The following is a 57,671-nucleotide window of genomic DNA, read 5'->3' on the forward strand; positions in this document are numbered from 1 at the left end:
CGGCCTCGCCGCGATCGACGTGACCCGGCCGATGCCGTTTGCAGCGCTGCCGCGCCCGGCTCTCGCCGATCTCGCCAAGGATCTGCTGCGCAAGCAGGAAGAGGCGGAGTGATGCTCAGGCGCAGTTCGCCGCGTCGAGATCTCCGGCCAGCCACCGCCACTGGTACAAGGGGGAGTCCGGCGGCGGTGACAGATCCGGCGTCCACCCCGTCAGCTTCTTGATCGCGTAGGTCTCCATGACGGTGCCGCGCCACGACCGGGTGACGTTGCCGAGCGGCGCGAGGCGCGCCGTCGTGCCGGCCCAGAGCAGGCCGGAATCGTCCGGGCCGCGGACGACATAGAGGCCGGGATGCGCTGCGATCAGGTTCATGCCGGGATCCCGAAAGCCCAGGAAGCGGGCGCGCTCGTTGACCTGGACGACCGGAACACGCCCCCTGAAGAACCATCGCATCATCGCATAGGTCCGATAATCGGAGGTGGCGATCCAGGTAGCGCCGGTTTCAGCCAGCTCATGCTCGACCTGCGCCGCGACCTGCTGGTACCCCGCCTCGCTCCCGATCGGGTCGGCCCTGCCGAGAAAATTCCAGGGCGCCGCGACATAATAGAGGAAGATCAGAACGACCATCGCGAGGCCGCTCGCGACTGCGATCCGCGCCCAGCCGACGGTCGAGCGAATCATCCATGCCGGCCAGCCCTCCTGCGAAAGTTTCACGATGTTGATCGCCACCGCGGCAAAGCCGATCGGCCACATGAACATCGGCCAAGTGTCGCCGATCCGCAGAGTGAGCGACTTCCACAGGAAATACAGGAACGGCACGAGCACCGCGGTCGAGAGCAGAATGGCGACCGGCTCGCGGGTGCGATAACCGCGCCAGGCTGTCAGCGTCAGCGCGGACAGCGTCACCGGCAGCAGGACGAAGCCGACCTGTCCGAGCTGCAGTCCGATATAGTCGCCGACCGTCCGCCAGGAAAAATCGCGCGGCGCCGTGGCGCGAACGAGCTGGAATCGGAACGAGGCCCAGTCATGCTGCACGTTCCAGATCAGCACCGGCGAGAACACCGCGAGCGCGATCAGTGCTGCGCCCCATGGATAGGGGCTCGCGAGCCAACGGCTCCGCCACGCCGGAACGAGCAGGAATGCCGCCACGCCCGGCAGCAGCATCACGACGGTGAATTTGGACAGCAGCGCCAGACCGCCGAACAGTCCAGCGACGAGCCACCAGCGGCCATCGTCACTCTCGACCAGGCGCATCAGCGCCCAGATCATCGCCAGAGCAAAGGGGATCGCCGCAATATCGGGTGCCACCTTGGCCATCAGCAGCCCGTAATACAGCGCAGCCTCGGGCAGCAGCACGGCAAGGATCACGGCACGCGCATTGTGAGTGACGCGGCGAACGATGTCGGCGAGCAGAAGCTGCGATGCCGCCATCGCCACGATTCCCGCGAAGCGGACCCCGAGATTGGTGTCGCCAAACAGAGCCGTTCCAAGCCGGACAAACCAGGCGATCATGGGCGGATGATCGAGGAAGCAGAGCTGCAGTTCCTTCGACCAGGTCCAGTAATAGGCCTCGTCAGTGCGCAGATCCAGCGCGCTCGCATAGACGATCCGGAGCACCGTCATGCCGGCGATGATCGCCGCAGCCATGAGCCACGCGGCGCGCAAGGAGCGGGAATCTGGACCTGCGATGCTGGGGGAAATGGCCGTCACGCGGTGCTTTTCCCCGACTCTGCCGGGCGAGTCAACGCTCCCCCACGCAGGCGGGATTGCAGGCCTTTGCCCACGCTCCGCCCCACTAGGCTACCAGGGAATAAATCTCTAGCATCACTGTTCATGACCACACGGGCCGTATGACCATCTCGATTTCTCATCATCTGCGAACGGCGCTGCGCGGCATCGGCCTGCGTCAGGTGCGGCTGATCTGCGGCATTATTCTCTTCAGCTACCTGCTCAGCCATTTCCTCAATCACGCGCTCGGCAATGTGTCGCTGCATGCGCTCGCCGCGGGGCTGTCCTATCACGTGGCATTCTGGCAATTCCTGCCGGTCGCAGTGCTGTTCTACGCGGCGGTTCTCATCCATGGCGGCCTCGGCCTGTGGGCGCTTTATCAGCGCCGGCAGTTCAGCCGCAGCCTCATCGAGCCGCTGCAGCTCGTGCTCGGCCTCAGCATCCCGGCACTGATCTTCACCCATATCGCCGGCGTCCGCCTCGGTCAGACGCTGTACGGGCACGAGAAGTTTTATCCGCAGGTCCTGTACTCCTACTGGGCCGGACCGCCCTGGCGGGTCGGACTGATGACCACGGCACTGCTGACATCCTGGACCCATGGCTGCATCGGCCTGCATGCCTGGCTCCGCCTCAAGCCGCTCTATGAGCGAGCCGCGCCCTGGCTTCTCGCCTGTGCCGTGCTGATCCCAACGCTGGCGCTGCTCGGCTTTTATCGAGGCGGCCGTGACGTGATCGCTGCAAGCACGTCCATGGAATGGCGCGCCGAGAACCTGACATCGCGGCAGACCGGGATCCCCTCGGAGCAGGCCGCGCTCGAGACCATCATGAACGGCTTCCTGATCGGCTATATCGGCCTGATCGGCGCCGTGCTCGCGGCACGCGGCGTCAGGGCCATCAGCGAACGCCGCGGCGGCATGATCACATTGTCCTACAACAATGGGCGCATCGTCCGGGTGCCCAAGGGGCTTTCGATTCTCGAGGCCAGTCAGCGCAACAACGTGCCGCATGCCAGCATGTGCGGCGGCCGTGCGCGCTGCTCGACCTGCCGGATCAGGGTGATCGGCGATCACACTGCGCTGCCGGCGCCGTCGCCCCGCGAGGCCTTCGTCCTGTCCCAAGTCGGTGCCGCCGATCCCTCGATCAGGCTGGCGTGTCAGCTGCGCCCGACGGCCGATCTCTCGTTCTTTCAGCTCTTCATGCCCAACCTGACCTCCGGCGAGCGCGGCAAGCCAAGGACCCGCATTGGACAGGAACGGTATCTCGTCAGCCTGTTCGTCGACATGCGCGGATCGACCAGCCTCGCCGAGAAACGATTGCCGTTCGACGTCGTGTTCATCGTCAACCGCTTTCTGGAAGCCGTCTCCCAGGCTGTGCTGCGCAATGGCGGCCAGCCCAATCAGTTCGTCGGCGACGGCATGCTCGCGCTGTTCGGACTATCGGCAACCCCTCACCTGGCCTGCCGTCAGGCGATTCAGGCCGCCCGCGACATCGCGGCCAACATCGCCGCGCTCAACCAGGTTCTCAGCCATGACCTGCAGGATCCGCTGCGTTTTGGCATCGGCATCCACGGTGGCGAAGTGATCGTCGGTGAGATCGGCTACCGCGACCACATGGTCTTCACCGCGCTGGGAGACGCCGTGAACGTCGCCTCGCGGCTGCAGGACATGACCAAATCCCTCGGCTGCCAGTTCATTATTTCGGAGGATGTCTATACGCGGGCCGGCATTGCGCACGGCTCGCTGCCGCAGCAGGAGGTAGAGATCCGCGGCCGCGCCGAGCCGATGCGCGTCCGGATCGCGATGGAGGCCGCCGACATCGCGGCGTTGACGCCATCCGATGAAGGCGCGGTTGCGTGAGAGATCGGCGTTGAACCTGTTTGCGCCATCAACTGTCATACGAGAATGGTTGCCGCGGTTGGGCGGCGGCTGGCGAAGCGGTGGGCGGCGCGGCAGCCAAAAGCCGCAAAGCCGCCACGATATCGATCAATTGGGGCCGAAAGCGCCCGCTGTTTGCGCTATCAAGGCCGTCCCAACCGCAGTATCCTTAATTTCGGGCCTGACGGTTTGCGGGGACCGCCGGCTCGATCTGGATTGATCCCGCGGAGGCAACGTATGGCTAAAGGTACGGTCAAGTGGTTCAACCCGACCAAGGGCTATGGTTTCATCCAGCCCGCGGCCGGGGGCAAAGACATTTTCGTCCATATCTCTGCAGTGCAGAAGGCCGGGCTCACGACCCTCAACGAAGGCCAGACGATCGAGTACGAAGAGATCGCCAATCGCGGCAGGAGCTCGGCCGAGAACCTGAAAGTGTAATAGACGAGCTCGCGCGCCTTCTGCCTCATGGCCCCCCTGCCTCACGGCCCTTCGGCGCACATCGTGCCGCTTGCCGAGCAAGCACAACACGAGCCACGAGGAACCAGACAGGAGCGGTGTCCGCTCCTGATATTGTCATGCATTTTAGCTTGCACTTGTTTGTAGGTTCAGCTCCCTCCCGCCATTGCCTTGCTGGCCCGACATGAGTCAAATGGGCATCAAGCCGCGCAAAGAACAAAATTCCAGCGCGCGGAAAGCAAAAAACGGGAGCAGCGTCTCATGGATGAGAAGGGCATTTTTCACGGCCTGAAAGTGCTGGATTGCGCGAGCTTCATTGCTGCTCCCGCCGCGGCGACGGTGCTTTCCGATTTCGGCGCCGACGTGATCAAGATCGAACCGCCCGGCGCCGGCGATCCCTATCGCAACCTGCCGAACCTGCCCGGCTATCCGCGCAGCGAGCATAATTATGCTTGGTATCTCGAAGCCCGGAACAAGCGCAGCATCGCGCTCGATCTGGCGAAGCCAGAGGCCCAAACCGTCCTAAGGCGGCTTGTTGCGGAGGCAGACGTCTTCATCACGAACTACCCCCCTTCGGTCCGGGCCAAGCTCGGCCTGACCTACGAGACACTCGCGCCGCTCAATCCGCGGCTGATATATGCGTCGTTCACCGGTTATGGCGAAAAGGGCGAGGAAGCCGACAAGCCCGGCTTCGACAGCAACGCCTATTGGGCGCGGTCCGGCCTGATGGATCTGGTGCGCGCCGACGAAAGCACGACACCGGCGCGCTCGGTGGCCGGAATGGGCGACCACCCTTGCGCGATGGCGTTCTACGGCGCGATCGTCACCGCGCTGTATCAGCGCGAGCGGACCGGCAGAGGCAGCCACGTCGCCTCCAACCTGATGGCGAACGGAGTTTGGGCAGCCTCGGTCCTGGCCCAGGCGAAGCTGTGCGGCGCGACTTTCGTCGAGCGACGGCCGCGCGAGCGCGCATTGAACGCGGTGGCCAACCATTACAAATGCCAGGACGGCCGCTGGATCATGCTGTCGCTGCTCAACGAGGAGAAGCAGTGGCCGATTCTCGCCCGTTGCCTCGGCCGTGAGGATCTGATCGAGGATCCGCGCTTCGTCACCAAGGCCGACCGCCACGCGCGCTCGGTCGAGCTGATCCAGGAGTTCGACGCGGTGTTCGCGACCAGACCGTTGGCGGAGTGGCGCAGGATTCTCGATGGCAGCGGGCTGGTGTTCGGGGTGGTCGGCATTCTCGACGACATCCCCCATGACAAGCAGATGATCGAAAACGAGGTGCTGGTGCCGTTCGAGAACGACACCATGCTGACGGTCAACAGCCCGATCTGGATCGACGGCCAGCGCAAGGTCGTCCCGCGCAAGCCGCCGGGACTAGGCGAGCACAGCGACGACATTCTGCGGCAAGCCGGCTTCGACGACCAGGCCATCCGCGAATTGCGCGCACGCGGCGCGGTCGCCTGACCTATCGTGTCGCGATGAAGCACATGCCGAAGCGCGTCGCGGGCCCGGTCTGGCAGGACAGGTTCGAGGCGCAAGTCCAGGTCGAGAAGCTCTTGTCATTCTCTGCAGGATCGGTGCGGCCCGCATAGCAATGCGCGCCCCAGCCGTCATTGTAGACGGTGCCGGCCAGCTCGTCGCTGCCGCGCAGCTGCGGACGGCTGGCGAAACCGCGCGAGAAGTCCGGCGTGCGGCCTTCGGCAAGAGCGGTGAGGATATCGCGGCGGCGCACCTGATCGCCGAAGAAGTGCGGCGAGCCCGGCACCACAACAGTGTTGGACGGCTTCTCCGCCATCCAGTCGACGCCAGGGAAATGGAAGCCGCCGATACCGCGCGTCTGATGACAGCCGCCGCAGCTCGAATCGTTGAGGCGGCGCTCGAAGCCCGCGACCGTCTGGATGTTCTGCAGCCTCCCCCCCTGCGCGGCCGCTTGTTCGAGCGCGCCGACCACGTCGGCCTGGGTGAACAGCGGAGCAGGACCGCTGGAATCTCCCTGCACCAGGCCATAAGCGGGCAACAAATCGGAATTGACGAAGCCGACCGGCGTGGGCGCCACGGCGACCTTGGCCAGGAACTTGTCCGGGATCACCGCCGTGCCACGGTCGAGCTCGCCAAGATGCACGGGATCGAGCAGCCACGCCTTGAACTCGCGCGCGAGCGCGGCATCCACCAGCAGCCGGTCGCGGTCGACCTGGTCCTCCAGCACCGCCTCCTCGAAGGTGCCGCTGGCAGACTGATAGTCGAACACCTTCATCATGTAGTCGGTGCGGAAATCGCGAACGTCGGATTTCGGCGCATGGGCGATCTGCAAATTGGTCTCGATGCGGTGGATGTTCTCCGGCCTGATCAGCGCCAGCGGCCCGTCGGGCGCAACAAGTCTTGCGGCCAGCTCGGGCCCTGTCAGCTGCAGGTCCGAGGTCGCCAGCCAGCGCTTGGCGATGTCGGCGCAGCTCGGCGCGTTGCTCCGGGCCTGCTCGTCGCTCCGCGCCTTGAGCACGATGTTCAGCGTCATCGGCAGCCGCGGCGACGCCAACTCGCCGCCTTTTGCTTCCGGGGGTGTCGTCCGCGTCAGCCTGTAGAGCAGCCGCACCTCGCCGCAATGGTCGGGATCGACGAAGGCGCGATCCATCCGGTTGACGACGCCGGCCAGCACAAAACGGGTATCGGGCGCATCCAGCACGGCGCGGTCGAACAGCTGGAATGCATAGGAGGTGCCGACCCCGATGCTCTCGTTCGGCAGCGTCGTCCTGTGCTTCTCGACATAGCGGTCGAACTCGGCATCGAGCGCCTTGCGGATAGGCTGCATCGCCGGCAGCGCAAACAGCGTTGCGCTGGTCAGGGTCGCATCGCTGCCGGTTGCGAGCATCCGGCCGAGGCCGAACGGGCCCTTGTCGAGCTCACGCAGCGCGAACGGCTCGAGGATGGCGGTGCCGCGCTCGAGCGGCGCAGCCTCGTCGGCATGAGCAAGCGAGTTGCAACACAGCAGGGCCAAGCCAATCAGCAACGGTCGCAAGATGCGCCTCCTCGTTCGAACCGACCGCACGAACCGGGCCAGAGGCCCCGCCGCGCGCCGGCTTGCTACGAAACGAAGATAGCCGAAAGGCGGCGGCAACGCGCTAATATGCGGCACGGCGCCTCACGTCGCGGTGATGCGCCTCGCAATATTCGCTTCACGCAACAGACATGGTCGATCAGTAGATGTGGTCGATCAGCGCGAAACGACAAGTCCCTTGGTGGTCACGACCACCCAGCGGCCGTCCTGCTTTCGGATCGCATCCACTTTGCCGAGACCCGGCACGGGATCGCCCGCATAGACCTCGTACAGACCGCCGCGGCCCTCGATCAACGCGCCGCCACGACCGACATCGCGCAGGACCCAGCCATCGAGCACGCGCAGCTTGGCGGTGTCGGCGCGGTTGGCCTCGGCCCTCGGTGCCTCGGCGCGCGCGGCCTCGGCCCGGCTCGTGTCCGCTCTCGGCGCCTCGGCCCGGTTCGCCTCCTGGCGGCTCGCCACTCCGGCAGGCGGCGCGGCAGCATTGATGGCCCCGACGGCCTGCTGCCCCGGCGCCGTATTGTCGCGCGCTGCCGGCTGCGCGGTCGCCGATGCCTGCGCCGCGCGCAGCCGTTCGACGGCGTCGCTCAGCCGCTGCAGCTCGCTCGGCTTGCCCGTCGACTTGGTCGACAGCTCGCCCAGCACTTTCTCGAGCCGGTCCAGGCGCTCGGCGGATTTGTTCAGCTCGACGAGACTGGTCTGGTTGGTCTGCTCCAGGCTGGCCTTGAGCGCGGCGACATCATTATCGATCCGCGACACGGTGGCTGCGAGCGTCGGATCCGACGTGGCGCCCGCCGTGTCCCCCACGGTCGCCGCGTTGGGGTGGCTGATCAAGGTTGCAGTCACCAGGCCACCGGCCACGCCGCCGACCACCATCGCCAGCAGCACCGTCGCGGCAACGGCCGGCAGGCGGAGCCTGCCAGCGGGGGCGAGCGGAGCGGATGATGGCTTTCCCGATTGCGACAGGATCGCGATAGCAGGCGCCTCGGCCGTCGTCGGCGCTTTGGAGCTCGCATTGAATTTGAACGGCTCGGCCTTGAACTTCGACGCCAAGTTCGATTTGGCCCAGGCCGTCGCTTTGTCGAACACCGCGCCAGCCTTGGTGCTGGTTGGCTCCGCCTTCGCGTCACGCGGACCATTCGGGCGCTGCGCCGCCGTGTCAGGCTTCGCCACAGGCTCGGACTTCGTCTCGACCTTGGCTGCAGCCTCCACCTTGGCCTCCGCCTTGACGGAAACATCGGGCTTTGCAAACGGCTCGGTCTTGGCGGTCACCACTGGCGTGACGGAGCCGTCCGGCTTTGCGCCAGCTGCAGCCTTGACTTGGGTCTCAGCCTTCACTTGAGCCTCAGGCTTCGGCGCGGCGGCTGCCATCGATCCGATCTTCGGGGCGTTTGCCGCGAGCATGGACAGCTTGGGTGTCTCAACCTTGAGCAGCTCACCCGTGGCGGCGCTGGTCTTGAGAGGCTCCGATTTGACAGGCTCGGTCCTGATCAGGTCAAGGATGGTCGCGGGTGACTTGGGAGCGCTCGCGTTGACGGGCGTCGGAGCGGCATCGACCTTGACCGGCTCCAGCCTCGGCTTGTCGGATTTGACCAGATCCAGTCGCTTCGGCTCCGTCTTGCCAATTTCGGTCTTCAGCGACTCGGCTTTGATGGCCTCGGCCTTGACCTCGACTGCCGGGTGATCGGCGCCGGGGGCCTCGTGATCGGGCGCGATCATCGGCTGTGCGGCCGGAGCGATCGCCGGCACGGCGATATCGACAACATCGGGGGACGCCGAGGTCTTCAGCGCCGGCTCAACTCCGGCGACGCCAAGAGAGGCAATGCCAAGGCTGGTCTGTTCGGCCGTTTGCTCGCTCACGTTCAAGTCTCCAGATGACGTTCAGCCCTTGGTAACCATTGTTAGCGTTTGATTGATTGCCAAAATCTTACTTTTCCTGGGCTTACGTGAGTTTTAGGAATTCATCCGGGGCGGATTTGCGCCGATAAAGTGGAGCAGATGTGGCAAGCGGTGCTTGAATATTCATCGTTAACGGCCGCGCCCGCAGGACACGCGTCCACGACATCCACGATGGGCCGAGCACCATAGCCTCTCGCGGCCGCCAGGCCCAGGCATTGCCGTCGTCACCGCCTCCATGTGTTCGGAGGGCGCAGGGAAGACCGAGTGCCGACAGGCACCCGCGGCCCCCGTGTGAACAAAAATCACGGGGAAGGAACCACAGGCACAGCCGGAACGACCGGCCTTCCCTGCGCGATGATTTAGCGGCTGCTTCGTAGTCTCCCCGGTGCGCCTGGCTTTCTGGTCTCCGTTGACTGCGCAGCACATCAGCGCCGAGGCAAGCGTGGCATCGGGGCATCGGGATGCAAGGCCCCTCCGACTTGACCGTCCGCACCGGACTCGCTCGTCGGCCCGCTCGCGCAGAACCCCAAGTCCGCGACGTCCACCGCTCCCCGCTGCTACGCCTCGTGACGATCGGCCGAAACGCCCTCTTCATTGCAGGCGGGATAGCCGGGATCATCGTAGTGATTTACCCGACACAACAAGCCGCCAAGCATGCAACAAACAGGCTCGAGGAGCAGTTTGTGCAGAGCGTGCATGCGGGAATTGCTCGTCGGGCTGGGAGACTACGAAAAGAGAGGATGGCCTATGCACCGCGTCGTGCATGAGAAAGTTCGTCGTAGCTACGAGGCAGGCGCGGCCTCCTTGTGGACAGCTCCCACCGTGAGCATCTCGCCGAAATCTTCGTGAGAGAGAGACGGATAGTACGACGGCCTGCGGCACCGTCTCCTTAGCGGCGCGGCCCGCAAGCTGCTCGCTGGCATGGACCGCCTCGCGCCGAATTACAACGAGCGTCCGAGGCGTTTCGCCGAGCACGTCATCATCGGGAAACCTCCGCGCCACTTGCCCAGCTCACCTTCTTACAGGTCTGGCGACGCACGCCTTGCTCCGGCGGCCAATTATTAGACGTTGGCGGACGTCGAAACCTGACGTAGCTTGGCGCGATATTTCAGGCAGTGGCTTCCCGTGAAACGCACAGATTTCTACAGATCGGCCGTCGAAAGCCTTGGCATTTTCCCAACGATCAACTTCGTCATCCAGAAGCGACGACGTTCGGATCTCCTGCGTTTGACGTCCAAACACCTGGACCACGCAGTCATCGCGCGACGCGGAACGAGCGACCTGGGCGTCTTCAACCAGATCCTTATCGAGCGCGAATATAGATGCCTGGACGATCTGCGAAATCCTGACGTGATCCTCGACCTGGGCGCCAATGCAGGCTACTCGTCAGCCTATTTTTTGTCGAGATTTCCAAGCTGCACATTGATCGCGGTCGAACCCGACCCAGGCAATTTCGCCTTGCTCCAGCGCAACGTTCAGCCTTATGGCGACAGATGCAAGACCCTGCAGGCCGCCATCTGGCCGCGCAAGGAACGGCTGTCTTTCGATCGCCGGACGATGATGCAGGGAGCGGAGTGGGGACGACGCATCGAAGCCAACGACGACTCCGTGCCTGTCGCAGCGGTGACCATGCCGGAGCTGATCGCGCTCGCCGGGCAACAGCGCATCTCGCTGCTCAAGATCGATATCGAAGGCTCAGAGAGCGCGCTGTTCAGCTCGGCGTGTGACGAATGGATCGATCATGTCGACAACATCGTCATCGAGCTCCACGGAGACCACGCGGAACGCACATTTCACGCGGCCATCGAACGACGGGGCTTTGCACTCTCGCACTGCGGCGAATTGACCGTGTGCCGCAGCGGTTGAGTCAACGATTGCGCTGCAGGATCAGGCCGGGCGCGAGGACTCGATCTGGCATAGATTTTTGTTTCCGGACGACTACGTTCCAGCGGTGCGAGTGCAGCGATCTGCTAATCCGACAGACATCTTGTCACATTCACTGAGTTCGATCGAACTCGCCGAAAGCGTTGACCCGCGCAATCCCCGCCTCGCCATTCGCTCAATCATGTCTCGCCCGGTGGATGCCGTGACTCCTCCGGACTGTCACGGCATCCGCCGAACGGGGGACACGACCAGGCGCGATCAGCCCGCGCATTCCGCCGCGTGCTGCGCGGCCATCTCGACATCGGCGGCGGTTACGCGCTGAAACGCGGCGCGCGCGGTGATGCGTTCCGCGTAGCGGACGAAGACGTCGTTCCGCGGCACGACGCCGAACATCATGGTCCAGTTCAGCGCGATTCCCCAGAGGATGTCGGCGGCGGTCATGCGTTCGCCGAGCAGATACGGCCCGGCGGCGAGCTGCTTTTCCAGCGCGCCGAGCATTGTATCGTAGTCGGCGTAAGGCGACTGCGTCACCGGCGCGGGATCGCGCTTCATGAAATGATCGATCACCGCGGGCTCGGACGACGAGCCATAATAGGCGATCCAGCGCAGATAGGGCCCGCGCCTGATATCGTCGAGCGCCGGAGTCAGCCCGGCCTGCGGGAAGAGATCGGGGAGGTAGATGAAGATCGCGACCTGCTCGGTCACGATCTGGCCGCGGTGGCCGATTGTCGGCACCTTGCCGAGCGGATTGATGGCGAGAAATTCCGGCTTGCGCTGCTCGCCCGCCTTCATGTTGAGAACGCGCAGATCGTAGGGCGCGCCGAGCTCCTCGAGCAGGACACGGGCGCCGGCGGCGCGGGTCTGCGGTGAATAATACAGCGTGATCTTGTCGTCGGCGGACATGATGGTCTCCTCCCTGATCGTTGCGACGGGGAGCTTGTCGCACAGGATACCTGACAATCCATGTCAGGTATGGTTTGATGGCCTATGCGCGCCAGCCGTCTGCTCTCGATCCTCACGACCTTGCAGGCCAAGGGCCAGGTCACCGCGCCCGCGCTCGCGGAGGCCTGCGAGGTGTCGGTGCGCACGATCTATCGCGACATCGACGCGCTCGCCGCCGCCGGCATCCCGGTCTATGCCGAGCGCGGCGCCGAAGGCGGGTTCCGCCTGCTCGACGGCTACCGCGTGCGGCTGAACGGGCTGTCGGCAGCCGAGACCGATGCGCTGTTCATGGCCGGGCTGCCCGGCCCCGCCGCAGCACTCGGCCTGGACAGCGCGATGAACGCGGCGCAGACCAAGCTGGTCGCGGCGCTGCCGCAGAACCTGCGAGCCAATGCCGGACGGATGCAGGCGCGCTTCCATCTCGACGCGCCCGGCTGGTTCGGCGAGGCCGAGGAGCCGCCACATCTGCGCGCGATTGCCGACGCGCTGCTCGCCGACCACCTGATCGACATCCGCTATCAGAGCTGGCGCGCCGAAAAGCGCCGCCGCGTTGCGCCGCTCGGCCTCGTGCTCAAGGGCGGCAGCTGGTATCTCGCCGGCCAAGTGGAGCGCAGCGTGCGCACCTATCGGGTCGCGCGCATTCTCGATTGCACCGTGACGGACGAGACATTCACGCGGCCGGCGGAATTCGATCTCGCCGCCTATTGGCGCGCCGCGACCGAGCGGCTGGAAGCGGAACTGCATCCGAAGCAGGCTACGGTGCGGCTGTCACCGCTCGGCGTGAAGCTGCTGGAGGTGTGGAGCCAGCCCTATGTGCGCGCGCGCACGCGGCTCGCCGACGGCACCGATGCCGAGGGCTGGCGCATCGCGATCATTCCCACAGGGACGACGCTGTGGCACGCCGCCGGCGAATTGCTGCGCTTTGGTGCCGAGGCGGAAGTGCTCGATCCGCCCGAGCTCCGCGCCAAGATGGCCGAGCTGGCGCAGGCCATGGCAAACCGTTACGCCGGCTCTGCGACGACGGTATAAATTTTAGACCACCGCCTTCCCCACGTCTTTGCGAGCGCAGCGAAGCAATCCAGGACCCAGCAAGGACTCCGGATTGCTTCCTGCGCTCACAATGACGGGGCGAGAGCGGTGCCCGCTCAGGTCCAGCCCCAGTGAGCGCGACCGGTAGAATCGGGGCTACAGCACGACCGGCGCGTCGGGCAGCTCGTTCAGATCGCCGGCGTGCGGTGGATAGTGCTTCGCCAGCTCGGCGGACACGGCGGCGATGCCCTGCATCACGCCCTGCTCGAAGCGTCCCTGCCTGAACTCCGCTTCCATCGCCCGGCAGATCGTCTCCCAGCGCGCGGCGCCGACCTTTGCGTGGATGCCGCGGTCGGCGATGATCTCGACATCGCGGTCGGCGAGCAGGAGGTAGATCAGGACGCCATTGTTGTGCGCGGTGTCCCAGATGCGCAGATGCGAGAACAGGTCGAGCGCGCGCTCGCGCGGCGGCTGGTTGCGCCACAGCGGCCGGCCGTCGAGCGCGCCTTCAACGACGAAACGCAGTTGGCCGGCATGGCTGCGCTCGCCATCCTGGATCGCCTGCTCGATGCGCGCCAGCACGTCCGGCGTGAAGATGCGCTTGAGCTGCCAATGATGCTGCAGGAGATGCCGGCCGATCCGTGTGATGCTCATTGCGTCCGCCTCACCAGCTGCCCGAGGCGCCGCCGCCGCCGAAACTGCCGCCGCCGCCGGAGAAGCTGCCGCTGTCGCTGGAGCTGCCGCTGCTCCAGCCCCCCGACGAGCCGCTCGTCCAGCCGCCGCGACGGGGGCTGCCCGGCGTATTCATCCCGGCAAAACTGTCGGCAATGAAGGCGATGACGAAGCCGGCAATGGCCGACAGCGCCGCCAGCCCGGCCGATCCCACCAGCAGCCAGGCGATCACGCCCATGGCGCCGCCGGTCGCAAGCGATCCGATCAGGCGGCCAAGCAGGGTCCGCAGGATGCCGCCGATCACCAGCGCGCCGAACAGCGCCACCGGCGCGAACGATGTGAGGGAGTCGAAGTCGAGATCCGTGCCATGCGACGCCTGCGGCTGCGGCACCGGCAAGGTCTCGCCATTGATCACGCCGATGATGCGATCGACGCCGGCGTCAATGCCGCCCGCGAAATCGCCCTGGCGGAATTTCGGCGTGATCACCTCGTCGATGATGCGTCGCGCGGTGACGTCGGTCAGGCTGCCCTCGAGACCGTAGCCGACCTCGATGCGCAGCTTGCGGTCGGTCTTGGCGACCACCAGCAGCGCGCCGTCATCGACCTTCTTGCGGCCGATCTTCCAGGTCTCGGCGACGCGGATCGAGAACTGCTCGATCGTCTCCGGCTGCGTCGTCGGCACGATCAGCACCGCGACCTGGCTGCCCTTGCGCGTCTCCAGATCCTTCAGCTTCTGCGTCAGGCCCGCGATGTCCGACGACGACAGCGTGCCGGTCTGGTCGACGACGCGGCCGGTCAGCTGCGGCACCGCGACGTCGGCCAGCACCATCGTCGCGAGGCAGACCAGCAGCGTCGCCAGCAGCGCCTTGACGGCCGACAATGCGCGCAAGAGGAACCGCTCCCGCTATTTCGAGGGCTGGGGGGACGGCGCGTTGAAGTCGACCTTCGGCGCGACCGAGATCTCGCGCTCGTTCTCGACCGTGAAGTTGGCCTTTTCCTTGTAGCCGAACGCCATCGCCGTCAGATTGTTCGGGAAGGTGCGGATGCCGACGTTATACTCCTGCACCGCCTTGATGTAGCGGTTGCGCGCCACCGTGATGCGATTCTCGGTGCCTTCGAGCTGAGACATCAGGTCGCGGAACAGCGCATCCGATTTCAGCTGCGGATAGTTCTCGGTGACGACGAGGAGCCGCGACAGCGCGCCGGTCAGCTCGCTCTGGGCCGCCTGGAACTTCTGCAGCGCCGCGGGGTCGTTGACGACATCGGGCGTGGCCTGGACGCTGCCGACCTTGGCGCGGGCGTTGGTAACGCCGAGCAGCACGTCCTTTTCCTGTTGCGCAAAGCCCTTCACGCTGTTGACGAGGTTGGGCACGAGATCGGCGCGGCGCTGATACTGGTTGACCACCTCCGACCAGGCCGCCTTGACCTGCTCGTCATTGGTCTGGATGGCGTTGTAGCCGCAATTGGTCAGGCTCAGCGTCATCAGCGCCGCCAGCACGGTCAGCAATTTCCGCATTGCGCGTCCCCCTGTTCGTCCGGTTGTGCCGCCCTCACACAGCACAGCTTTGGCGACGGCGCAATGACGGCACCGGCCGCCGGACATGTGTCTCGGCGGCCGGGGCGCGGGTTCAGGGAACCGGTGGGCGGCGATCGCCATGCGGATGCGTATCAGTTGCCCCGCAAGAGGCCGTTCAGCTGCCGTTGCGGTCGCGCAATTGGGTCACGAACATGTCCTGCCAGCTCGCCGGCTTGACCTTGATCGAGCCGACGCCGTGCATGAACTCGGCGATCTTGAGCACGCCCTCGGGCGTCGCGGAGAACCAGGTGTCCTTGTCCTGCAGCATCTCCAGCACCTCCTCCTTGGTGGTCTTCACCTTGGCAGTGCGGGCATAGATCTCGGCCGCGGCGGCCTTGTCGTTGGCGATCAGGGTGCAGGCCTCGTCGAGCGCGTCGAGGAAGGCCTGCACGACCTTCGGATTGGCATCCACGAAGCGCTTCGGCGCGAATACCACGTCCATTGTCAGCCGTCCGAGCACGTCGGCCGAATTGGCGACGCGATGGATCTTGGAATCCTTCAGCTCGATATAGGAGAATGGCGGCGAGGTGAAATGCGCCGTGATTTCGGTCTTGCCCGAGATCAGCGCCGCCACCGCTTCCGGATGCGGCAGGCCGACCGTCATCGGATCGAGCTTGGCATAATTCTCCTTGCCGAACTCATGCGCCGCCATCATCTGCAGCATCACGGCCGAGAGCGAGGTCTTGATGCCCGGCAGCGCGATCTTGTCGCCGGCCTTGAAGTCCTTCAGCGATTTGATCTCGGGATTGTTGGTGTTCATCCACAGCGAGGTCGAGCTGAGCCCGCTGACGCCGACCACCTCCACCGCGGGAATGCCCTTGGCCTTGGCCCACAGCGTGATGAAGCCGGGCGCGCCGGTGCCGGCGATGTCGAGCGAGCCGGCCATCATCGCATCGTTGATGATGTTGCCGCCGTCGAGCAGCTGCCAGCTCACCTTGAACGGACCGAGCTCGGCCTTCTCGGCGTGCTTCTCCATCAGCTTCTGATCCTCCATCACGATCAGCGGCAGATAGAGGATGCCATAGCCCTTGGAGAGCCTGACCTCCTTGACCTCGGCCAGCGACGCACCGGTGGCGCCGAGCAGCGCGGCAACACCGATCGCCGCCGCCGCGAGTGATTTGCTCCAGGACATGTTCGTCTCCTTATCCCTTGTTGTTATGGTTATAGCCGAAATCAGTGCTGCATGCCCCAGCGCCGCACCGTCTTGCGCTCGATCGTAGCGAACACGACGTTCTCGACGACAAGACCGATGAAGATCACGGTGAACAGGCCGGCGAACACGTTCGCCGTCTCCAGCTGGTTGCGGTTCTCGAAGATGAACCAGCCGAGGCCGCCCGCGCCGGAGGACACGCCGAACACCAGCTCGGCCGCAATCAGAGTGCGCCAGGCGAAGGCCCAGCCGACTTTCAGGCCGGTGAGGATGGCCGGGAAGGCGGCGGGGATCAGGATGAAGCGCACCAGCTTCAGCCCGCGCAGGCCGTAGTTCAAGCCGACCATGCGCAAGGTGTTGGAGACCGAGCGGAAGCCGGAATGGGTGTTGAGCGCGATCGCCCACAGAACCGAATGCACCAGCACGAAGATGATGCTGCCCTTGCCGAGGCCGAACCAGATCAGCGCCAGCGGCAGCAATGCGATCGCCGGCAGCGGATTGAACATCGAGGTCAGCGCCTCCAGCATGTCGGCGCCGATCCGCGAGCCGATCGCGATCGTGGTCAGCACGGCCGCGAGCGCGATGCCGATGCCGTAGCCGATCAGCAGCGTCTCCAGCGACACCAGCGTCCGCGCCGGAATCACGCCATTGGCGATGTTCTCGAAGAACGCGGAGAGGGTGTCGGTGAAGGTCGGAAACAGCAAGGGGTTGCCGAGCCACAATCCATAGGCCTGCCACAGCGCCGCCAAGGCCACCAGGATGATGGCCTTGCGGACACCAGCGACATGGTAGATCCGCTCGATGATGGACAGGCTCGCCTCGACCTTGACGTCGCCGAGGGGCGTCTCCGCATTGACGATTTCGGGGCGCAGCGCCAGCGTCTCGCTCATGATGCTCTCCTCGTGTTTCAGTGATGGCCGAACAGCATGTCGTTGATGCGGCCTTCGAGCGCGACCTGCTCGGGCGAGCCCATCGTGCCCGGCGGCACGCTGTTGAGCTCGGCGCGGACGCGGCCCGGATGCGGCGACAGCAACAGGATGCGCGAGCCGATCTTGATCGCCTCCTCGATCGAATGCGTGACGAACAGCACCGTGAAGCGGGTGTCCTGCCAGAGCTGCAGCAGCTCGTCCTGCATCTTGCGCCGGGTCAGCGCATCCAATGCAGCGAACGGCTCGTCCATCAGCAGCACGTCCGGCTCCATCGCCATGCCCCGGGCGATCGCCACGCGCTGCTTCATGCCGCCCGACAGCATGTGCGGATAGGAGTCGATGAACTTGGTCAGGCCGACCTTGTCGATATAGGACTTCGCCCGCTCATTGGCCTCGGCCGCACCCAACCGGCCGCTGGCGGTGAGCGCAAACACGACATTCTCGCGCACCGTCTTCCAGGGCAACAGCTGGTCGAACTCCTGGAACACCATCATGCGGTCCGGCCCGGGCTCGGTGACGTCGTGGCCCTTGAGACGGATACGGCCTTCGGTCGGCTTCAGATAGCCGCCGATCGCCTTCAGCAGCGTCGACTTGCCGCAGCCGGAGGGGCCGAGCAGCACGAAGCGGTCGGAATCGAACACCTTGAAATCGACGCGATAGGTCGCCGTGACCAACGTGTCCGGCGTCTTGTATTGCAGCGTCACGCCCTCGACCGAGAGCAGCGGCTCGAACTGGGATTGCGATTGATGGACGGTCATGCGTCCTCCCCTCCTTCATATTGCAGTGCGAAATTTCGCCCGGTGCACTTCGGCGCCCTTATTCGAAGTGATAGAGGAGGAGACTGACGCGAAACTGACTCCGAGGCGGACAACGAGACCTTGCGCATCCTGCTGGTGGAAGACACGCCCGAGATCGGCGCCGCCGTGACCAGCCGGTTCGAACGGATCGGCTACGCCGTCGACTGGGAAAAGGACGGCCGGACCGCGAGCGAGCTGATCGAGGTGCAGACCTATGACCTGATCGTGCTCGACGTGATGCTGCCGAACATGGACGGATTCGCCGTGCTCAAGCATCTGCGCAAGCGCGGCCTGCGCACGCCGGTGCTGGTACTGACGGCGCGCTCCGCGGTTGACGACCGCATCGGCGCACTCGACCTCGGCGCCGACGATTATCTGATCAAGCCGTTCGACTATCGCGAGTTGGAGGCGCGCGCCCGCGCGCTGCTGCGGCGCGCTGCGGGGCAGTCCGACAATCTGCTGACGCTGGGGCCGCTGGTGATCGACCGCGCCGGCCGCACCGCCAGCGTCGCCGGCCAGCCGCTGGACCTGACCCGGCGCGAGCTAACCGTGCTGGAAATTCTCGCCGCGCGGCCCGGCCGCTACGTCGCCAAGGAGGAGTTGGTCGAGCAGCTGTTCAGCTTCGACCAGGACCCGAGCCCGAACGCCGTCGAGCAGTTCATCGCGCGGCTGCGCCGCAAGCTGGCGGCAACAACAGTCGAAATCAAGACCGAGCGCGGCCTTGGCTATCAGCTCCACGCTTCGTGACATCAGGACATCGTTGCGCGCGCGGCTCTTGATCGCGATCGGCGCGATCCTGGCCGTGGGCGCGGTCGTGCTCAGCCTCGCCGCCTGGCAATATGCCGCGACCGCGGCGCGCGACGCCTATGACAGGCTGCTCGCCGGCGGCGCCGTGCAGATCGCCGAGAACATCTACATGCAGGGCGGCGTGGTGACGCTCGATCCGCCGGCCGCGGCCTTCGCGACATTATCGGCGTATGATCTGGTGTTCTATCGCGTCACCGATCCGCGCGGCGTCGTCGTCGCCGGCTATGATGATCTCGCCATCAGCGCGCCGGCTGCGGCGCTCCGGGAGGGCGTCGTGCTGCGCGACGGCGTCTATCGCGACCAGCCGGTGCGGATTGCCGCCGTGGCACGCCGGCTCGACGGTGCGCCGGGCGACGGCTGGAGCGCGATCGTGCTGGCGCAGACCCTGCGCGCCCGCGACAGCCTGACCTGGGATCTGGCGTCGAAGGCCATCGGCCTGATCGCGGCGATGAGCCTGCTGGCGCTGGTCGCGACCGCGCTGTGCCTCCGGCTGGTGTTCGCCCCGCTGACGCGGATCGAGGCCGAGATCGTCAGGCGACGCCCGGATGATCTCAGCCCCATCGCCATGATGCCCCCGCGCGAGGTGCGCGCTCTGGTCGGCGCCATCGACGGCTTCATGCAGCGCCTGTCGGAGCGCATCACGCTGATGCAGCGCTTCATCGCCGACGCCACCCACCAATTGCGCACGCCGCTCGCGGCCATTGACGCCGAGGTCGAACTGCTGACCGACCAGACCAGGGATCCGAAGGCGCTCGACAAGCTCCGTGGCCGCATCGCGGACCTCGCCCGGCTCACCAGCCAACTGCTCGATCACGCGATGATCCAGCACCGCGCCCAGGCGCCGCGTTTTGCGGCGACCGACATCAATGCGCTGGCCAAGTCGGTGCTGTCGCAGAGCGTGCCACTGTCGCTGGATCGCGAGGTCTCCGTCAGCTTCGTCCCGTCGGAGGGAGACACCGTGATCGCCGCAGATGCCATCAGCCTGCGCGAGGCGCTCGCCAATCTCATTCACAACGCGCTGGCGCATGGGGCGCGAACGCGACTGATGGTCAGGGTGGAGCGAGCGGCGGCGCATGTCGCGATCGTCGTGTGGGACGACGGACCGGGGATCGCAGCCGAGGCGCAGCAGCATCTGGTGTCGCCGTTCCAGAAAGGCGATGGATCGCATGGCTCAGGGCTTGGCCTGGCCATCGCCGCCGAGGTCGCGCAGGCCCATGGCGGGAGCTTGCGGTTTGCGGGCGGCGCTGGCGATTTCAGCGTGCGGTTCGAGATCCCGGCTTCGCCCTTCGCGCGCCATATCTAAACCTTTAGTTGTTTCATTACACGCCCTTTTGAAAATTGCCGATATTCGGTTGCCCTGCTTCGGGGAGCCGCGATGATCCGACCTGCCATTCGCCAATTTGCTGCAGCCATCGTCCTTCTGGCATTCGCTACCCCCGGAACGGCGGCCGCGCAGGATACTGGCGAGTGTGTGGCGTCGCAGCTCAGGAGCGATCCCGAGAGCGTCATCGCGGCCTGCTCCAGACTGATCGCCGATGGCGCCAAACCGGCCGCCGAGCGCGGCCGCGCCCTCTCGGTCCGGGGTTCGGGCTACTACTATACCAAGCGCTGGACCCTCGCGGCACAGGATTACGATGCGGCGATCGCGCTCCTTCCCACCGATGAGGAGCTGCTGCTATCGCGCTCATCGACAGCGCTCCGTCTCGGCGACGGCACTCTGGGCAGATCACTCATCGAGAAGGTGCTGACGCTCAACCCGTCGAACCCGGACGCGATGTGGCGCGTGGGCGCCGGGTATGAGGACGCCGGAGACTACCGCACCGCGATCCGCTTTTATGCGATGGCGCTGACGATCGCCCCGAGAAACCAGTATGCGCTGCTCTTCAGCAGCACCAGCAATCAGGGCCTGCGCCGTTTCGACGAGGCATTGAAGACAGCTGATGCTCTGGTTGGGCTCGGTCCCGACGAGATCAATCTCAAGCCCTATTTCGACTATCAAGGCAATCGGCTGGACTTCTATTTCATCGCTCTGAAGAACCGCGCCCGGATCCACTGGATGCTCGGTCACCTTGATCGCGCCGAGCAGGACCTGAACGCCGCTGTGACCTATCGCCGATCCGCCATGTCGCTCACGGCACGAGGTCATTTACTGACCTACACGCCCGGACGCGAGCAGCAGGCGTTTGCCGACCTGCAGGAAGCAAAATCGCTCGGATCCGAGCAATATGAGACATTCTTCGACCTTGGACTCATTCTCGCCAAGCGCCAGCAATTTCGGGAAGCGCTCGCGGAGTTCGATCGCGCTGCGGGGATCTTTCCTCCGTCCGGCGAAGCCGTTCGCATGCGCGCATTGATGCACCGGGAGCTCGGCGAAACCGACCTCGCTTTCGATGACATGATCCAGGCCGTGACCACCGAGGAGTCCGCGCTCAAGAAGACGGTCGTCGCGCTGCGCACAGCCGGCTATTGGCGATCGAGCGAAGCGCCGGACCAACTGACGCCCGACTTCAAGGACGCGATCCGCGCCTGCATGCTCGACAAGCTCTGCAAGTGAGCCCGCCGATGACATTCCGCATGCGCTTCGCGATTCCGCTCATGCTCATTGCCGAGCTGATGAGTACGCCCTCGCGCGCCGAAGACACGCTGGGTACGGCCGGCCCGATCCGCTCGTTCAGTTTCGGAACATGCAAGCTGCCTTATCCGGCCAGAGCACGCGGCGAATGCGATCCGCTGGAGATTTCAGCAACTCTGCCCGCGGATGTCCGTTCGCAGCAGCGCGTCCTCCGCGCCCGGCAACTCACCGAGATTGCCAGGCTGCCGCAAGCCATCGCAGAGTTGGATACGGCGATCACCGAGCAGCCCAGCAACGCAGCGGCCCTGCTGCTCCGCGCCCGGCTGAGAATCCCGGCCCAGCTTACCGAAGCCACCCGCGACGTGACGGCGGCGCTGCAGGCCGATGGCGACAATGCCGATGCGCTGGCAACCATGGCCTTCATCCTGATCGGTCAGGACGATCAGGCTGGACTCGAACTGGCCACCAAGGCCCTCGCGCTCAATCCCTTGTCGGTCGATGCGCTCTGGATCCGCGCCCTCCTGTCGAACCGGAGCGGCAGACCGGAGCAGGCGGAAGCGGATCTCGATTCCGCCATCGCGCTTGAGCCCGACGAGCGGCGACCGCGCATGACGCGCGCCGAGATTCGGCTGCAGAGCGGCAAGACGGCTGGCGCCAAGGAGGACCTCGATGCGCTGCTCGCGGCCGGGTCCGATCTCCAGGCCTTGCAGATGCGGGTGACGATTCTGGCCGGCATGGGAGACGACAACGGTGCGCTTGCCGACCTGAACAAAGTTCTCGGCCCGCCGGGGCAGCGCGTCCTTCCCGGCCCGGTGCGGCCCGACCTCGTCAACATGTTCGTGCAGCGCGCTCTGATCCTGACCCGCATTGGGCGAGAGCCGGAGGCCAAGCAGGACCTCGAAACCATCGTCACGCTGGGCGGCCATCGCGCCGTTCTACAGATGCAGGTCTATCTGCGGGGTCACGGTTTTCCAGACGTCAGTCTGGACGGGAAACGGTCCGAGCAGCTCGACGATGCGCTGCGCGCCTGCTTCATCAACAACGCCTGCGGCCGCGGCATCACCATTCGCGGATAGAATCACACCTGCTGTGACGTGGTGACCGCCGCGCCCGCGCACCGGCTTGCAGCGGACGGGCGCGGGCGGTCTCATCGCTCATCGTCAGGCCGCAGCCTTCTTTGCCTTGGCATCGCGGATCGCAGCCCACACCTTCTCCGGCGTCAGCGGCGTCTGCAGGTTGGTGATGCCGAGTTCGAACAGCGCGTCCATCACGCCGTTGGTGACGCAGGGCGGGCCGCCGATGGCACCGGACTCGCCACAGCCTTTCGAACCCAGCGGATTGGTTTTGCAGGGCGCGGAATCGTCGAGCGTGACGACGATCGGCGGCACGTCGTCGGCGCGTGGGATGCAGTAGTCCTGATAGGTCGCGGTCAGGAGCTGGCCGTCGGCATCATAGGCGACGTTCTCGTACAGCGCCTGGCCGATGCCCTGGGCGACGCCGCCATGGATCTGGCCGGCCACCAGCATCGGATTGACCGCGACCCCGACGTCGTCGACCGTGGTGTAGCGCACCACACGGCTGATGCCGGTCTCCGGGTCGATCTCGACCTCGCAGATATGCGTGCCGTTCGGCCAGCTCGGGCCGTCGACCTCGCCCTCGCTGTCGACCGACAGCTTGGCGCCCTGTTCTTTCTGTGCGATCTCGAACAGGCTGATGCGGCGGTCGGTGCCGACGACCGTGAGAAAGCCGTCGCGATATTCGATGTCCTCGACCGCCGTCTCCAGCAGATTCGATGCCTTTTCCCGGGCCTTCGTCATCAGGTCGTTCGACGACACCGCCACTGCCGTGCCGCCGACGAACAGCGAGCGCGAGCCGACGCTGCCGAAACCGGTGGCCAGATCGGTGTCGCCCTGCACGACGTCGATCTTGTCCAAGGGAATGCCGAGCGTGTCGGAGATCATCTGGGTGTAGGTGGTCTGCAGCCCCTGCCCCATTGCCATAGTGCCGGAATGCAGGATCACGCGGCCCTCGGACGTCGCGTGCAGCGACACCTTCTCGGTGTGTGCGCGACCGCCGGTCCATTCGATGTAGCTGGTCAGCCCGCGGCCGTAGAGCATACCGCGCTTTTTGGCTTCGCGCTTCCGCGCATTGAAGCCGTCCCAGTCGGCGAGCTTGGAGGCGCGCTCCAGCATGTGGGCGAAGGCACCGGAATCATACACCTGGCCGACCGCATTGGTGTAGGGCAATTGCGCCGGCTTGATGTAGTTCGCCTTGCGGATGGTGCGCGGATCGATGCCGATCTGGCGTGCCGCCGTATCGAACAGGCGCTCGACGATGAACACCGCCTCGGGGCGTCCGGCGCCGCGATAGGCGCCGACCGGCGCGGTGTGCGTCATCACCGTCTTCACCTCGAAATGCACCAGCGGCAAATCGTAGACGCCGGTCTGCACGAACGGCCCGAGCACCAGCGGGATGATGTTGGCCGCGCCGGACGAATAGGCGCCGGTGGCGCCGATCGAGCGCACGCGATAGGCCAGCACCTTGCCCTTGGCGTCCAACGCGAACTCGGCGGTCGAGGTGAGGTCGCGGCCATGGGTGCCGCCGACGAACTCATCCGTACGCTCGGCGCGCCAGCGGATCTTCTTGGCCAGCTTGGTGGCGGCATAAGCGACGATGCCATCCTCGGGATAGAGGTTCGTCTTCTGGCCGAAGCCGCCGCCGATGTCGCCGACCAGCACGCGCACGCTCTCCTTCGGCCGCTTCAGCACGGCTTCCGCCAGCACGTCGCGGGTCGAGGCCGGCGTCTGCGACTGCACATACAGCAGCAGGCGGCCGGTCTTCTTCTCGATCTCGGCGATCGTCGAGCGCGGCTCCATTGCCGAAGGCACCAGGCGCTGGCTGACGATGTCGAGCGAGACCTTGTGCGGGGCGCTGGCGAAGGCCTCTTCGACCTTGGCGGCATCGCCATAGCTCATCGCGGCGACAATGTTGTCGGGCGCCTCGGCCCAGACGACGGGCGCACCAGGCTCGAGCGCCTGCACCGGATCGGTGACTGCCGGCAGCACCTCATAGTCGACGACGATCGCTTCGGCGGCTTCCTGCGCGATCACGCGCGAGGTGGCGACGACGGCCGCGACGGCCTCACCGGTGTATCGGACGACCTCATGGGCGAGCAGGCGACGCGGCGGCACCGTCATCGGCTTGCCGTCCGGCCGCTTGAAGATCGCGAGCGTCGGGATGGTACCGACGTCGTCGGCGACGAGATCGGCGCCGGTATAGATCGCCTGCACGCCCGCGATCTCGCGCGCCGCAGCGGTGTCGATCGACAGGATTTTCGCATGCGCATGCGGCGAGCGCAGCACGTAAAGCCACAGCGCGCCGTCATCCGGCTTGTCGTCGATGAACTGCCCCTTCCCGGTGAGCAGCCGCTGATCCTCCAGGCGCTTGACGGGCTGCCCCGCTCCGAACCGCATATTGTTGGGAAGAATGTTCATTCGTCAGTCCTTGGGTAAGTTCAAATGCAATTGCATGCTTTTTAGCGGATTTGCCGGTCGACACAACCGCTGCCGTCATTCCGGGACGGGCGTCAGCGCGAGCCCCAAATCCATGGCCACAAACAATGTTTTAGGGGGTCGGCGTCGCCAAACCTGGCCGGCCGAGGCGCCGCGGAGACGGGATGCCGGGCTCAGCCCTTCGGGCTGTCCCGGAATGACACCGGAGAGAGCCGGGCCGTCATCCGCGTGTCACCCCAGGCTGCGCAGCACCTCTTCGACGACCTTGCGCTGCTGGGCGGTCAGTGCGGCCTGTGGCGGCACCGGGTCGCCGACGTCATATCCCTGGATCGCCAGCCCGGCCTTGATGCAGGCGGCGAGATTGAAGCGGGCAAACGCCTCGTTGACGCGCCAAAGCTTCTTCTGCAGCTTGAGCGCATCATCCCAACAGGACGCCCTGCAGAGATTGTAGAGCTCGACGCTCTGGCGCGGGATGATGCAGGCGGGTCCGGCCATCCACCCCTCGCCGCCGATCAGCATCACGGCAGCGGGAATGTGCGACGACGCCGCGAACACCTTCAGGGCATCGCCGCATCGGTTGATGATCGACAACAACCGTCCCGTATTGGTCGAGGCGTCCTTGATGTAGTTGATGCGCGGATGCTCGGCGAGGCGCGCGATCACATCGAGCGACAGGTCGGACCGTTGAAATTGCGGATTGGTGTAGATGACGACAGGAACATCGACGGCATCGGCGATGGCACGAAAATAGGCCTCGATGCCCGCATCACTCACCGGAAAATAGGCCTCGAGCACCGCGAGAATGCCGCTGACGCCGCGCTTCTGATAGGCCTTGGCCTGCGCCACCGCGTCGGCGATCGCGGTCGATGCCACACCGGCGACGACCGGAACGCGCCCCTTCGCCGCGTCGATGGTCGCCTCGACCACGGTCATGCGCTGGGCGCGGTCGAGATAGGCGAACTCGCCGGTCGAACCGAGCGGCGTCAGGCCATGCACGCCGGCTTGGATCAGGTCATCGCAAAGCCGTCCCAGCACATCGGTGCGGATCGTACCGTCGGCGCTGATCGGTGAGGCGAGATAGGGAAAGACGCCGTGAAAATCGCTCATGCGATCGGTATAGCGGCCGGCCGGCCGCCCCCGCAAGCGGGCGACGTGCGCGCCTGCCGCGCGCAAAGGAGTGGTCCGCTGCCGGCAGGACATGCTCTTCAGCGGCCGGACAGGTCCGGCACCGGCCGGTCCGGAGCCATGCCGACAAAGACTGCAGCCGCAGCGCCGGGCCTCGCCCACGCGTCCACCAGGGTGGCATGACGTCCCTGCGGAGCCGCTCGCTGCGCGCGGACACCGGCAGGTGACGCAAACGATGCAACCGCTGCGATTGTCCCAGCCCTCCGTCTCATGACATCACCTCGCCGATCCCGCGATCGCTCGTTGCATGCGGACCATAACGGCCGGCACGCCCCAGGGAATGTGCTGCACGTCACGCGATTTGATGAGGCCATAGGCCCTCGCGTTAAACGTCATTTCAAACTTTTTCTTCACCATGCCGGAAGCTGCAACAGCGAGACCCCAGACAGGTTCAAGCGTTTCATGGTTCCAAACCCGGCAGAATTGGCTGCGAATTTCGCCATTTTCAGTCATTTTTCCGCCGAATTGGCCCAGCATCGTGCAAGGCGGAAAGTGTTAGTACGAGTGCTCCAGCGTAAATTCGCCGTGGGAATTTCGATCGGAGACGAGGGAAACCTGCAGCGAGATCGATCATGAAGACGCTTTACGATTTGCTCGGAGCTCTTCCGGACGACGACGCTGACGACATCAGGGCAGCGTTCCGCAAGGCGGTCAAGGAGAGCCATCCCGACCTCAACGCGGGAGATCCCGACACGGCGCTGCGGTTTCGGCAGATCGTCCGCGCTCACGACATCCTCGGCGACAAGGAGCAGCGTGCTGCTTATGACCGCCTGCTCGGGGCCGCGCAGGACGAGAGTCAGCAGGAGTCCAAGCTCGCCGTCGCGGCCAAGGTGCACAAGGTCGCATCCGGCGTGATGGCGTTGGCCGGCGCCTCTGCCGTGGCGCTGACCGGTTATCTCCTGTTCACCCATATGTCGGCGGCTTCAGTCGCGCCATTAAAGCCGATCGTGGTCGCGACCAACAAGCTCAAGCCGCATGAAGTCCCTGCCAAGCCGATCGAGACGGTTGCGGTGACGCCGGAGGCGACGACGACCGCGGAGGCGCCCGCGGGAGCCGCCGTCGAGACGCCGGCCAATGCCGCCGCAAACGCCGGTGCACCGGCAGCTGCCGAGACCCTGCCGCTTCGGGTCAGCAAGGTCGACGCGGTCTACTCGGCCGAGCAGGAGCGTTCGTCCTGCGCGCCGGGCGCTGCTGCTTCGTGCAATGCGGACGCAGCCTTCCCCGGCAACGCTCCATCGAACGATGCGCGCGCCTTCCATGATCGCGGCATGGCTTCGTTCCAGAAAGGCGACCTCTCGGCGGCTCTGAGCGATCTGGACACCGCGATCCAGCTCGATCCGCGCTATCAAGAGGCCTATATCGATCGCGGCATCGTTTTCTACCGGATGCGCAAATTCGATCGTGCCTTCGCCGACGTCGCTGCTGCCAAGCGGCTGGAAAAGGCAAACCGGGCCGTGCTGGATGCGATGGCGAAGCGTCAGCCGCTCCGCCCCTTGAAGCTTGATCCGCCCAAAACGGAGACTAAGGCAGAGCTGCCGAAGTCCGAGCCGCCAAAGGTCGCCGCCGCGACCACCATGTCCCCGAGAATGGCAACAGCGACGCCGGTCTATGCCATCAGCGATCCAAGCCGCGCTCCGTGAGGCTTCGACGTTTGCGTTGACGAAGATTTAAGGTAATCGCAAACCTCTTCGTCGCGCGAGATGTGGCCGCCCATCAACTGTTAGGAAAGGTGTCTCATGGTGGTTCCATGGGACATGGGCAGTCTTCCAGATTCGTTGATCCGAACCCGGCGATCCGGCGCGAGCTGGTCGAGCTCCTGTACACGTCCCTGCCACAGGTGATGTCGATCAACGCGGCCGCGATCACCGGATCGGTCACGCTGGCCGTCCTGCATCGCGACCCCGGCTACATCGCGATCACGTTCGCGATCATCGTCAACGCGATCGGCCGCGTGGTCAGCCTGCTCCGCTACAAGCAGCGCAGCGCCCGCCTCTCCGACCGGGACGTGGTGCTCTGGGAAAAGGTCTATGCCGCCGGCGCAACCGCCTTTGGGCTCGCGCTCGGCGCCCTCACCTTTCGGGCCTTTCAGCTCAACGATGCGCCGGGCGCGTGGATCGCGTTCGGACTGTCGATGTCCTATTGCGTCGGCATGGTCTCGCGCGCGGCGATCCGCCCCTGGGTGGTGCTGACGACAACCGCCGTGCTGTTCGCGCCCACATTGGTGGCCGGCTTGATGCGCCCGGAGCTGCCCTACCAGCTCGGCGCCGCGATGCTCGTCCTGTTCTGGTTCTCGATCCGCGAAGCATCGCGCCATCTCAGCACCGCGTTCATCGAGCGACTCGAGGCCAAACATGCGCTGGCCCGCCAGGCCAACCACGACTTCCTGACCGGCCTGCCGAATCGGGCCGCGTTCCTCGCCGCACTGGAGCGCACCACGGGCAGCGTCGCGATCATCGCCATCGATCTCGACGGCTTCAAGCCGGTCAACGATCGCCACGGTCACCATGCCGGCGATGAGCTACTGCGCCAGGTCGCGACGCGGCTGTCGGACTGCGTCGGCTCGGGCGGCCTTGCCGCGCGCTTCGGTGGCGACGAGTTCATGCTGCTGAAGCCGGTCGCAGACGGTGCCGAAGGACGCGATGAATCGATGGCGCTGGCGCGCGAGGCCGTCCGCACCTTGTCGATGCCGTTCCTGCTGTCCGATATCCCCATGGTAATCGGCGCCAGCGCCGGACTGCTCGTGAACGAGCGGCCGCTGACGGACGACACGGTCGACGAGGTGCTGCGCCGGGTCGACGAGGCGCTTTATGCGGCCAAGCGCGCCGGTGGCGGCCGTTGTAGCTGGGCCGACGCCGACACCGCACAGCTTCGTCAGGCCGGCTGAGAGCGTTCGCCTTGCCGGTGCTATGACATCTCGATGCCGCGCATCACCGCATCAATCTGATCTGCGGCAATCTCCCCCTCGCGCCCAATCAGCACCAGTTGCGCCGTCAGTCCGTCGGCCGGCGGCAGCGGCGCGGGCGCCAGCGTGCCGCGCGTCGCCACCGACTGAAACAGGATCGGCTTCCCCGGATGCTCGGTGAACAGCAGGAGCCCCTTGATGCGCAGGGTCCGGGCCGCCAGCTGCCCGATCACCTGCTGAAAGCGAGCGAGCGACAGCGGTGCACGTGAGGTCCAGGTCACCGTTGCGAACGGCTCGGACATCACCGGCATCTGCCGCGGCATAGCCCGGGGCGCGCGCAGCTCGCGGCTGAACAGCAGATCGGGCGGCACGATGCCGTGCGCGACCTCGAAGATCGCCGATTGCGGCTTGTGCCGACCGACCACGGCACGGACCTCGTCCAGCGCCACGCGGTCGAGCAGATCGGTCTTCGTCAGCAATGCGAAATCGGCCGCGCGCAGCTGCGAGCGCCACAGCGCATCCTGCTCCAGCTCCGGCGCGTCGCGCAGCCGCTGCGGATCGACCAGCGTCACCACAGTCTCCAGCGGCGCGACCTTGAAGATCACAGGATCCATCAGGTTGCGGATGATCTCGGCCGGATCCGAGATGCCCGAGGTCTCGATCACGATCGCATCGGGCGCGGGATCGCGCTTGATCACCGCCGACAATGTGCGCAGCAGGTCGCCCTGCAATGAGCAGCAGATGCAGCCGTTCTTCAGGCTGATCACCTCCTCGGTCACGGTCCCGAGCAGTTGCGCGTCGATATCGACCGCGCCGAAATCGTTGACCACGGCGGCGATGCGCCGGCCGTCAGGATTGGCCAGCAGATGATTCAGCAAGGTCGTCTTGCCGGCGCCGAGCGCGCCGGCCACCAGCAGAACGGGGACGATCATGACAGGACCGGCCGCCGCACCGGCCGGCCCGGTCGTGCGTCGCGGACGAGGTGTCCGCCGGCGATCACGGCGCGGCCATTGACGAGCAGATGTCTCACGCCTTCCGACGGCCGGTTCATGTTGAGGAAGTCGGCACGATCACGCAACGATGACAGATCGAGCACGGCGATGTCCGCATCGCATCCCGCCTGCAGCCGTCCCTTGCGCCGCATCGCCGGCGTTGATCGCTCCAGGATCTGCGCCGGAATCAGCGTGCATTTGGCGAGGCCGTCGAGCAGCGGTACCGCCTGGCGGTCCAGCACCCATTCGCGCAGGAACTTCACGAAGGTCGCCGACGAGCGCGGATGCGACACCGCATCGTCCGGCAGCGGCCACGCTTCGCCGGTGTAGTCGGTGCCGTTGGACAGGATCCACGGCATCGCGTCCGACGCGATGGCCCCGCCGGGAAACAACACGGAGACATCGAGCAGGTCGCGATGGCGCGGATTGACGGCGACGTCGAGGAAGTGGATCAGCACCAGCGCCCCGGGATCGGTCTGCTGCCGCTGCAGCAACTCATCGCGGCTGCCGAGACGATGCCGCTCCGCCACCATCTCGATAGCGTCATAGCCGGTGCCCATGCGCTGGCAAAAGGCGGGATCGGCGAAGAAATCAGCCCCGACGACCGTCGAGCCGGTGCCATAGGGATAGGCCTCGACCGTGACCTTCAAGCCTTGCGCCTGCGCGGTCCGGACCAGCTCGGCACAGCGCCCGACATCCTGCAGGCTGGTGCTGTTAAAATGGCAGATATGCATGTGGGCACCGGTCGAGCCGGCCAGCCCGATCAGCCGCGTATAGGCATCGACCGAGCTGCGCGGATCGACGTTGGACATATAGACGATGTGGGTATAGGTCGGCACATCCTGGCTCGCGGCCAGGCTGCACAGCTCGGACAATTCCTTGATGCCGGTGCCGGGCGCGTAGGCATTCGGAAAAGCGATGCCGAGGCCGCCCTGGTCCAGTCCCTGCCGCGTGCGCTCGACGATCTCGGCCGTCTCCGCAGCCGTCGCGACCTCTTCGATCCAACGCTTGTCGCGCATCGCCTCGCCCATGCCGGCAATGCTCGATGCGGTCTGCTGCGTGGTCATCGTCGCGATGCGCGCAAACACCCAGCCCGCCGCCGCGCCGTAATTCAGTGTGCGGCCGATCGCTTCCTGCTCATCGTACCAGCGCGCCACCGGCATCACGCCGATCTCGAGCTCCAAGGTCGTGGTGACGCCATCGAAGGCCTGCATGCGATCGGCGGGCAGCGACTGGCCGTGCGCGTGCAGATCGATGAAGCCGGGCACGACGGCGAGCCCCGCCGCATCGATCACCTGATCCGCGCCGCCTGCGATATCGCCGACCGCAGCGATGGCCCCGTCCTTGACGGCGACGTCGGCCGTCGCATCGAGCTTGGTTTCGGGGTCGAGCACGCGACCGCCGCGAATGATCAGATCATAATGGGACATGCCGTCAGCAGGCTCACGAAGTGGAACTGCGCGCAGGCCTAACACAGATGCGCCGTGATGAAAACGCGACAGGACAGATCGATGCCCTCCGCTGCATGCATGGCGCGCAACTATCAGTTCGGTCCGACAGCGATGCTCTTTCCTCGGCGCGTGGGATCGGTCAGGATGATCGGCACCGGCCGCCGCCGTTCGACAGAAGAGAATCAGGATGAATTCACCCGCGCCGCGCATCGCCCCTTTCACCTGCGAGAAGCAGCCGGCGACAGGCTCGCGCGGCATGGTGGTGACCAACCATCCGCTCGCCTCGAGCGCCGGTGCCGAGATGCTGATGCGCGGCGGCAATGCGATCGACGCGGCCGTGGCGGCGCTGTTTGCGCTGACGGTGGTCGAGCCGATGATGGTCGGCCTGCTCGGCGGCGGCCTGTCGCATATCCGCCTCGCCGATGGCCGCCACATCGTGCTCGATGGGCTGAGCACCGCACCGCTGCGCGCGACGCCCGCGATGTATGACCCGGTGTCCGACGAGATCGCGCTCGCGCGCGAAACCCGCGACCGCCGTAACGTCGTCGGCGCGCTCGCCGTCGCCGTGCCAGGCGCGCTGAAGGGCTGGTGCGAGGCGCTGACGCACTATGGTCGGCTGCCGCTCGCCGAGGTCATGGCGCCGGCGATCCGGCTCGCCGAGCATGGCTTCGTGGCGAGTGCGTATCTCAACGACTGCGTCCGGCTGGTCGCCGCCGACCTTGCGCGGGATCCAGCTCTGTCGGCGCTGTTCCTGCCCGGCGGCGAGCCGGTGCGGGCCGGCACGCGCGTCATCCAGGCCGACTACGCCGCATCGCTGCGGCTGATCGCCGAGCACGGGCCGGACGCGCTCTATCAAGGGCCGCTCGGCGCCGCGCTGGCCGACGATATGGCTCGGTCCGGCGGCTTGATCGACATGGCCGACCTCGCCGCCTACAAGGTGATCGAGCGCGCGCCGGTCCGCGGCACCTATCGCGGCCATGAGATCATCGGTCCGCCGCCCCCCTCCTCAGGCGGCGTGCACATCGTGCAGATGCTCAACATCCTCGAAGGTTTCGATATCGGCGCGCTCGGCTTCGGCTCGGCCGATGCCGCGCATCTGCTCGCCGAAGCGTTGAAGATCGCCTTTGCCGATCGCGCGGTCGCCACCGCCGATCCGGCGTTCGTCGACGTGCCGGTCGAGCGCCTGACATCGAAGACCTATGCTGACGAGCGGCGGGCCCAGATTGAGATCGGCCGGGCAAGACACTTCGGTCCGGGGCTGTCCCCGACCGAATCCGCGAACACCACGCATGTCACCGTCGCGGACGCCGAGGGCAATGTGGTCGCCTCGACCCAGACCATCAACGGCCTGTTCGGCGCCTGCGTGCAGATCCCCGGCACCGGCATGACGGCCAACAACTACATGTATAATTTCGATCCGCATCCCGGCCGCGCGTTGTCGATTGCACCCGGAAAACGCGTCTTCACCTCGATGGCGCCGATGATGGCGACACGCGATGGGCGCTTGCGCTACGCGCTCGGCCTGCCCGGCGGTCTGCGCATCTTCCCTTCGGCGCTGCAGGCGCTGGTGAACCTCATCGACCACCGCATGTCCTTGCAGGAAGCGGTGGAGGCGCCGCGGCTGTGGACGCAAGGCGGCGAGCTCGAGCTCGAGCCGGCGTTTTCGGACAGCGTGGCGCAGGAGCTCGCCGCACGCGGCCATGCGATCAAGCGCGAACCGATCGTGGCCGGCGGCATGAATGCCATCGCCTTCGGTGATGACGGCGGCTTGACCGGTGCGGCGTGCTGGCGCGCCGATGGCACGCCGATCGCGATCTCCGGCGGGCGCGCCCGCGCCGGGCTTCGCTTCGCCATCGCCTGAGGCTTACGTCCTCTTCCGCATCATCCGCGCGATCGCTTCCCCGATCACGACCGTGGTGAAATGCGTGTTGGCACGACAATCGGCCGGCATGATCGAGGCGTCGGCGACGCGCAGGCCGCCGATCCCCTTGACCGTCCCGTCGGGATTGACGACGCCATCGGCGTCGGCGAAGCCGCTCATGCGACAGCTGCCGGCGGCATGCTGAATATCGCCGGTCACCCGGCGCAGCAGCGCGTCGAGCTCGGCATCCGGCAGCGCGGCCGCCTGCGGCAGCGTGAGTTCGGTATCGCCGAGGCGGATCCAATCGGCGATACCCTGTAGCGCCGGCTGCTGCGTGATCACGGCCAGCCGCTTCACCGCGTCCCGCATCCGCGCGATGTCGCGGGGATCGGCGAGCATATTCTCGTCCACGATCGGATCGATGGAGGGATCAGGCGAGGCGAGCTTCAGCGTGCCGCGCGAGAAGGCGTTGAAGAGGCCGGCGCCGATCGCGCCGGGCACGCCGATGCCACGGTGGTTGAACGCGATCAGGATCATGTCGCGCTTGCCGCCCTCGGCCAGGCCGGACGAATAGGTCACGCAGCAATTGGTGTGGCGCGTGTCGCGGTCGGTCGGACGCAGCGCCTCGCGCAGCTGGATGGTGGTGCGGAACAAGGGATGATCGAAGAAGTGCCGTCCCACCGGCAGATCGCGCAACACGGCGATGCCCATGTGCCGCAGCTCGGCCGCGGGTCCAAGGCCCGAACGCAACAGGATCGCCGGGCTGTGGATGGCCCCGGCGCATAGCACGACCTCGCGCGCCGCGATCTCCCTGGCGCCCTCGCCGTCGAGAAGCACGCGCACGCCGGTCGCGCGGCCATCGCTGATCAGGACACGATCGACCAGCGCGCGGCCGCGGATCTCCAGGTTCGAACGGCCTCGCGCCGGCTCCAGATAGGCTTCGTTGGTCGAGATGCGGCGGCCGTTGCGGCTGTTGATGGGATAGCAGGCGACGCCCTCGCCATCGGGCCCGTTGAGGTCGTCGCACCAGGGATAGCCGCTCGCCAGCGCCGCATCGCGCAAGCCACCGTCGATCGGCCCCCACTGGTCCGCCGGCGCCCGATAGACCGGCAGCGGACCGCCCTGGCCGTGCCCGTCGCGATCGCCATAAGTGAGGTCGTCCTCGATCACGGAGAACAGCGGCATGATCTCACGCGCCGACCATCCGGTGCAGCCCTGGGCAGCCCATTGGTCGAACGCCTCGGCCACACCGCGGATCGCGATCTGGCCGTTCATCATCGAGCTGCCGCCGAGCCCCTTGCCGCGCCAGTAGAACCGCATCTCCTGGCCTGCCACCCGGCGCGACATCAGCTGCGGCCACTGCCACTTCTCCTGGAAGGCCCGATCATGGATGATCGGGATCGGATTGGGCGTCGCGATCTCCCATGGCACCTCGTCCGCGCGCCAGTCGGCGCCGGCCTCCAGCAGCAGCACGCGCCGTTCCGGCTGTTCGGACAGACGCGCTGCGACCGCCGCTCCCGCGGAGCCGCCGCCGACGACAATGAGGTCATACATCGAATGAGTTCTCGCTTCTGATCGGAGCCTTCACCAGCATGGCCACAGCTTGCGCGAGCCGATGCGGGCCGTGAAGCCCCGGAAAACTCAAACCACCAGCATCTCAACGCAGGGCTCGGCCGCATCCTCGGCCACCAGGCAGGATGCGACAGCAATGACCTCGCGGGCCGATTTCCACGCCCCGCCACCGCCGGCGGGACCATTGGTGTAGAGCGTCTCGACCTCGTTGCCGATCCTGAGTGCATCAGCCATCGTCGCGGTGCGCCCAGCGACCCGAATGCGGACCTCGTAGGGTTCGCCGGCTTGCGCGTGGCCATCGCCATGCAGCGCGTTGACGCCGATCAGGTCACAGCGCAACTCGCTGACCGGCACGCCGGTCAGCGCCAGCCGCTCGCGCACGATGTCGAGCGCGAGGCGGCCGCGTGCGACTGCGCCAGGGCCGGCATAGGAGATCTGGCCTTCCCCGACATAGCAATCGTGATAGCCGACCGAGGTCTTCAGCAAGCCGGTTTTCGGCTTGCCACGGCCGCCCACCACTTTGACACGGTCAGGGCCAAGCTCTTCGACGGTGACCTCGGAAAAATCCGCCACCACGTCCGGCTGGATATACTGCGCGGGATCGTGGATCTCGTAGAGCAGTTGCTCCTTCACGGTCGCGGCGGTGACGCAACCGCCGGAGCCGGCGACCTTGGTGACGATCAGCTCGCCATCCTCGCGCACCTCGCCGATCGGAAAGCCGAGCCGGGCGAGATCCGGAACGTCCTTCACACCGGGATCGGCAAAATAGCCGCCGGTGATCTGACCCGCGCATTCGAGCAGATGACCGACCACCGTGCCCTGGCCGAGCCGGTCCCAATCATCCATCGCCCAGCCGAACTCATGAATCAGCGGACCGAGGAACAGCGCCGGATCCGCGGCGCGCCCGGTGATCACGACATCAGCGCCGGCCGCGAGCGCCTCGGCGATCGCGCGCGCCCCGACATAGGCATTGGCCGAGACGACGCGGTTGCCGAGCCCGGCCATCGTGTCGCCGGTGCCGAGCGCGACATCCGTCGTTTTCAGCCGCGCCAGCACATCGTCACCGGTCACGGCTGCGATCTTCAGCCCGGTCAGGCCGAGCCTGCGGGCCAGCACGCGCGTCGCTTCGGCGGCACCGGTCGGATTCGCGGCGCCCATATTAGTGACGATGCGAATCGTGTTGGCCCGGCAGATCGGCAGCACCGCCTGCATCCGTGCCGCCAGCATCGGATCGTAGCCGGCGTTCGGATCCTTGATGCGCGCCTGCTGCGCCAGCGCGATGGTGCGCTCGGCGAGGCATTCGAACACGAGATAGTTCAGCGCGCCGCTCTCGGCGAGCTCGATCGCGGGCTCGATGCGGTCGCCGGAATAGCCGGCGCCGGCGCCGATCCTGACGCTCCGCATGGGCCTCCTCCTGTCTTCTCTCGATAGGCTACAGGCAGGAGTACGATGCGGCGGCGCACTTGCCAAGGCGACCCGTGAACGCCGGCTCCCTGCCCCGCGATGGCGGCAACATCGCCGGCGCTGCGCTCAGACCGCGGGCGCCAGCGCCGGGGTGTCGTCAGCCCGCGTCCAATCGGTGTCGGCGGGCTCCTCATCGGCCCAGCGCCATTGGTGCCCGCCGGCCCGTTTGGCGGCGTAGAGCGCGCGATCGGCCTGGTCGATCAGCGCCTCGGTTTCTGCTGTCCGATGCTCGGCGAGCAGAATGCCGGCGCTGGCGCCGATCTGCACGCGGGTTCCAGCCAGCACAAATGGATCGGCGAGCGAGCTCACAACGCGGCGCGCCAATGCCCCGGCCGCATCGCGGCCCGGCTGCGCTGCCGCAACCGGAAGCAGCAGCATGAATTCGTCGCCGCCAAACCGCGCCGCAAGGCCGCTGTCACCGAGGCATTGGCGCAGCCGCGCGCCGACCTGGCACAGCAGCTCGTCGCCGGCCTGGTGGCCGAACGCGTCATTGATGCTCTTGAAGCCGTCGAGATCGATCGCGATGATCGCCGCGGGGCCATCGAGCCCGCGCAATGCCGCGATGAAGGCGGCCCGGTTCGGCAGGCCGGTGAGGAAATCCTGATGCGCCTGGCGGCGCAGCGCCTGCTGCGCCTCGATCCGCTCGGTGAACGCGGCGGTGAGCCGGTAGGATGTGCCGCGCAGGGTGATCCAGAACAGCACCAGCATTGCAGCGCCCATGCGAAAGACCGGCTCCGGCTGCAGCACACAGGCGATCACGGTCGGAATCAGCAGCACCGCGGACGAACTCATCACGATCCACGGGCTGACGCGCGAGACGATGCCGACGCAGAATGACATCGACAGGCCGAAGCACATCCAGATGCCGGGCCCGTCACCGATCTGAAAGGCGCGGGCCGACAAGCCGCCGACCGCAAGCCCGAACGCGGCGGCGCCGAGGCCATAGAGACGCTCCCAGCGGATGATGTCGGCGTCGTCGAGCTGATCGAAACGCGCTGCGAACATCAACAGCTTGACGACGCGGAAGACGCCGATCACCAACAGCGCCATGGTGATGGCGGCATAGCCCGGATCGCGGGCGACCCACGCCATCACGGCCCCGATCACGACGGCCCCGGCCGAGATCGTCCCGACCAGCGGCATCGAGCTGTAAAGCAGATGCGCCAGCTCGCGACGAGTTTCCGAGTCCAATCGTTGCATCACAGTTCCGTTCGCCAACGCGCGCACTATCGTACCCGCGCCTTAACGAAACCTCGCTGCAACTGCGAGGAGCTGCCATGCAGCGATCTTGCTTAAGAGAACGCAAATCGCAGCGTGGCGATCCGACGCGCGGCTGTCTCGGGACGAGACAATGCCGCGCGGTCAGCTCGCCCAATTGTCGCGGAATTCCCCGAACAGCGTGATCCCGCCGCAGGCATAGATCGTCTGCCCCGTGATGTAGCTAGCCTCGGACGAGGCCAGGAAGGCGAACACGCCGGCGATCTCCTCCGGGCTCGCGACCCGTCCCATCGGGATGTGGGATTCGACGACGCCGCGCTTGACGGGATCGCCGGTCCAGGCCGCATTGATCGGCGTGTCGACCGCACCGGGGCCGACGGAGTTGACGCGAATGCCGCGCCCGGCGAATTCCAGCGCCAAGGTGCGGGTCAGTCCGGCCATCGCGCTCTTGCTGATCGAATAAGCGAGATAGCCGGGCTTCGGAATGATCTGGTGCACGCTCGACGTGTTGATGATGTTGCCGCCGCCGCGCGCAACGAAATGCGCCAGTGCATGGCGTGCACATAGCACGGCGCCGTTGAGGTTCACCTCGAGGATGGCCCGATAGGTCGCGACGTCGAGGGCCTCGCTCGGCGACTCCCGCTGGAAGCCGGCATTGTTGACGAGGCAGTCGAGCTGCGGCCAGCGCTTGAGCACCGTCTCGAACATCGCGGCGATGTCGGCTTCGACCCCGATATCGGCTTTCACCGTGAAGTGATCGCGCGCTCCATGGCCATGGGCTGCCGAGGCCGCCTGCACCAGGGCCAGGGTCTCGTCCCCCGACGGCGACGGCCCGCCGAAATTGATTGCGACATGCGCGCCTTCCTCGGCAAAGCGCACCGCAATCGCGCGACCGATGCCTTGCGCGGCGCCGGTCACCAGTGCGTAATGTCCGGCGAGGCGCGGCGCGCGTACGGTCGGCGGGGCGGATGGCTGCATGCTTCAACTCCTCGAATGATCTCGTCTGTCATAGGTTGCAACGACGCGTGCCCGGATGACAAAGCCGTCGGAACTCTGCTATCGCTCCCCGCCCTTCCATCCCCCGGCACGCGGGCGTGAGACCTCATGTATCTCGGCATCGATCTCGGCACGTCGGCAGTCAAGACGATTCTTGTCGACGATGCCCAGCGCGTGGTCGCGAGCCGCAGCCACAATCTGACAATCGACTCTCCCCGCGCCGGCTGGGCGGAGCAGGATCCCGGCGCATGGATCGCCGCGGTGTTCGCGACCTTGGATGCGCTCAAGGCCGATCATGCCGGCGCACTGGCCGAGGTCGACGGCATCGGCCTGTCCGGCCAGATGCACGGGCCGGTGCTGCTCGACGCCGGCATGACGCCACTGCGATCCTGCATCCTCTGGAACGACGGCCGCGCGGCGGCCGAATGCGCTGTGCTGGAACAGCGCTGGCCCGCGTTGCGGCAGGTCACCGGCAACAAGGCGATGCCCGGCTTCGCCGCCCCGAAGCTGGTATGGATTGCGAACCACGAGGAGGCGATCTTCGACGCCATCCACCTCGTGCTGCTGCCGAAGGCCTATGTCCGGCTCGTGCTTTCAGGCGAGGCGATCGAGGACGTTTCCGACGCGTCGGGCTCGCTGTGGCTCGATGTCCATAAGCGGGATTGGTCGGACGCGGGACTCGCGGCGACCGGCCTGTCACGCGCGCAGATGCCGCGCCTCGTCGAAGGCTGCGCGCCGGCCGGCCGGCTGCGCCCGGAGCTCGCGGCGCGCTGGGGCATGACGAAGCGCCCGCTCATCGCCGGAGGCGCCGGCGACAATCCGGCGGGCGCGATCGGCATCGGCGCGATCCGGCCCGGCGCCACCTTCATCACGCTCGGCACATCGGGCGCCGTGATCACGCCGGTCGAGACCGTCAACGCCAATCCGGATCGCGTCGTCCACACCTTCTGTCATGCCGTCCCGGCGCTGTGGCTGCAGGCCGGCGCAATGTTGTCGGCCGCCTCCTGCCTTGCCTGGATCGCGCGACTGCTCGGCGCCTCAGAGGCTGATCTGCTGGCGCCGCTCGGCGCCTGCCCCGCAGCGCCGTCGCCGGTCAGCTTCCTGCCCTATCTCGCCGGCGAGCGGACGCCGCATGACGACGCCAATGTGCGCGGACTGCTCGACGGGCTGAGCCATGCCACCGACCGCAGCGCGATCGTACAGGCCGTGCTCGAAGGCGTCGCCTTCGCGCTGGCCGATTGCCGCGACGCGCTGACCGATACGGGCCTGGCGATCGCGGAAGCGGATGCGATCGGCGGCGGCTCGCGCTCCGACCTCTGGCTTGCGATCCTGGCCAATGTGCTGAACATCCCGATTCACCGGCTCGCCGAAGGCGAGACCGGCGCAGCCTTTGGTGCGGCGCGGCTCGCGCGCCTCGCGGTCACCGGCGAGACGATCGCGAGCGTGTGCACGCCGCCGGCGCGGGTGCGGAGCTTCGCGCCGGATCACAGGCTCGCGGCAGACTATGCCGAGCGGCTGCCGCAGTGGCGCCGGCTCTATCGGCGCCAGGACTGAACCCCGTTCGCAAGCGCCACAGCTGATCACGTCAACCTGCGATAGCCCGTTGTCTTTGATATTGTATTCGGCAACAGCCTCTAGTTTAATGCCGACCCCCGCGCCTGCTATCAACGAGCCGCGGCAATGAAGTGGACGTGCGTTGGGAGGCACGATGAGCGGTCCGATCCTCGAGATGCGCGGGGTGTCGAAATCATTCTTCGGCATCAAGGCCCTGCAGAAGGTCGATCTGACCGTCTATGCCGGTGAAGTCCATGCTCTGATGGGCGAAAACGGCGCCGGCAAATCCACGCTCATGAAGATTCTCTCCGGCGCCTATCGGCCCGATCCGGGCGGCGAGATCCGGATCGACGGGCACCCGGTGCGCATCGAGGGACCGCTCGGCGGCCGCGCCGCGGGCATTTCCATCATCTACCAGGAGTTGTCACTGGCGCCAAACTTGACGGTCGCGGAGAATATCTATCTCGGCCGCGAAGTATCGCAATCGGGCCTGTTGGCACGCGGGGCGATGCGCGAGGGCGTCGGTCCGATCCTGACGCGGCTGGGTGCTGATTTTGCAGCCTCGACGCTGGTCGCCGAGCTGTCGATGGGCCAGCGCCAGCTGGTCGAGATCGCCCGTGCGCTGCATGCGCGCTCCAAGATCCTGATCATGGACGAGCCGACCACATCGCTCTCGGCCGGCGAGAGCGAGAAACTGTTCGCGCTGATCCGCCAGCTGCGCGCCGAAGGGCTCGCGATCATCTATATCTCGCACCGCATGGACGAGGTCTATGCGCTCGGCGACCGCGTCACCGTGCTGCGCGACGGCCGCCTCGTCGGCTCGCTGGACAAGCCGGAGATCCGCGCCGACAGCATCGTCCGCATGATGGTCGGACGCGACGTGTCGTCGTTCTACAAGAAGGATCACGATCCGCATGCCAAGCGCGACCGCCCGGTGCTCACCGCGGTCGATCTCGGCGACGGCCATCGCGTCAAGGGCTGCTCGCTCACCGTGCATGCCGGCGAGGTCGTCGGCCTCGCCGGGCTGATCGGCGCCGGGCGCACCGAGCTCGCTCATCTGATCATCGGCGCCACGCCGAAGACGACCGGCCATGTCACGCTCGACGGCGAGCGGATCGAGATCGAGACGCCGCGCGACGCGCTTGACGCCGGCATCGCCTATCTCACCGAGGACCGCAAGGCGCTCGGCCTGTTCCTCGACATGTCCTGCGCCGACAACATCAACCTCGCAGTGATCGGGCGCGATGCGCGGCTCGGCGGCGTTCTGGATCGCGACAAAGCGCGCCTGCGGGCCGACGAGGCGTTCAGCGCGCTCGGCATCCGGGCGCCCAATCCGGGCGTCACTGTCGGCGGCCTGTCGGGCGGCAACCAGCAGAAGGTGCTGCTGTCGCGCCTGCTCGCAACCGCGCCGAAAGTGCTGATCCTGGACGAGCCGACGCGCGGCGTCGACGTCGGGGCCAAGTCCGAGATCTATTCGATCATCGACAATCTCGCCAAGTCGGGTACCGCGATCCTGGTGATCTCCTCCGACCTGCCCGAGATTCTCGGCATCTGCGACCGCGTGCTGGTGATGCGCTCCGGCCAACTCGCCGGCGAGCTGCAACAGAGCGCAACAACTCCCATCACCCAGGAAGACATCATGGCACTGGCCACCGGGACGGAGCACGTCCATGCCTGACAACAGCCCCGCTCAAGCCAAGGCGGCGACCGCAGGCGGCCTGCCGGCCGCGCCGGACAGCAAGCAGCAGCGGCTGCGGCTGATGATCCGTGCCGCCGGCATGCTGCCGGTGCTGCTGATCCTGTGCATCGGCTTCCACATGCTGTCCGAAGGACGCTTCTTCACCGGGCAGAATCTCGGCATCGTGCTGCAGCAGGCCGCGGTCAACACCGTGCTCGCGGCCGGCATGACCTTCGTGATCCTGACCGGTGGCATCGATCTGTCGGTCGGCTCGATCCTGGCCGCCGCGGCCATGGCCGGCCTGACGCTGTCCAAGATGCCTGATCTCGGCACGCTGTGGCTGCCGGCCGCGGTGCTGACGGGGCTGGCCTTCGGCGTCGTCAACGGCGCGCTGATCGCGCTGCTCCGGCTGCCGCCCTTCATCGTGACGCTGGGCTCGCTGACGGCGGTGCGCGGTCTGGCCCGCCTGATGGGCAGCGACACCACCGTGTTCAATCCATCGATTCCTTATGCCTTCATCGGCAATGCGTCGTTGACGCTCATCCCCGGCGTGGTCTCGATCCCATGGCTGTCGGTGATCGCGCTGTTGGTGATCCTCGGCTCCTGGCTGATCCTCCGCCGCACCGTGCTCGGCGTGCATATCTATGCGGTGGGCGGCAACGAGAGCGCGGCGCGGCTCGCCGGCATCAAGGTCTGGGCGGTATTGATCTTCGTCTATGGCATGTCCGGCCTGCTCGCCGGGCTCGGCGGCGGCATGCAGGCGGCCCGGCTCTATGCGGCAAACGGCCTGCAGCTCGGCCAATCCTATGAGCTCGACGCGATCACCGCCGTCATCCTCGGCGGCACCTCCTTCGTCGGCGGCATCGGCTCGATCTGGGGCACCCTGGTCGGCGCGCTGATCATCGCGGTGCTGTCGAACGGGCTGATCTTGGTCGGCGTGTCCGACATCTGGCAATACGTCATCAAGGGGCTCGTGATCATCGGCGCCGTCGCGCTCGACCGCTATCGCCTGCAGGGCTCGGCCCGTACCTGAGAGTTATCCATCGGCGGCCGCCGCCGGCGCTCGCCTCACGCTTCTTCCACGGCTGCTGGTCCACCGTGCGCAGGGATTGAAGAAGGACCAGGGAGGAACACCATGTTGAAGTCCATTTCGCTCGCCGGTGCCGCACTGGCGCTTGTCATGAGCTCCGCGCCGTCCTCGGCCAAGGAGCTGAAATCGATCGGCGTGTCGCTCGGCTCGCTCGGCAACCCGTTCTTCGTCGCCCTGTCCAAGGGCGCGGAGTTCGAGGCCAAGAAGACCAATCCCAACGTCAAGATCACCGCGGTCGGCTTCGAATATGACCTCGGCAAGCAGGTCACGCAGATCGACAATTTCATCGCCGCGGGCGTCGACATGATCCTGCTCAACCCCGGCGATCCCAAGGCCATCGGCCCCGCGATCAAGAAGGCGCAGGCGGCCGGCATCCTCGTGGTCGCGGTCGACACCGCCGCCGAAGGCGCCGATGCCACCGTCACGACCAACAACGTGCAGGCCGGCGAGATTTCCTGCCAGTACATCGTCGACAAGCTCGGCGGCAAAGGCGACGTGATCATCCAGAACGGACCGCAGGTGTCGGCCGTGATCGACCGCGTCAATGGCTGCAAGAGCGTGTTCGCCAAGGCGCCCGGCATCAAGGTGCTGTCGAGCGACCAGGACGGCAAGGGCTCGCGCGAAGGCGGCCTCACCGTCGCGCAGGGCTATCTGACGCGCTACCCGAAGATCGACGCGATCTTCGCCATCAACGATCCGCAGGCCATCGGCACCGACCTCGCCGCGCGCCAGCAGCAGCGCTCCGGAATCATCATCACCTCGGTCGACGGCGCTCCCGACATCGAGACCGCGTTGAAGGACCCGGCCTCGCCGCAGATCCAGGCCTCGGCCTCGCAGGACCCATTCTTCATGGCCCGCCGCGCCGTGCAGATCGGCGTCAGCATCCTCAACGGCCAGAAGCCCGCTTCGACCGTCGAGCTCCTGCCCTCCAAGCTGATCACGCGCGACAATGTCGCCGAGTACAAGGGCTGGACCTCGGAGCGGAAGGAGTAGCCAACGCAATCGCTCCGCGCAGCAGCTGATAGCATCGAGAACGCCGCCCGCATCGGGCGGCGTTTTTTTGCTCCACCATGTGAGCTGGTCGCGCCGCTCGCGGCAAGCGTGACCCAGGAGTTGTCGCATTTGCGACAAGGCGCGCGACCCGTTTCGCTGTTTCCGCTGGTCCGGAACTTGCGTGGCCCTGCCTGACGTCACCCATCAGCAGGCGATCAGAATGGCTTTCACCGCAATCTGTCCGACAAGCGCCATCTCCGAGGGTGGCATGGGTTTGTATCAACTCGGCAAGAAGAGCGTGCTGCTGCTCTGGCCCGCGGGCGGCGAGCTCACCGCTTGGCGGGGCCGCTGCCCGCATGCCGACGTGCCGCTGACCGAGGCGACCTTCGATGGCAAGACCGTCACCTGCCCGCACCATCAATGGGGCTTCGACGGCGCAAGCGGCAAATGCGTCACCCATCTCGTGCGCAATGCGCTGCATTCCTATCCGCTGCAGGTCGCGGGCGATGAGATCCAGGTCGATGTCGGTCCGCTGAAGCCGGCCCGCACGTCGGCCTGACCCGGTGTTCGAAAGCTACCGCCGAGGCCAGGTCCGGCCATGGGAGCGGGCCTACGGACCGGTGGCCCCATCAACGAGAGCGGCAGCATGACGAGCGCTGCGGAGTGGGTGATCTGGAACGGGTCGATCGGAATCGTCGACAGCGTCCGGCTCGGCCCCGTCAACGATGGCGCGGCCGGACGGCGCGTATCGCTCGCGCCGCCCTATGACGTCGTCGGACCGTTCAGCCTCGACGAGTTGGAGACACAGGGCCGCATCGCGTTCGGCGCCTGTCTGGTGATGTCGCAGCAGCGCTGGCGCCAGGATCAGGATGAGCTGCGCATCGCGGCGCGGGCCGCGCGCAGCGCTTTGCTGGATCAGCTCACACGCAACCAAGATGATGTCGCCTTCCGCACCATCCTCGAGCTGCCATTGCAAGGCAGCCTGACGACATCCGACATCAAGACCGCATTCCGCCGGCTCGCCAAATCAGCGCATCCCGACGCCGGCGGCAGCAGCGAGTTGTATCGGCGCATCTCCGAAGCCCGCGCGGCGCTGCTGGCGCGATTGGATTGAAGGTTGCGCGCACTGACGCGACCGACAGTCACGGCATGTCGAGCGGGATCCCCGCGGCGGTGAAGCCGTTCGGAACGCTCCCATGCGACGGGATGACCGGGCTTCAGAAGCAAGAAGCCGGCCGGGGCGCTCATGCCCGACCGGCTCCTTCCCCAGCCGTCAGAAGAAGCCGAGCTTCTTCGGGCTGTAGCTGACCAGCATGTTCTTGGTCTGCTGATAGTGGTCGAGCATCACCTTGTGGGTTTCGCGTCCCACGCCCGACTGCTTGTAGCCGCCGAACGCCGCATGAGCGGGATAGGCGTGATAGCAGTTGGTCCACACGCGGCCGGCCTGGATGTTGCGGCCGAAGCGGTAGCAGGTATTGGCGTCGCGGCTCCACACGCCGGCACCGAGGCCGTAGAGCGTGTCGTTGGCGATCGCCAGCGCCTCGTCCTCGGTCTTGAAGGTGGTGACCGACACGACCGGGCCGAAGATCTCCTCCTGGAACACGCGCATCTTGTTGTGGCCCCTGAACACCGTCGGCTTGACGTAGTAGCCGCCGGCAAGATCACCGCCGAGCACGTTCCGCTCGCCGCCGATCAGGAGCTGCGCGCCTTCGTTCCTGCCGATCTCGATATAGGACAGGATCTTGGAGAGCTGCTCGGCAGACGCCTGCGCGCCGATCATGGTGGCCGGATCCAGCGGGCTGCCCTGCACGATGGCACCGACGCGCTGCAAGGCGCGCTCCATGAAGCGCTCATAGATCGATTCATGGATCAGCGCGCGGCTCGGACAGGTGCAGACCTCACCCTGATTGAGCGCGAACATCACGAAGCCTTCGATCGCCTTGTCGAAGAAATCATCGTCCTCGGCGCAGACGTCCTTGAAGAAGATGTTGGGCGACTTGCCGCCGAGCTCGAGCGTCACCGGAATCAGGTTCTGCGAGGCATATTGCATGATCAGCCGCCCCGTCGAGGTCTCGCCGGTGAAGGCGATCTTGGCGATGCGGTTCGACGACGCCAGCGGCTTGCCGGCCTCCAGCCCAAAGCCGTTGACGACGTTGAGCACGCCCGCCGGCAGGAGATCGCCGATCAGATCCATCAGCACCAGGATCGAGGCCGGGGTCTGCTCGGCCGGCTTGAGCACGACGCAATTGCCCGCCGCGAGCGCCGGCGCAAGCTTCCACGCCGCCATCAGGATCGGGAAATTCCACGGGATGATCTGGCCGACCACGCCGAGCGGCTCGTGGAAGTGATAGGCGATGGTGTCATGATCGATCTCCGCGATCGAGCCCTCCTGGGCGCGGATGACGCCGGCGAAATAGCGGAAATGATCGATCGCGAGCGGAATGTCCGCCGCGGTGGTCTCGCGGATCGGTTTGCCATTGTCCCATGTCTCGGCCAACGCGAGCTTGGCGAGATTGGCCTCCATGCGGTCGGCAATCTTGTTCAGGATCTGCGCCCGCTCGGTGACGCTGGTGCGCGCCCAGCCATCCTTGGCCGCATGCGCGGCATCGAGCGCGGCCTCGATATCGGACGCATCGGAGCGCGCGATCTGGCACACCGGCTGGCCGGTGATCGGCGAGATGTTGTCGAAATATTTGCCGGCGTTGGGGGCCTTCCAGGCGCCGCCGATGAAATTGTCGTAACGCGCAGCAAAAGGCGGCTTGAGCGCCGCATGGACGTCAACCTTGGTCATTTGTCTCTCCCATTCACGCCGATGCACACGGCGTTGAGGAGAGGCTCCTTCAAACGGTGTCGGGAGACCAGGGGGCGTCATCAACCGGTCGGCTGAAGTGTCGCAGTCCTGCGACAGGTCGGCGGCGAATTGCGGATCCTCGCGCGATCACCGCTCGAGTCCGAGCCGCTTCATCTTCCGGTGCAGGGTCGCGCGCGACAGGTCCAATTCCTTCGCGGCCTTCGAGACGTTGCCGCCGGCGCGCGCCAGCGCCCGCTTCAACACGGCGCGTTCGGCCGCATCGATGTCGTCGCCTTCGGCACGCGCGCCCTTGATGAGATCGCCGGCGGGAACGGGACGCGACAACGCCGATGCCGACAGGCCGAGCGCACGGCGCGCCGACCGCGTCGCACCGATCACCAGATCATTGCGGTCGACTGCGAGGAGCGAGTTGATCTCGCGCTCGCTGTCCGGCGTCAGCACGATGCGCGCATGAGGAAAGGCTTGACGAAAATTCTCCGCCTCGATCATGCGCGCGGCGTCCGCCACCGTGGTCGCAATCAGGCGGCCGAAGCCTTCGGTGAGATCGGCGCGACAGGACGAGACATCGAGCGCCGCCTTGAGCTGGCCATGCTCGTCGAAGATCGGCGCGGTCGTACAGAACAGCCGCGTGTTGCGGGCGAGGTAATGCTGATCGCGATCGATGGTGAGCGGCCGTTTCTCGACCAGGCAGGTGCCGATCGCGTTGGTGCCCTCATGCCGCTCGCTCCATACCGCGCCGGTCCACAGCCCCCAGGATTCGAAGGTCGAGTCGTCGCCACGGGCGCCGCGGCGGTCGATCACGATGCCCTCGGCATCCGCCAGCAGCACCGAGCAGCCGACCCCACCGACCGCAAGGAACAGCCGTTCGAGGCTGGCCTGGGCAATCGCGAGCAGGCGTCCGAGCCGCTCGCGCGCGGCGGCGATTTCGGCCGCGGTCAAGCGGCAGGATGGCGCGTGGGTGGCCGGATCGAGCGCATGCAGCTGGCCGGAGCGGCGCCATGACGCCGCCAGCGCGGACACAGCCGCCGCCGGAGCGTTCTTGGGGTCGTCTTTGCTGTCGTGGTTGGGCTCGGCCTTGTCCTTTGGATCAGCTTTTGGATCAGCCTTCCTGGGATCACCTTTGACAACGGTATCCAGCACGCGGTCGGCATGCGCACTCTCGGGCGAGCGCCCCATGTCCCTCCTCCTGGCCTTCTCCCAAACGGTCGTTAGTTGTCATGCTAGAGCGAATACAGCACCCCAATTTGATCGACGTCAAGGAACGCCGCGAAGCCGGCACCTGCGCGCAGCGTCGACGAATCGATTCGCTGCGCCGTGCGCGCCGGATTGTTCAGCTACATCTCGCCTAGCGTGCATTAATAGGAAGATAGCAATCTCTGCGTTTCCCGAAAGACTACTGGGTGTCGCAGGGCTGCGACACTCTCGCGGCCGAAACGGCCGCAGAGACCGCAACCAGGACGGGTTCCTTAAACCCCGTTAATTCGAATTCCGGATGGTTCCCGCACACGCGCATCACACCGCCGAGGCTTGGCAGTGCGATGGCCACCGAGAGAGAGAAATATGCGCCTGACATCCTTTGCGGCAATACGCTCCATCCAGACCAAGATCGCCCTTATTGCAGGCGTGTGCCTCGCACTGACCTGCGTGATCCTGATCGGCTACGCCCTGTTCTCGACCCAGAGCATGAACCAATACGTCAATCACGAGGTGATGCAGCTGGTCGATCGCCAGACCAAAGAAAGCCTGATGAACCGCGCGGCCGCCGAGGCCAACGTCATCAAGGCCGAGCTGGAGGTCGGGTTCGACGCGGCACGCACCATGGCCCATTCGTTCGCCGTGCTGGCGGACGACAAGAGCGGGACGTCCGCCAGCGCCCGGCGCGCACAGCTCAACGCCGTTCTGCGCCACGTGCTCGAGCTCAACCCGGCCTTCAACGGCACCTATTCGGCGTGGGAGCCGGATGCGCTCGATGGCAACGATACCGCGTTCAAGGCGCGCAAGGAGTTCGGGTCCGACCAGACCGGCCGCTTCCTGCCCTATTGGACGAGAAGCGCTGGCGGCGCCATCGCCGTCCAGCCGCTGGTCGAGTATGACAGCAGCGAACGCCATCCGAACGGCCTCGTGAAGGGCGCCTGGTACATCAATCCGAGCACGACCGGGAAAGAGAACATTCTCGGGCCGCTGCCCTATATCGTTCAGGGCAAACCGGTGTTTCTCGCCACGATGTCGGTCCCGGTGATGATCGACGGCAAGTTCCGCGGTCTCGCCGGCGCCGACTACAATCTCGACTTTGTGCAGAAGCTCTCCGAGAAGATCAACGCCTCCTTGTTCGACGGCAAGGGCAAGGTCGTGATCCTGAACGACACCGGGCTCGTCGTCGCCAACAGCGCCAATCAGAGCGTCATCGGCAAGGCCGCCACTGCCGCCGATCCGCACTGGGGTGACAGCGCCGCGATCGTGCGGGCCGGCAAAGGCGCGGTTCAGGACGATCCCAACGTGACCAACATCGATATCTACGCGCCGATCCAGTTCGGCCGCACCGATACGCCGTGGTCCGTCGTCATCTCCGAGCCGCGCGACGTGGTGCTGGCCGCGGCCAGGCAGCTCGATGCCTCGCTCAGCGGCCGTTCGACCGCCAGCACGGTCTGGCAGCTCGGGGTCGGCGTGGTGATCACCGCGCTGGCGATCTTCCTCATTTCGGTGGCCGCCCGCAGCATCGCCCGTCCGATCCGCGACTGCGCCGAATTCGCCGACGGCATCGCCAAGGGCGATTTCAACCAGACCCTGACGATCGAGCAGGCCGACGAGGTGGGCGCGCTCGCGACCTCGCTGAAGGCCATGCAAGGCGACCTGAAGCACAGCATCGCGCAACGTGCGGAGGATCAGGCGACCGCCGACGCGGAGCGCCGCCGCGCCATGAACGTGATGGCCGATCAGTTCGAAGCCTCCGTCGGCGGCATCGTCGAGACCGTTTCCGCGGCGTCGAGCACGCTGGAAACGTCGGCGGGAACGCTCAGCCGGACGGCGGAGCGGGCCGAGACCCTGGCCACGACAGTCGCGGTGGCGTCCGAGCAGGCGTCGACCAATGTGCAGTCGGTGGCCTCGGCGACCGAGGAGATGGCCTCCTCGGTGACCGAGATCAGCCGTCAGGTGCAGCAATCCGCCCGCATGGCCAACGAGGCTGTCAGCCAGGCACGAACCACGACCGGCCGTGTCGGCGAGCTGTCGAAGGCCGCGGCGCGGATCGGCGACGTCGTCGAGCTCATCAACACGATCGCCGGCCAGACCAACCTGCTCGCGCTCAACGCCACGATCGAGGCGGCGCGGGCGGGCGATGCCGGACGCGGCTTCGCCGTGGTCGCCACCGAGGTCAAGGCGCTCGCCGAGCAGACCGCCAAGGCGACCGGCGACATCGGCCAGCAGATCGCGGGCATCCAGGCGGCGACGCAGGAATCCGTCGGCGCCATCCGCGAGATCAGCGAGACCATCGAACGGCTGTCGGAGATCTCGGCCACCATCGCCGCCGCCGTCGAGGAACAGGGGGCGGCGACGCAGGAGATCTCGCGCAACGTTCAGCAGGCCGCCCAGGGCACGCAGCAGGTCTCGTCGAACATCACCGATGTCCAGCGCGGCGCGACGCAGACCGGGACGGCCTCCTCCGAGGTGCTCTCGGCGGCGAAGCTGCTGTCGCGCGACAGCGGCCGTCTCAAGGAGGAGGTCGGCAAGTTCCTGGTCTCCGTCCGCGCGAGCTGAGCAGGCGCGGAATCGGCGATCACCACCGGCGGCCGCCAGACCGCCGGCCGCCCGCACAAGTGACGAAAAGGCCGCCTGCACCAGCCCAGGCGGCCTTGTCGTCTTCTCTCGATCGAAACGGACGCGGCCTCAGCGGCCGGCGCGCGCGAGCATCTCGAACCGGTAGTTCACGCCGACCAGCGCGGTATGGATCTTGGTGTTCAGGCTGACGACATCGGGCCCGCCGGTCACCGCGGCCGCGCCCGGCAACCTGCCCGTCACCGTGCCGAAATCCGCATAATCATATTCGGCGAAGGCCGACCAGTTGCGGGCGAACATCCATTCGACGCCGGCGCCGACCGTCCAGCCGCTGCGGTTGAACGCCGCGCTTGCGGATTGACCGTTGGCGGCGTTGACCGCCGTTACGCTGGTCCGCGTCCAGGCCGCACCGCCGCGCGCATAGAGCAGCACCTCCGGGGTCACCAGATAGCCGGCACGCACGGTCGCCGTATAGAGATTGCTGGTCCGCGCGTTCAAGGTCAGCTGCGGCGCCACCGCGGTGGAGGCGTTGATGATGCCGAGATCGGCCATCGCCTGGATGCCGAGCACGAATCGGTCGATCTGATAGTCGCAGCCGAGCTGCACGCCGCCGATCACGTCGCCGCCATTGCTCGCGACATTGGCCGGCGTCTGCAGCAGCGCCGCCTGTGGCAGCGGCGCGACGGCACCGGCGACAGGCGCAGGGTTCTGCGGCGTAGCGCCGCCATTATTGGCCTGGTTGTTGCCCTGATTGTTGTTGCCTTGATTGTTGTTACCTTGGACCGGCGGTTGCTGTGGCGGCTGGCCGGCATTGTTGTTGGCGGGCGGGGTCTTCGGCGGCCAGCCGGGCTTGTGCGGCGGCACCGGCTTCCAGGCGTAACCGCCATGGTCATGCTTGCCGTCATCCTTGCCGTCATGCTTGGCCCAATCATTCTTGAACCAATTGTCCTTGCCCCAGTTATCCTTGCCCCAATTGTCCTTGCCGCCATGGCTCTTCCAGAGCTCAGCCTCGTGCTTGTCGGCGGCGGGCTGTGACGACCAGCCATAGCCCGGCCGCTCGTGATCGTCGTGGCGCAGCCAGGCCAGCCTGTCGGCGTAGCCGCTCGAATGCAGCTGCGACCAGCCCTCGCCGGCGTGCCTGTCGTCTTTATAGTTGCTGTCCTTGGAGGAGTAGTTGCTGTCCTTGGTGGACGGCGCATGCCATCCCCAGTCATGGTCGGCGTACTTGCTGCCGCCGTCCTTTGTCCCCCATTGCGGCCAATAATGACCATCATCACGATCGGGCTTGCCATGCTTGTGGCCGTACTGCCACCCATCATGATCCTTGCCGCCGTGATCATGGTTCGACGGCTGCCACCATCCCTTGTCGCCGTGCTGACCATAGACCGGCGGCTTGTATGGCGGCTTGCCGCCGCCAGTGTTCGGAATGTTCGGCGGCGTGGGCACCGGCTTCGCGACGACCGGCGGATTGGCCGCCGGAGGGTTCGCTGGCGGTGCATTGCCGGCATTGCCGGCCGGCGGTGCGGCGGGCTGCAACACCGCCGGGACAGGCGCTGCGGCGGCATTGGCGCTGCGGCTCCAGGTCTGCTGCTGACGCGACCAGGCATAGCCGCCATTGGCGCCGGCATGACAGCCGCTCCACCTGTAGGCGACGATGTCGGGCGGTGGGAGCGGAGGAGGCAGAGCGAGATCAGTCGCCCAGACCGATGTCGTACTTCCCGCGAAAGTCGATAGGCAAAGACACACGCCAAATACGCGACGCATTGAACTCACAACTCCTGAACACATGCCGCAACAACGACGGCCGCATCAGGAGGATCAGAATGTGTCGCGAACTAATTGGAAAAATGTCAGCGCGATGGAATGCGCGTCGCGCCGTTCCCGCGCGCAAAATTCGACTCCGAGTGTTGCAAGGCCGCTGCAGGATTCTGGCAAAACCACGCTGGCGACAAACGACCATCGTGCCGCGTCATCACCTCCGCGCGGCGGCCCGCACCGATGCAGATGCGGCGGAGAGCATGTGTGAAGGGACGAAACGCGCCGCGCCTGTCAGTCGTGCCGGCGAACTGATCGCCGCGCGTGACGCGGTCGGCTCACGAGTTGCGACGCTGCGTCGTCGACGTGTCGTCCCCCGAAGCGGCGCGCGGGCCCATGCAACTCACAACATCACGCGCCGACACGCGCCGCGCGCGCGCCAATTCGGCCGTCAGCTCGCCGCGATGATGCGCGTGGTGTGGCGCAGCCGGCACGAGGATTTGGCGATCATCGGTCAAGCGTGGTGAAAGCGTGTCGCGCCTCGGCGGCGGCCGATCCCGGCCATGATCATGGCGGCGCGCGGCGTGACGCAGGATCTGAATCGAGCCTGCGTCACGGCGTGGAGGGAGATCAGGGATTGCGCCGGGAGAACGAGATGGCGTAGGCGCCGTTGCGGATGTCGATCATCGGATCGTCCGAGGCCTCGATGCCGTCGGTGAGCTGACCCGGCAGGAACAAGAGCTTCTTCTGCGCGGCGTCGCTGTCGTCGACCGCCTTGTCGATCGTCAGCGTGCCGAGCGCGACCAGCTTGCGGTCGTCGGGCCACGGCTTGGCGGGATCCTTGGTGTCGTCGCCGGCGGCCGCGAGCTGCGCCATGAAGCGGAATGCGACCGGCCCCTGCTTCAGCCGCGCCGGCAGCTCGGTCATCAGGAAGTCCGGCGCGCGCTTGGCGGCGTCGGCCTTGTCGAGATGCACCACCTTCTCCGGCAGCATCTGCCAGCGCACCGCCTGCCTGGCGCCGGCCTTGTTGACGAGCATAAAGGCGTTGACGCCGAAATACGCCTCGTTGGCGAAGCTGTCCGGCGTCGCGATGGTGCCGAGCGCGGCCGGCACCGACGGATGGCTGCCGATGAACTGCTCGAGCCTGGTCGGCTTGGCCGCGCCCGGCCCGCTGTCGGCGATCGCCAGGAACAGGTCGCGCAGCTCCGCACCGGTCGAGACGGGAAAGAATTTCAGCGAGTTGATGACGAGGTCCATGTCGCTGCCGTCGGCGAGGTGAAACTTCACCGCCATCCCATGCGGATTGGCGTCGTCGGAGCCGTCGGGCAGGTTCGGCACGCCGGTGGAATCCGAGAACCGCACCGTCACCGGGATCTCGCCGCCGCTGAACAGCGACGCCCGGCTCAGGCTCGCCGCCTCGGCCGACGGCTTGAACTTGCCCTCGACCACCACGCCCTTGGCGTGATTGGCGCGGAAGCCGGCGTGGACGCCGAACACCTTGTTCATGGCATCGACGAGCTGCTGCTCGACCGGTGCGTCCTGGGCGAAGGCTGCGACGGGCCAGGCGAGGCTGATCCCGGCGAGGGCGGCAACGAGCGTGCGTGTCTTCATGAGTGACATCTCCTGTGAGGCGATGCAGCATAGCAGCACCCATTGACGCGCGAACGACTTTCGGTTGCAGCGGTGTGCAGCGCATCTCAGCGCGAAAGATGGAACTGCCGTCCCGCTTGCCGCCATGGGTGGCGCCCCCCGCCTGCAGCTTCCCTCTCCACGAGGGGCAAAAGCCGAGGCACTGCACACCGGACCATGAACACGCCGAGAGGCGTGTTCATGGAGAAGCACGCGGCTCATGGCCCATGTGCAGCTCCGGCTGCGGTGTGAAACCCTCAGGATGACGCCCTCGGCGGCCCGGCAGCCCCGAACCGTGACATCGCGCGCGCCTTGCGGTCGCCGGCGGAATGTCCCTATTGTATCCGCGCGTGCCCGCGTCTCCATCGCCTCCGCGATGCCTCGGTCCGGATCCGGCATCGTGACGATGTTCGACCGTGAGGTCGGACCGGCGCGCTTATGACGGAGTTCCAACAGTGCCCGCACCGGAAAGCTTCCCCATCGACAAGATCCACGTCCCCGACAGGAAGCGCAAGGCGCTGAAGCCGGAGGCGGTCGAGGAGCTTGCCGAGAGCATCCTGGAGGCGGGCCAGCGCGAGCCCATCCTCATCCGCCGCGAGAAGGACCATTTTGTGCTGGTCGAAGGCCTGCACCGTTTGGAGGCCTGCAAGGCCCTTGGCGAGCCCGCCATCAAGGGCCTGCTGATCTCAGCCGAGGAGGCCCGCTTGCGCGAGCTGCCGCCACCGCCGCCAGATCCGGAGCGCGAGAAGATGGAGCGCCTGCGCAAGCTGCGGCTGGAGAAAGAGGAAGCCGAGAAGCTCGCCGCGGCGGCGCAAGGCAGCTCGGCCGCCCACGCCGCGACGCGCGCGCGCGGGGCAGCCGACACCACCAGCCGAACCGGCCGCGCAGGGGCCGCCAAGCCGGCGCGGGCCGCCGCCGCCGCGCCGAAGACGCTGTCCGACTGGATCAAGCAACAGGAGCGCAGCGGCGGCCGCTACTGACGATGTCCGCGCCGCCTCGCGGATGGCGTTCCGCACCCGCTGGCACGCCGGCGCGCTCAAATCCACCGATCGGACTTCTGCGCGTCTCTCGACGCCCGCCCTGCCGTCATGGCCGGGACGGAGCCCGGCCATGGCGTCGGGGATAGAGCCTGAGACGAACTTGCGGCAGACCATGCGATCGTCTGCAGGTCGCGAGCTCCGTGACCGCGCCGCAGCACCACGGTTCATTCTTCGCCCGTCAGCCACTGCCATCGAAAGAACATCGCGAGACCGTTCCGCCCTGCGGACCCGCTGACGTCGCGGAACGGGCGAGGTCAACATTGGTTTATGACAGGCGCAGATCGCCGGCCAACGCATCGGACCAGCATTGCACGGGTCCGGTCCCGCCCCTATCCTTCGGGCACGACACGCGCTGACCCGCATCCCACAGGAGCGCCCCATGCCGATCGCGAGCCTGGCTCCCCTGGACGAGACCATCACCATCGCGGAGCTGACGCGCGATCCCTATCCGATCTATCAGCGCCTGCGGCGCGACGCGCCGGTGCTGCGGGTCAAGTCGGTGGGCCGGACGTTCCTCACCAAGGCGGCCGACACCAAATATGTGAAGGACAACGCGGCACTGTTCTCGTCCGACGATCCGAACACGCCGATGAAGCGCGCCTTTCTCGCGCATACCTTGATGCGCAAGGACCATGATGAGCACCGCGCCGAGCGCATGGCGATGATGCCGGCCTTGATGCCGAAGACGATCGAGCAGGAGTGGGTGCCGCTCTACACGACATTCGCCGCTGACTATCTCGACCGCCTGCCGCGCGGCGAGGTGGTCGATCTCTTCCCTGCGCTCGCCGGCCCGCTGGCCGCGCGCATCCTGGCGCATGTGATGGGCATTCCGGACGCCAGCGACGCGGACATGCAGCGCTGGTCGCAGACTCTGATCGACGGCGCCGGCAATTTCGGCTGGACGCCGGGGCCGTTCGACGCGACCGACATCGCCAATGCGGAGATGGACCGCTGTATCCGCGCCAACATGGCGCGCGTGCGCAATGAACCGGATTCCTCCGCGCTGTCCTTCATGGTGAACGCGAAGAGCCCGATTCCGGACAGCCAGATCATCGCCAACATCAAGATCGCGATCGGCGGCGGCATCAACGAGCCGCGCGACGCGCTGCTGACGATCCTCTACGGCCTGCTCACCAATCCGGAGCAGCTCGAAGCCGTGCGCGCGCAGGACAAATGGCGCTCCGCCTTCGAGGAAGGCGTGCGCTGGGTGGCGCCGATCCAGGCAAGCTCACGCCTGGTGATGGAGGACACCGAGATCCGCGGCTGCCTGATCCCGAAGGGCGACACCGTGATGACCATCCAGGCCTCCGCCAACCGCGACGAGGACCTGTTCGAGGACGGCGAGACCTACAACGCCCTGCGCGACCCCAACCCGCACCAATCCTTCGGCAACGGCCCCCACCACTGCGCCGGCGCCCACCTCTCCCGCCGCACCGTCGGCGCGATTCTGTTGCCAATGCTGTTCGAGCGGTTTCCCAAGATGACGCTGCCCGATCCGGCGAGCGTGCAGTGGCATGGGTTTGGATTCCGTGGGCCGCTCAATTTGCCGGTTCGGCTACAATAGGATCGGCGCCAGAGGCTGGCGCTTCGTGGGCCTGAGTTCGCCAGATCCGGCCGCGGCTTGGTGAGGATCATGATCCCCACGGCACGGCGATCACGCCGCCTCATGGCGTCATTCGGCATGCTCCCTGGTCCGGGAAGCGGCCGACGGGCTCGCTCCAGCCGAGACGGTGCGTGTCGCCGCAGCGGCGCGCCGAACCGTGACGATCGTGCCAGGCCGGCCGGCCACGGTCGTGACGTCGGCGCCGAGCTGCTTGGCGAGGGCCGCGATGATGCCGGTGCCGAGCCCGCCCCTGACCCGGCCGTTCACCTGCGTCTTGCCCGTTCCATTGTCTGAGACGGACAGCGTCCAGCCGGCGCCGCAGGACTCGTAGGACACGACGATCAGCCCATTCGCGGCGTCCTCGGGAAAGGCATGCTTGAGAGAGTTGATGACGAGCTCGGTGACGATCAGTCCGAGGCTTTCGGCTTCGCTTGTCGTCGCCTTGCCGCCGCCACGGGTCTCGATCCTGATCCGCTGGTGGTCGGCGATCATCGATTGCGCGATCGCCTGGCAGAGCCTTGCGAAATGCGGGCCCAGCGCGACCACCCCGCTGCGCGCGGAGGCGTGGAGACTCTGCTGGATGTTGGCGAACGAGATGACCCGATCGCGGGCGTCGTCGAGATGACGTCGCGCCTCCTCCGAGCTGACGGACCGTGCCTTCAACGAGATGATGCTGGCGATGATCGCCAGGCTGTTGCCGACGCGGTGCTGGAACTCTTCGAGCAGCACATCCTTCTGACGCAGCAGCTCCTCATTCTGCCGCGCCAGATCGCGCTGTCGGGTCACGTCCTCGAGGCCGAGCAGGATGGTGGTGTGGGCGCCCACCGTGTAGGACACCTGCCGGGCGTTCAGGCGCATGACGCGCGGTCCGACGCCGGGGAACGTGTGCTCCACCTCGAAATCGTTCAGCGCCGTGGTGTTGCAGACCATCTGGCCCAGCCACGACCTCAGTGCCGGAATGTTCCAGGCGCCGTCACCCAGCTCATAGAATGGTTTTCCCAGCACCGCCTCCGAGGACGCGGCGAAGGTGAGATAGAACGAACGGCTGGCGGCAATCACGCGCAGATCATGGTCCAGGACGAGCAGCGGCTCCCGCACGGTATCCACGATGGCTTCGGCAAGTGCACACGCGTCAGACGCGTTGGAGAACTGCTGCTTGAACATCGTCCCCTCCTACTCAACACCCCCAGCCCGTCACGAGCGCGTCGAGCCTCTCGCCTGC

The 57,671-nt window shown here is 66.3% G+C and carries 47 protein-coding genes (1 of these 47 only partly in view); 23 read left to right on the forward strand and 24 right to left on the reverse strand.

Features of this window, described 5'->3' with window-relative positions:
- Positions 1 to 112, forward strand: partial view of a YcjF family protein gene (locus tag HL671_RS28435; RefSeq protein WP_172240867.1) — the 3' portion only. 917 nt of this gene lie to the left of the window's left edge; the window shows 112 of its 1,029 coding nt (coding positions 918-1,029); its start codon lies beyond the left edge, outside the window; it ends in the stop codon at positions 110 to 112.
- Positions 113 to 115: 3 nt separating this feature from the next.
- Here the strand turns inward: HL671_RS28435 and HL671_RS28440 are convergent, their stop codons facing one another.
- Complete coding sequence (locus HL671_RS28440; protein ID WP_172240870.1) at positions 116 to 1,645, reverse strand: glycosyltransferase family 39 protein; 1,530 nt, start codon at positions 1,643 to 1,645, stop codon at positions 116 to 118.
- A 203-nt stretch (positions 1,646 to 1,848) separates the two neighbouring features.
- Between HL671_RS28440 and HL671_RS28445 the strand changes: the two genes are divergently transcribed.
- The 3 genes from HL671_RS28445 (at position 1,849) to HL671_RS28455 (ending at position 5,526) form a co-directional block, all read left to right on the forward strand.
- Positions 1,849 to 3,582, forward strand: a complete 1,734-nt coding sequence (locus HL671_RS28445) for an adenylate/guanylate cyclase domain-containing protein (protein ID WP_012046514.1) — start codon at positions 1,849 to 1,851, stop codon at positions 3,580 to 3,582.
- A 255-nt stretch (positions 3,583 to 3,837) separates the two neighbouring features.
- Positions 3,838 to 4,038 (forward strand): cold-shock protein, encoded by a 201-nt coding sequence (locus HL671_RS28450; protein ID WP_006609369.1) that lies wholly within the window; start codon positions 3,838 to 3,840, stop codon positions 4,036 to 4,038.
- Positions 4,039 to 4,317: 279 nt separating this feature from the next.
- Positions 4,318 to 5,526, forward strand: coding sequence for a CaiB/BaiF CoA transferase family protein (locus HL671_RS28455; RefSeq protein WP_172240873.1), 1,209 nt, complete (start codon positions 4,318 to 4,320; stop codon positions 5,524 to 5,526).
- Between the two features lies 1 nt (position 5,527).
- On the opposite strand, the gene HL671_RS28460 is transcribed toward HL671_RS28455, so the two are convergent.
- Positions 5,528 to 7,066 (reverse strand): hypothetical protein, encoded by a 1,539-nt coding sequence (locus HL671_RS28460; protein ID WP_172240973.1) that lies wholly within the window; start codon positions 7,064 to 7,066, stop codon positions 5,528 to 5,530.
- A gap of 204 nt (positions 7,067 to 7,270) precedes the next feature.
- Positions 7,271 to 8,974: a hypothetical protein gene (locus tag HL671_RS28465; protein ID WP_172240876.1), complete on the reverse strand. Its 1,704-nt coding sequence runs from the start codon at positions 8,972 to 8,974 to the stop codon at positions 7,271 to 7,273.
- Between the two features lie 1,164 nt (positions 8,975 to 10,138).
- Here HL671_RS28465 and HL671_RS38540 point away from each other — a divergent pair.
- Entirely contained in the window at positions 10,139 to 10,879 is a 741-nt protein-coding gene (locus HL671_RS38540) for an FkbM family methyltransferase (protein ID WP_168167933.1), read from the forward strand.
- A gap of 276 nt (positions 10,880 to 11,155) precedes the next feature.
- Here the strand turns inward: HL671_RS38540 and HL671_RS28475 are convergent, their stop codons facing one another.
- A complete protein-coding gene (locus tag HL671_RS28475; protein WP_172240879.1) occupies positions 11,156 to 11,800 on the reverse strand; it encodes a glutathione S-transferase family protein in 645 nt (214 codons plus the stop codon).
- Positions 11,801 to 11,884: 84 nt separating this feature from the next.
- Between HL671_RS28475 and HL671_RS28480 the strand changes: the two genes are divergently transcribed.
- Positions 11,885 to 12,868, forward strand: coding sequence for a helix-turn-helix transcriptional regulator (locus HL671_RS28480; protein WP_012046521.1), 984 nt, complete (start codon positions 11,885 to 11,887; stop codon positions 12,866 to 12,868).
- A gap of 156 nt (positions 12,869 to 13,024) precedes the next feature.
- Here the strand turns inward: HL671_RS28480 and HL671_RS28485 are convergent, their stop codons facing one another.
- The 6 genes from HL671_RS28485 to HL671_RS28510 all read right to left on the reverse strand — a co-directional run bounded on the left by HL671_RS28485 (position 13,025) and on the right by HL671_RS28510 (position 17,953).
- Positions 13,025 to 13,522, reverse strand: a complete 498-nt coding sequence (locus tag HL671_RS28485; RefSeq protein WP_172240882.1) for a TPM domain-containing protein — start codon at positions 13,520 to 13,522, stop codon at positions 13,025 to 13,027.
- 10 nt (positions 13,523 to 13,532) lie between these two features.
- On the reverse strand, positions 13,533 to 14,429 hold the full coding sequence (locus HL671_RS28490) for a TPM domain-containing protein (RefSeq protein ID WP_172240885.1): 897 nt from the start codon (positions 14,427 to 14,429) through the stop codon (positions 13,533 to 13,535).
- Between the two features lie 15 nt (positions 14,430 to 14,444).
- Positions 14,445 to 15,056, reverse strand: coding sequence for a LemA family protein (locus HL671_RS28495; RefSeq protein WP_012046524.1), 612 nt, complete (start codon positions 15,054 to 15,056; stop codon positions 14,445 to 14,447).
- 175 nt (positions 15,057 to 15,231) lie between these two features.
- A complete protein-coding gene (locus tag HL671_RS28500; RefSeq protein WP_172240888.1) occupies positions 15,232 to 16,248 on the reverse strand; it encodes an ABC transporter substrate-binding protein in 1,017 nt (338 codons plus the stop codon).
- A gap of 41 nt (positions 16,249 to 16,289) precedes the next feature.
- The gene (locus HL671_RS28505) at positions 16,290 to 17,156 is read right to left on the reverse strand and encodes an ABC transporter permease (protein ID WP_172240891.1); all 867 of its coding nucleotides are present in this window, start codon (positions 17,154 to 17,156) and stop codon (positions 16,290 to 16,292) included.
- 17 nt (positions 17,157 to 17,173) lie between these two features.
- Complete coding sequence (locus HL671_RS28510) at positions 17,174 to 17,953, reverse strand: ABC transporter ATP-binding protein (protein ID WP_172240894.1); 780 nt, start codon at positions 17,951 to 17,953, stop codon at positions 17,174 to 17,176.
- A 120-nt stretch (positions 17,954 to 18,073) separates the two neighbouring features.
- Between HL671_RS28510 and HL671_RS28515 the strand changes: the two genes are divergently transcribed.
- The 4 genes from HL671_RS28515 to HL671_RS28530 all read left to right on the forward strand — a co-directional run bounded on the left by HL671_RS28515 (position 18,074) and on the right by HL671_RS28530 (position 22,447).
- Positions 18,074 to 18,739 carry a response regulator transcription factor gene (locus HL671_RS28515; RefSeq protein ID WP_012046528.1) on the forward strand — a complete coding sequence of 222 codons (666 nt, stop codon included), beginning with the start codon at positions 18,074 to 18,076 and terminating at the stop codon, positions 18,737 to 18,739.
- Positions 18,714 to 20,102, forward strand: coding sequence for a sensor histidine kinase (locus tag HL671_RS28520; protein WP_172240897.1), 1,389 nt, complete (start codon positions 18,714 to 18,716; stop codon positions 20,100 to 20,102). The genes HL671_RS28515 and HL671_RS28520 overlap by 26 nt, the downstream gene beginning before the upstream one ends.
- Before the next feature lie 72 nt (positions 20,103 to 20,174).
- Positions 20,175 to 21,353, forward strand: a complete 1,179-nt coding sequence (locus tag HL671_RS28525; RefSeq protein ID WP_148221541.1) for a tetratricopeptide repeat protein — start codon at positions 20,175 to 20,177, stop codon at positions 21,351 to 21,353.
- 8 nt (positions 21,354 to 21,361) lie between these two features.
- Positions 21,362 to 22,447: a tetratricopeptide repeat protein gene (locus HL671_RS28530; protein WP_210264141.1), complete on the forward strand. Its 1,086-nt coding sequence runs from the start codon at positions 21,362 to 21,364 to the stop codon at positions 22,445 to 22,447.
- Positions 22,448 to 22,531: 84 nt separating this feature from the next.
- Here the strand turns inward: HL671_RS28530 and HL671_RS28535 are convergent, their stop codons facing one another.
- The 3 genes from HL671_RS28535 to HL671_RS28545 form a co-directional block, all read right to left on the reverse strand.
- The gene (locus HL671_RS28535; RefSeq protein ID WP_172240903.1) at positions 22,532 to 24,865 is read right to left on the reverse strand and encodes a xanthine dehydrogenase family protein molybdopterin-binding subunit; all 2,334 of its coding nucleotides are present in this window, start codon (positions 24,863 to 24,865) and stop codon (positions 22,532 to 22,534) included.
- A gap of 249 nt (positions 24,866 to 25,114) precedes the next feature.
- Positions 25,115 to 25,990, reverse strand: a complete 876-nt coding sequence (locus HL671_RS28540; protein ID WP_172240906.1) for a dihydrodipicolinate synthase family protein — start codon at positions 25,988 to 25,990, stop codon at positions 25,115 to 25,117.
- A gap of 294 nt (positions 25,991 to 26,284) precedes the next feature.
- Complete coding sequence (locus tag HL671_RS28545; RefSeq protein ID WP_172240909.1) at positions 26,285 to 26,545, reverse strand: hypothetical protein; 261 nt, start codon at positions 26,543 to 26,545, stop codon at positions 26,285 to 26,287.
- 95 nt (positions 26,546 to 26,640) lie between these two features.
- Between HL671_RS28545 and HL671_RS28550 the strand changes: the two genes are divergently transcribed.
- Both HL671_RS28550 and HL671_RS28555 read left to right on the forward strand, forming a co-directional pair.
- Positions 26,641 to 27,708, forward strand: coding sequence for a DnaJ domain-containing protein (locus tag HL671_RS28550; protein ID WP_172240912.1), 1,068 nt, complete (start codon positions 26,641 to 26,643; stop codon positions 27,706 to 27,708).
- A gap of 107 nt (positions 27,709 to 27,815) precedes the next feature.
- Positions 27,816 to 28,952 (forward strand): GGDEF domain-containing protein, encoded by a 1,137-nt coding sequence (locus tag HL671_RS28555; RefSeq protein ID WP_041751004.1) that lies wholly within the window; start codon positions 27,816 to 27,818, stop codon positions 28,950 to 28,952.
- Positions 28,953 to 28,972: 20 nt separating this feature from the next.
- Here HL671_RS28555 and HL671_RS28560 read toward each other — a convergent pair whose 3' ends face one another.
- Together HL671_RS28560 and HL671_RS28565 are read right to left on the reverse strand one after the other, a co-directional pair.
- Positions 28,973 to 29,902 (reverse strand): CobW family GTP-binding protein, encoded by a 930-nt coding sequence (locus tag HL671_RS28560; protein ID WP_012046536.1) that lies wholly within the window; start codon positions 29,900 to 29,902, stop codon positions 28,973 to 28,975.
- Positions 29,899 to 31,392, reverse strand: a complete 1,494-nt coding sequence (locus HL671_RS28565) for an amidohydrolase family protein (protein ID WP_172240915.1) — start codon at positions 31,390 to 31,392, stop codon at positions 29,899 to 29,901. Before HL671_RS28565 ends, HL671_RS28560 begins: the two co-directional genes overlap by 4 nt.
- A 208-nt stretch (positions 31,393 to 31,600) precedes the next feature.
- On the opposite strand from HL671_RS28565, the gene ggt reads away from it, so the two are divergent.
- Entirely contained in the window at positions 31,601 to 33,274 is a 1,674-nt protein-coding gene (gene ggt / locus HL671_RS28570; RefSeq protein ID WP_172240918.1) for a gamma-glutamyltransferase, read from the forward strand.
- Between the two features lie 3 nt (positions 33,275 to 33,277).
- Here ggt and HL671_RS28575 read toward each other — a convergent pair whose 3' ends face one another.
- The 4 genes from HL671_RS28575 to HL671_RS28590 form a co-directional block, all read right to left on the reverse strand.
- The gene (locus HL671_RS28575) at positions 33,278 to 34,828 is read right to left on the reverse strand and encodes a GMC family oxidoreductase (protein ID WP_172240921.1); all 1,551 of its coding nucleotides are present in this window, start codon (positions 34,826 to 34,828) and stop codon (positions 33,278 to 33,280) included.
- A gap of 87 nt (positions 34,829 to 34,915) precedes the next feature.
- Positions 34,916 to 36,250 carry an acyclic terpene utilization AtuA family protein gene (locus HL671_RS28580; RefSeq protein ID WP_172240924.1) on the reverse strand — a complete coding sequence of 445 codons (1,335 nt, stop codon included), beginning with the start codon at positions 36,248 to 36,250 and terminating at the stop codon, positions 34,916 to 34,918.
- 126 nt (positions 36,251 to 36,376) lie between these two features.
- Entirely contained in the window at positions 36,377 to 37,510 is a 1,134-nt protein-coding gene (locus tag HL671_RS28585) for a GGDEF domain-containing protein (protein ID WP_012046541.1), read from the reverse strand.
- 162 nt (positions 37,511 to 37,672) lie between these two features.
- Entirely contained in the window at positions 37,673 to 38,506 is an 834-nt protein-coding gene (locus HL671_RS28590) for an SDR family oxidoreductase (protein ID WP_012046542.1), read from the reverse strand.
- A gap of 126 nt (positions 38,507 to 38,632) precedes the next feature.
- On the opposite strand from HL671_RS28590, the gene xylB reads away from it, so the two are divergent.
- The 6 genes from xylB to HL671_RS28620 all read left to right on the forward strand — a co-directional run bounded on the left by xylB (position 38,633) and on the right by HL671_RS28620 (position 44,953).
- A complete protein-coding gene (gene xylB, locus HL671_RS28595; protein ID WP_172240927.1) occupies positions 38,633 to 40,078 on the forward strand; it encodes a xylulokinase in 1,446 nt (481 codons plus the stop codon).
- Positions 40,079 to 40,232: 154 nt separating this feature from the next.
- Entirely contained in the window at positions 40,233 to 41,756 is a 1,524-nt protein-coding gene (locus HL671_RS28600) for a sugar ABC transporter ATP-binding protein (RefSeq protein ID WP_172240930.1), read from the forward strand.
- Positions 41,749 to 42,789, forward strand: a complete 1,041-nt coding sequence (locus HL671_RS28605) for an ABC transporter permease subunit (RefSeq protein WP_012046545.1) — start codon at positions 41,749 to 41,751, stop codon at positions 42,787 to 42,789. Before HL671_RS28600 ends, HL671_RS28605 begins: the two co-directional genes overlap by 8 nt.
- Before the next feature lie 102 nt (positions 42,790 to 42,891).
- A complete protein-coding gene (locus HL671_RS28610; protein ID WP_172240933.1) occupies positions 42,892 to 43,839 on the forward strand; it encodes an ABC transporter substrate-binding protein in 948 nt (315 codons plus the stop codon).
- A 220-nt stretch (positions 43,840 to 44,059) separates the two neighbouring features.
- Positions 44,060 to 44,398, forward strand: a complete 339-nt coding sequence (locus HL671_RS28615) for a Rieske (2Fe-2S) protein (RefSeq protein WP_172240936.1) — start codon at positions 44,060 to 44,062, stop codon at positions 44,396 to 44,398.
- Positions 44,399 to 44,485: 87 nt separating this feature from the next.
- Positions 44,486 to 44,953: a J domain-containing protein gene (locus tag HL671_RS28620; RefSeq protein ID WP_172240939.1), complete on the forward strand. Its 468-nt coding sequence runs from the start codon at positions 44,486 to 44,488 to the stop codon at positions 44,951 to 44,953.
- A gap of 159 nt (positions 44,954 to 45,112) precedes the next feature.
- Here the strand turns inward: HL671_RS28620 and adh are convergent, their stop codons facing one another.
- Entirely contained in the window at positions 45,113 to 46,630 is a 1,518-nt protein-coding gene (gene adh / locus HL671_RS28625; protein WP_041751007.1) for an aldehyde dehydrogenase, read from the reverse strand.
- A gap of 147 nt (positions 46,631 to 46,777) precedes the next feature.
- Positions 46,778 to 47,827 (reverse strand): helix-turn-helix domain-containing protein, encoded by a 1,050-nt coding sequence (locus tag HL671_RS28630; RefSeq protein WP_012046550.1) that lies wholly within the window; start codon positions 47,825 to 47,827, stop codon positions 46,778 to 46,780.
- A gap of 384 nt (positions 47,828 to 48,211) precedes the next feature.
- Here HL671_RS28630 and HL671_RS28635 point away from each other — a divergent pair, with 384 nt between their 5' ends.
- Positions 48,212 to 50,404, forward strand: a complete 2,193-nt coding sequence (locus HL671_RS28635; RefSeq protein WP_172240942.1) for a methyl-accepting chemotaxis protein — start codon at positions 48,212 to 48,214, stop codon at positions 50,402 to 50,404.
- Positions 50,405 to 50,533: 129 nt separating this feature from the next.
- Here the strand turns inward: HL671_RS28635 and HL671_RS28640 are convergent, their stop codons facing one another.
- Positions 50,534 to 52,186 (reverse strand): outer membrane protein, encoded by a 1,653-nt coding sequence (locus HL671_RS28640; RefSeq protein ID WP_210264142.1) that lies wholly within the window; start codon positions 52,184 to 52,186, stop codon positions 50,534 to 50,536.
- A gap of 59 nt (positions 52,187 to 52,245) precedes the next feature.
- On the opposite strand from HL671_RS28640, the gene HL671_RS28645 reads away from it, so the two are divergent.
- Positions 52,246 to 52,704, forward strand: a complete 459-nt coding sequence (locus HL671_RS28645) for a hypothetical protein (protein WP_172240945.1) — start codon at positions 52,246 to 52,248, stop codon at positions 52,702 to 52,704.
- 103 nt (positions 52,705 to 52,807) lie between these two features.
- Here HL671_RS28645 and HL671_RS28650 read toward each other — a convergent pair whose 3' ends face one another.
- The gene (locus HL671_RS28650; RefSeq protein ID WP_172240949.1) at positions 52,808 to 53,788 is read right to left on the reverse strand and encodes a catalase family peroxidase; all 981 of its coding nucleotides are present in this window, start codon (positions 53,786 to 53,788) and stop codon (positions 52,808 to 52,810) included.
- Between the two features lie 473 nt (positions 53,789 to 54,261).
- Between HL671_RS28650 and HL671_RS28655 the strand changes: the two genes are divergently transcribed.
- On the forward strand, positions 54,262 to 54,786 hold the full coding sequence (locus HL671_RS28655; protein WP_172240952.1) for a ParB N-terminal domain-containing protein: 525 nt from the start codon (positions 54,262 to 54,264) through the stop codon (positions 54,784 to 54,786).
- 439 nt (positions 54,787 to 55,225) lie between these two features.
- Positions 55,226 to 56,410, forward strand: coding sequence for a cytochrome P450 (locus tag HL671_RS28660; protein ID WP_172240955.1), 1,185 nt, complete (start codon positions 55,226 to 55,228; stop codon positions 56,408 to 56,410).
- Between the two features lie 108 nt (positions 56,411 to 56,518).
- Here the strand turns inward: HL671_RS28660 and HL671_RS28665 are convergent, their stop codons facing one another.
- Positions 56,519 to 57,613: a sensor histidine kinase gene (locus HL671_RS28665; RefSeq protein WP_172240958.1), complete on the reverse strand. Its 1,095-nt coding sequence runs from the start codon at positions 57,611 to 57,613 to the stop codon at positions 56,519 to 56,521.
- Positions 57,614 to 57,671 lie beyond the last annotated feature (58 nt).

Source organism: Bradyrhizobium denitrificans, assembly GCF_013179005.1.
GTDB classification, from domain to species: Bacteria; Pseudomonadota; Alphaproteobacteria; order Rhizobiales; family Xanthobacteraceae; genus Bradyrhizobium; species Bradyrhizobium denitrificans.

Bases quoted from the DNA above. Each gene is read 5' to 3' on its own strand.
- HL671_RS28560 (WP_012046536.1), bottom strand. From the start codon at position 29,902: ATGATCGTCCCCGTTCTGCTGGTGGCCGGCGCGCTCGGCGCCGGCAAG.
- HL671_RS28645 (WP_172240945.1), top strand. From the start codon at position 52,246: ATGTGTCGCGAACTAATTGGAAAAATGTCAGCGCGATGGAATGCGCGT.
- HL671_RS28485 (WP_172240882.1), bottom strand. From the start codon at position 13,522: ATGAGCATCACACGGATCGGCCGGCATCTCCTGCAGCATCATTGGCAG.
- HL671_RS28455 (WP_172240873.1), top strand. From the start codon at position 4,318: ATGGATGAGAAGGGCATTTTTCACGGCCTGAAAGTGCTGGATTGCGCG.
- HL671_RS28615 (WP_172240936.1), top strand. From the start codon at position 44,060: ATGGCTTTCACCGCAATCTGTCCGACAAGCGCCATCTCCGAGGGTGGC.
- HL671_RS28550 (WP_172240912.1), top strand. From the start codon at position 26,641: ATGAAGACGCTTTACGATTTGCTCGGAGCTCTTCCGGACGACGACGCT.
- HL671_RS28450 (WP_006609369.1), top strand. From the start codon at position 3,838: ATGGCTAAAGGTACGGTCAAGTGGTTCAACCCGACCAAGGGCTATGGT.
- HL671_RS28510 (WP_172240894.1), bottom strand. From the start codon at position 17,953: ATGACCGTCCATCAATCGCAATCCCAGTTCGAGCCGCTGCTCTCGGTC.
- HL671_RS28665 (WP_172240958.1), bottom strand. From the start codon at position 57,613: ATGTTCAAGCAGCAGTTCTCCAACGCGTCTGACGCGTGTGCACTTGCC.
- HL671_RS28555 (WP_041751004.1), top strand. From the start codon at position 27,816: ATGGGACATGGGCAGTCTTCCAGATTCGTTGATCCGAACCCGGCGATC.
- HL671_RS28505 (WP_172240891.1), bottom strand. From the start codon at position 17,156: ATGAGCGAGACGCTGGCGCTGCGCCCCGAAATCGTCAATGCGGAGACG.
- HL671_RS28540 (WP_172240906.1), bottom strand. From the start codon at position 25,990: ATGAGCGATTTTCACGGCGTCTTTCCCTATCTCGCCTCACCGATCAGC.
- HL671_RS28530 (WP_210264141.1), top strand. From the start codon at position 21,362: ATGACATTCCGCATGCGCTTCGCGATTCCGCTCATGCTCATTGCCGAG.
- HL671_RS28445 (WP_012046514.1), top strand. From the start codon at position 1,849: ATGACCATCTCGATTTCTCATCATCTGCGAACGGCGCTGCGCGGCATC.
- HL671_RS28440 (WP_172240870.1), bottom strand. From the start codon at position 1,645: ATGGCTGCGGCGATCATCGCCGGCATGACGGTGCTCCGGATCGTCTAT.
- ggt (WP_172240918.1), top strand. From the start codon at position 31,601: ATGAATTCACCCGCGCCGCGCATCGCCCCTTTCACCTGCGAGAAGCAG.
- HL671_RS28605 (WP_012046545.1), top strand. From the start codon at position 41,749: ATGCCTGACAACAGCCCCGCTCAAGCCAAGGCGGCGACCGCAGGCGGC.
- HL671_RS28475 (WP_172240879.1), bottom strand. From the start codon at position 11,800: ATGTCCGCCGACGACAAGATCACGCTGTATTATTCACCGCAGACCCGC.
- HL671_RS28610 (WP_172240933.1), top strand. From the start codon at position 42,892: ATGTTGAAGTCCATTTCGCTCGCCGGTGCCGCACTGGCGCTTGTCATG.
- HL671_RS28480 (WP_012046521.1), top strand. From the start codon at position 11,885: ATGCGCGCCAGCCGTCTGCTCTCGATCCTCACGACCTTGCAGGCCAAG.
- HL671_RS28500 (WP_172240888.1), bottom strand. From the start codon at position 16,248: ATGTCCTGGAGCAAATCACTCGCGGCGGCGGCGATCGGTGTTGCCGCG.
- HL671_RS28495 (WP_012046524.1), bottom strand. From the start codon at position 15,056: ATGCGGAAATTGCTGACCGTGCTGGCGGCGCTGATGACGCTGAGCCTG.
- HL671_RS28660 (WP_172240955.1), top strand. From the start codon at position 55,226: ATGCCGATCGCGAGCCTGGCTCCCCTGGACGAGACCATCACCATCGCG.
- HL671_RS28630 (WP_012046550.1), bottom strand. From the start codon at position 47,827: ATGGGGCGCTCGCCCGAGAGTGCGCATGCCGACCGCGTGCTGGATACC.
- HL671_RS28525 (WP_148221541.1), top strand. From the start codon at position 20,175: ATGATCCGACCTGCCATTCGCCAATTTGCTGCAGCCATCGTCCTTCTG.
- HL671_RS28600 (WP_172240930.1), top strand. From the start codon at position 40,233: ATGAGCGGTCCGATCCTCGAGATGCGCGGGGTGTCGAAATCATTCTTC.
- HL671_RS28590 (WP_012046542.1), bottom strand. From the start codon at position 38,506: ATGCAGCCATCCGCCCCGCCGACCGTACGCGCGCCGCGCCTCGCCGGA.
- HL671_RS28635 (WP_172240942.1), top strand. From the start codon at position 48,212: ATGCGCCTGACATCCTTTGCGGCAATACGCTCCATCCAGACCAAGATC.
- HL671_RS28575 (WP_172240921.1), bottom strand. From the start codon at position 34,828: ATGTATGACCTCATTGTCGTCGGCGGCGGCTCCGCGGGAGCGGCGGTC.
- HL671_RS28580 (WP_172240924.1), bottom strand. From the start codon at position 36,250: ATGCGGAGCGTCAGGATCGGCGCCGGCGCCGGCTATTCCGGCGACCGC.
- HL671_RS28565 (WP_172240915.1), bottom strand. From the start codon at position 31,392: ATGTCCCATTATGATCTGATCATTCGCGGCGGTCGCGTGCTCGACCCC.
- HL671_RS28535 (WP_172240903.1), bottom strand. From the start codon at position 24,865: ATGAACATTCTTCCCAACAATATGCGGTTCGGAGCGGGGCAGCCCGTC.
- HL671_RS28650 (WP_172240949.1), bottom strand. From the start codon at position 53,788: ATGAAGACACGCACGCTCGTTGCCGCCCTCGCCGGGATCAGCCTCGCC.
- HL671_RS28620 (WP_172240939.1), top strand. From the start codon at position 44,486: ATGACGAGCGCTGCGGAGTGGGTGATCTGGAACGGGTCGATCGGAATC.
- HL671_RS28585 (WP_012046541.1), bottom strand. From the start codon at position 37,510: ATGCAACGATTGGACTCGGAAACTCGTCGCGAGCTGGCGCATCTGCTT.
- HL671_RS28545 (WP_172240909.1), bottom strand. From the start codon at position 26,545: ATGCTGGGCCAATTCGGCGGAAAAATGACTGAAAATGGCGAAATTCGC.
- adh (WP_041751007.1), bottom strand. From the start codon at position 46,630: ATGACCAAGGTTGACGTCCATGCGGCGCTCAAGCCGCCTTTTGCTGCG.
- HL671_RS28640 (WP_210264142.1), bottom strand. From the start codon at position 52,186: ATGCGTCGCGTATTTGGCGTGTGTCTTTGCCTATCGACTTTCGCGGGA.
- xylB (WP_172240927.1), top strand. From the start codon at position 38,633: ATGTATCTCGGCATCGATCTCGGCACGTCGGCAGTCAAGACGATTCTT.